General features: G+C 58.1%; 52 protein-coding genes and 3 tRNA genes. 22 read left to right on the plus strand and 33 right to left on the minus strand.

Annotated features, from left to right (window positions below):
- Positions 1 to 106 precede the first annotated feature (106 nt).
- The 6 genes from PMI23_RS20550 to PMI23_RS20575 form a co-directional block, all read right to left on the minus strand.
- Entirely contained in the window at positions 107 to 1,681 is a 1,575-nt protein-coding gene (locus PMI23_RS20550; RefSeq protein ID WP_007912309.1) for an ABC transporter ATP-binding protein, read from the minus strand.
- A 9-nt stretch (positions 1,682 to 1,690) separates the two neighbouring features.
- Entirely contained in the window at positions 1,691 to 2,713 is a 1,023-nt protein-coding gene (locus tag PMI23_RS20555) for an ABC transporter permease (protein WP_007912307.1), read from the minus strand.
- A complete protein-coding gene (locus tag PMI23_RS20560) occupies positions 2,713 to 3,774 on the minus strand; it encodes a microcin C ABC transporter permease YejB (protein WP_007912305.1) in 1,062 nt (353 codons plus the stop codon). Before PMI23_RS20560 ends, PMI23_RS20555 begins: the two co-directional genes overlap by 1 nt.
- Positions 3,774 to 5,642 (minus strand): extracellular solute-binding protein, encoded by a 1,869-nt coding sequence (locus tag PMI23_RS20565; RefSeq protein WP_007912304.1) that lies wholly within the window; start codon positions 5,640 to 5,642, stop codon positions 3,774 to 3,776. Before PMI23_RS20565 ends, PMI23_RS20560 begins: the two co-directional genes overlap by 1 nt.
- Before the next feature lie 133 nt (positions 5,643 to 5,775).
- Complete coding sequence (locus PMI23_RS20570) at positions 5,776 to 6,057, minus strand: peptidylprolyl isomerase (protein WP_007912303.1); 282 nt, start codon at positions 6,055 to 6,057, stop codon at positions 5,776 to 5,778.
- 97 nt (positions 6,058 to 6,154) lie between these two features.
- Positions 6,155 to 7,024, minus strand: a complete 870-nt coding sequence (locus tag PMI23_RS20575; RefSeq protein ID WP_007912302.1) for a lipase family alpha/beta hydrolase — start codon at positions 7,022 to 7,024, stop codon at positions 6,155 to 6,157.
- A gap of 335 nt (positions 7,025 to 7,359) precedes the next feature.
- On the opposite strand from PMI23_RS20575, the gene PMI23_RS20580 reads away from it, so the two are divergent.
- Positions 7,360 to 8,439 (plus strand): hypothetical protein, encoded by a 1,080-nt coding sequence (locus PMI23_RS20580; RefSeq protein WP_007912300.1) that lies wholly within the window; start codon positions 7,360 to 7,362, stop codon positions 8,437 to 8,439.
- Positions 8,440 to 8,494: 55 nt separating this feature from the next.
- On the opposite strand, the gene PMI23_RS20585 is transcribed toward PMI23_RS20580, so the two are convergent.
- Entirely contained in the window at positions 8,495 to 9,571 is a 1,077-nt protein-coding gene (locus PMI23_RS20585; RefSeq protein WP_007912298.1) for a 3-deoxy-7-phosphoheptulonate synthase, read from the minus strand.
- A gap of 616 nt (positions 9,572 to 10,187) precedes the next feature.
- On the opposite strand from PMI23_RS20585, the gene PMI23_RS20590 reads away from it, so the two are divergent.
- The 8 genes from PMI23_RS20590 (at position 10,188) to PMI23_RS20625 (ending at position 15,116) form a co-directional block, all read left to right on the plus strand.
- Entirely contained in the window at positions 10,188 to 10,946 is a 759-nt protein-coding gene (locus PMI23_RS20590) for a carbon-nitrogen hydrolase family protein (protein ID WP_007912293.1), read from the plus strand.
- Positions 10,946 to 11,389 (plus strand): GNAT family N-acetyltransferase, encoded by a 444-nt coding sequence (locus PMI23_RS20595; RefSeq protein ID WP_007912292.1) that lies wholly within the window; start codon positions 10,946 to 10,948, stop codon positions 11,387 to 11,389. Before PMI23_RS20590 ends, PMI23_RS20595 begins: the two co-directional genes overlap by 1 nt.
- 127 nt (positions 11,390 to 11,516) lie before the next feature.
- Positions 11,517 to 12,158 carry a response regulator transcription factor GacA gene (gene gacA, locus PMI23_RS20600; RefSeq protein ID WP_016984198.1) on the plus strand — a complete coding sequence of 214 codons (642 nt, stop codon included), beginning with the start codon at positions 11,517 to 11,519 and terminating at the stop codon, positions 12,156 to 12,158.
- Positions 12,159 to 12,160: 2 nt separating this feature from the next.
- Positions 12,161 to 13,984 (plus strand): excinuclease ABC subunit UvrC, encoded by a 1,824-nt coding sequence (gene uvrC, locus PMI23_RS20605; protein ID WP_007912288.1) that lies wholly within the window; start codon positions 12,161 to 12,163, stop codon positions 13,982 to 13,984.
- Positions 13,985 to 14,016: 32 nt separating this feature from the next.
- Entirely contained in the window at positions 14,017 to 14,577 is a 561-nt protein-coding gene (pgsA, locus tag PMI23_RS20610) for a CDP-diacylglycerol--glycerol-3-phosphate 3-phosphatidyltransferase (protein ID WP_007950102.1), read from the plus strand.
- A 60-nt stretch (positions 14,578 to 14,637) separates the two neighbouring features.
- Positions 14,638 to 14,713: transfer RNA gene (locus PMI23_RS20615), tRNA-Gly, on the plus strand.
- A gap of 46 nt (positions 14,714 to 14,759) precedes the next feature.
- Positions 14,760 to 14,833, plus strand: a tRNA-Cys gene (locus tag PMI23_RS20620).
- Positions 14,834 to 15,029: 196 nt separating this feature from the next.
- A tRNA-Leu gene (locus PMI23_RS20625) sits at positions 15,030 to 15,116 on the plus strand.
- Positions 15,117 to 15,722: 606 nt separating this feature from the next.
- Here the strand turns inward: PMI23_RS20625 and PMI23_RS20630 are convergent.
- The 10 genes from PMI23_RS20630 to PMI23_RS20675 form a co-directional block, all read right to left on the minus strand.
- The gene (locus PMI23_RS20630; protein WP_007912280.1) at positions 15,723 to 16,007 is read right to left on the minus strand and encodes a hypothetical protein; all 285 of its coding nucleotides are present in this window, start codon (positions 16,005 to 16,007) and stop codon (positions 15,723 to 15,725) included.
- A 257-nt stretch (positions 16,008 to 16,264) separates the two neighbouring features.
- Positions 16,265 to 16,495, minus strand: a complete 231-nt coding sequence (locus PMI23_RS20635; RefSeq protein WP_007912278.1) for a hypothetical protein — start codon at positions 16,493 to 16,495, stop codon at positions 16,265 to 16,267.
- A gap of 118 nt (positions 16,496 to 16,613) precedes the next feature.
- On the minus strand, positions 16,614 to 16,844 hold the full coding sequence (locus PMI23_RS20640) for a hypothetical protein (RefSeq protein ID WP_007912276.1): 231 nt from the start codon (positions 16,842 to 16,844) through the stop codon (positions 16,614 to 16,616).
- Positions 16,845 to 16,915: 71 nt separating this feature from the next.
- Positions 16,916 to 18,553, minus strand: coding sequence for an ATP-binding cassette domain-containing protein (locus PMI23_RS20645; protein ID WP_007912270.1), 1,638 nt, complete (start codon positions 18,551 to 18,553; stop codon positions 16,916 to 16,918).
- A gap of 145 nt (positions 18,554 to 18,698) precedes the next feature.
- Entirely contained in the window at positions 18,699 to 19,736 is a 1,038-nt protein-coding gene (locus PMI23_RS20650; protein ID WP_007912269.1) for a DNA topoisomerase IB, read from the minus strand.
- A gap of 72 nt (positions 19,737 to 19,808) precedes the next feature.
- The gene (gene modC / locus PMI23_RS20655; protein ID WP_007912268.1) at positions 19,809 to 20,888 is read right to left on the minus strand and encodes a molybdenum ABC transporter ATP-binding protein; all 1,080 of its coding nucleotides are present in this window, start codon (positions 20,886 to 20,888) and stop codon (positions 19,809 to 19,811) included.
- A gap of 3 nt (positions 20,889 to 20,891) precedes the next feature.
- Positions 20,892 to 21,572, minus strand: coding sequence for a molybdate ABC transporter permease subunit (gene modB / locus PMI23_RS20660; RefSeq protein WP_007912267.1), 681 nt, complete (start codon positions 21,570 to 21,572; stop codon positions 20,892 to 20,894).
- On the minus strand, positions 21,573 to 22,340 hold the full coding sequence (gene modA, locus PMI23_RS20665; protein ID WP_007912266.1) for a molybdate ABC transporter substrate-binding protein: 768 nt from the start codon (positions 22,338 to 22,340) through the stop codon (positions 21,573 to 21,575).
- Between the two features lie 169 nt (positions 22,341 to 22,509).
- Positions 22,510 to 23,574 (minus strand): NAD(P)H-dependent flavin oxidoreductase, encoded by a 1,065-nt coding sequence (locus tag PMI23_RS20670; protein WP_007912264.1) that lies wholly within the window; start codon positions 23,572 to 23,574, stop codon positions 22,510 to 22,512.
- A gap of 98 nt (positions 23,575 to 23,672) precedes the next feature.
- Complete coding sequence (locus PMI23_RS20675) at positions 23,673 to 26,108, minus strand: hypothetical protein (RefSeq protein WP_007912262.1); 2,436 nt, start codon at positions 26,106 to 26,108, stop codon at positions 23,673 to 23,675.
- 187 nt (positions 26,109 to 26,295) lie between these two features.
- Here PMI23_RS20675 and acuI point away from each other — a divergent pair, with 187 nt between their 5' ends.
- On the plus strand, positions 26,296 to 27,279 hold the full coding sequence (gene acuI / locus PMI23_RS20680) for an acrylyl-CoA reductase (NADPH) (protein WP_007912260.1): 984 nt from the start codon (positions 26,296 to 26,298) through the stop codon (positions 27,277 to 27,279).
- A 31-nt stretch (positions 27,280 to 27,310) separates the two neighbouring features.
- On the opposite strand, the gene ada is transcribed toward acuI, so the two are convergent.
- The 5 genes from ada to PMI23_RS20700 form a co-directional block, all read right to left on the minus strand.
- Positions 27,311 to 28,378 (minus strand): bifunctional DNA-binding transcriptional regulator/O6-methylguanine-DNA methyltransferase Ada, encoded by a 1,068-nt coding sequence (gene ada, locus PMI23_RS20685; protein ID WP_007912258.1) that lies wholly within the window; start codon positions 28,376 to 28,378, stop codon positions 27,311 to 27,313.
- A gap of 88 nt (positions 28,379 to 28,466) precedes the next feature.
- Positions 28,467 to 29,132 carry a DNA oxidative demethylase AlkB gene (alkB, locus tag PMI23_RS20690; protein WP_007912257.1) on the minus strand — a complete coding sequence of 222 codons (666 nt, stop codon included), beginning with the start codon at positions 29,130 to 29,132 and terminating at the stop codon, positions 28,467 to 28,469.
- Between the two features lie 5 nt (positions 29,133 to 29,137).
- Positions 29,138 to 29,848 (minus strand): 2OG-Fe(II) oxygenase, encoded by a 711-nt coding sequence (locus PMI23_RS20695; protein ID WP_007912254.1) that lies wholly within the window; start codon positions 29,846 to 29,848, stop codon positions 29,138 to 29,140.
- 93 nt (positions 29,849 to 29,941) lie between these two features.
- Positions 29,942 to 30,118, minus strand: a complete 177-nt coding sequence (locus PMI23_RS29685) for a hypothetical protein (protein WP_007912252.1) — start codon at positions 30,116 to 30,118, stop codon at positions 29,942 to 29,944.
- Positions 30,119 to 30,146: 28 nt separating this feature from the next.
- A complete protein-coding gene (locus tag PMI23_RS20700; RefSeq protein WP_007912251.1) occupies positions 30,147 to 30,449 on the minus strand; it encodes a DUF1883 domain-containing protein in 303 nt (100 codons plus the stop codon).
- Positions 30,450 to 30,659: 210 nt separating this feature from the next.
- Here PMI23_RS20700 and PMI23_RS20705 point away from each other — a divergent pair, with 210 nt between their 5' ends.
- Entirely contained in the window at positions 30,660 to 31,016 is a 357-nt protein-coding gene (locus PMI23_RS20705; RefSeq protein ID WP_007912249.1) for a hypothetical protein, read from the plus strand.
- A gap of 71 nt (positions 31,017 to 31,087) precedes the next feature.
- Entirely contained in the window at positions 31,088 to 31,318 is a 231-nt protein-coding gene (locus tag PMI23_RS20710) for a hypothetical protein (RefSeq protein ID WP_007912247.1), read from the plus strand.
- A 3-nt stretch (positions 31,319 to 31,321) separates the two neighbouring features.
- Here the strand turns inward: PMI23_RS20710 and PMI23_RS20715 are convergent, their stop codons facing one another.
- On the minus strand, positions 31,322 to 31,609 hold the full coding sequence (locus PMI23_RS20715; RefSeq protein WP_042704992.1) for a lipoprotein: 288 nt from the start codon (positions 31,607 to 31,609) through the stop codon (positions 31,322 to 31,324).
- A 136-nt stretch (positions 31,610 to 31,745) separates the two neighbouring features.
- Entirely contained in the window at positions 31,746 to 31,931 is a 186-nt protein-coding gene (locus tag PMI23_RS20720; protein ID WP_007912238.1) for a hypothetical protein, read from the minus strand.
- A 258-nt stretch (positions 31,932 to 32,189) separates the two neighbouring features.
- On the opposite strand from PMI23_RS20720, the gene galU reads away from it, so the two are divergent.
- A complete protein-coding gene (gene galU, locus PMI23_RS20725) occupies positions 32,190 to 33,029 on the plus strand; it encodes a UTP--glucose-1-phosphate uridylyltransferase GalU (RefSeq protein ID WP_007912230.1) in 840 nt (279 codons plus the stop codon).
- A 128-nt stretch (positions 33,030 to 33,157) separates the two neighbouring features.
- Positions 33,158 to 34,516: a glutathione-disulfide reductase gene (gene gorA / locus PMI23_RS20730; RefSeq protein ID WP_007912228.1), complete on the plus strand. Its 1,359-nt coding sequence runs from the start codon at positions 33,158 to 33,160 to the stop codon at positions 34,514 to 34,516.
- Here gorA and PMI23_RS20735 read toward each other — a convergent pair.
- A complete protein-coding gene (locus tag PMI23_RS20735; protein WP_007912226.1) occupies positions 34,513 to 35,529 on the minus strand; it encodes a DNA-binding protein in 1,017 nt (338 codons plus the stop codon). The genes gorA and PMI23_RS20735 overlap by 4 nt on opposite strands.
- Before the next feature lie 177 nt (positions 35,530 to 35,706).
- Between PMI23_RS20735 and PMI23_RS20740 the strand changes: the two genes are divergently transcribed.
- From PMI23_RS20740 to ahpF, 3 genes are all read left to right on the plus strand, one after another.
- Positions 35,707 to 36,645, plus strand: coding sequence for a site-specific integrase (locus PMI23_RS20740; protein WP_007912225.1), 939 nt, complete (start codon positions 35,707 to 35,709; stop codon positions 36,643 to 36,645).
- A 137-nt stretch (positions 36,646 to 36,782) separates the two neighbouring features.
- Positions 36,783 to 37,346, plus strand: a complete 564-nt coding sequence (ahpC, locus tag PMI23_RS20745; protein ID WP_007912224.1) for an alkyl hydroperoxide reductase subunit C — start codon at positions 36,783 to 36,785, stop codon at positions 37,344 to 37,346.
- A gap of 124 nt (positions 37,347 to 37,470) precedes the next feature.
- Positions 37,471 to 39,033, plus strand: a complete 1,563-nt coding sequence (ahpF, locus tag PMI23_RS20750; protein ID WP_007912223.1) for an alkyl hydroperoxide reductase subunit F — start codon at positions 37,471 to 37,473, stop codon at positions 39,031 to 39,033.
- Between the two features lie 374 nt (positions 39,034 to 39,407).
- On the opposite strand, the gene gloA is transcribed toward ahpF, so the two are convergent.
- Positions 39,408 to 39,929, minus strand: coding sequence for a lactoylglutathione lyase (gloA, locus tag PMI23_RS20755; RefSeq protein WP_007912219.1), 522 nt, complete (start codon positions 39,927 to 39,929; stop codon positions 39,408 to 39,410).
- 139 nt (positions 39,930 to 40,068) lie between these two features.
- Here gloA and PMI23_RS20760 point away from each other — a divergent pair, with 139 nt between their 5' ends.
- Positions 40,069 to 40,587 (plus strand): DUF4946 domain-containing protein, encoded by a 519-nt coding sequence (locus tag PMI23_RS20760; protein WP_007912218.1) that lies wholly within the window; start codon positions 40,069 to 40,071, stop codon positions 40,585 to 40,587.
- A gap of 217 nt (positions 40,588 to 40,804) precedes the next feature.
- Here PMI23_RS20760 and PMI23_RS20765 read toward each other — a convergent pair whose 3' ends face one another.
- From PMI23_RS20765 to PMI23_RS20775, 3 genes are all read right to left on the minus strand, one after another.
- Positions 40,805 to 41,170: a histone-like nucleoid-structuring protein, MvaT/MvaU family gene (locus PMI23_RS20765; RefSeq protein WP_007912217.1), complete on the minus strand. Its 366-nt coding sequence runs from the start codon at positions 41,168 to 41,170 to the stop codon at positions 40,805 to 40,807.
- 235 nt (positions 41,171 to 41,405) lie between these two features.
- Positions 41,406 to 42,941, minus strand: a complete 1,536-nt coding sequence (locus PMI23_RS20770; RefSeq protein WP_007912216.1) for an EAL domain-containing protein — start codon at positions 42,939 to 42,941, stop codon at positions 41,406 to 41,408.
- 118 nt (positions 42,942 to 43,059) lie between these two features.
- The gene (locus tag PMI23_RS20775; RefSeq protein ID WP_007912215.1) at positions 43,060 to 43,929 is read right to left on the minus strand and encodes a LysR family transcriptional regulator; all 870 of its coding nucleotides are present in this window, start codon (positions 43,927 to 43,929) and stop codon (positions 43,060 to 43,062) included.
- Between the two features lie 78 nt (positions 43,930 to 44,007).
- Here PMI23_RS20775 and PMI23_RS20780 point away from each other — a divergent pair, with 78 nt between their 5' ends.
- Positions 44,008 to 44,955, plus strand: coding sequence for a DMT family transporter (locus PMI23_RS20780; protein WP_007912213.1), 948 nt, complete (start codon positions 44,008 to 44,010; stop codon positions 44,953 to 44,955).
- 245 nt (positions 44,956 to 45,200) lie between these two features.
- A complete protein-coding gene (hppD, locus tag PMI23_RS20785; protein ID WP_007912211.1) occupies positions 45,201 to 46,277 on the plus strand; it encodes a 4-hydroxyphenylpyruvate dioxygenase in 1,077 nt (358 codons plus the stop codon).
- Between the two features lie 151 nt (positions 46,278 to 46,428).
- Here the strand turns inward: hppD and rarD are convergent, their stop codons facing one another.
- From rarD to PMI23_RS20800, 3 genes are all read right to left on the minus strand, one after another.
- Positions 46,429 to 47,310, minus strand: coding sequence for an EamA family transporter RarD (rarD, locus tag PMI23_RS20790; RefSeq protein WP_042704993.1), 882 nt, complete (start codon positions 47,308 to 47,310; stop codon positions 46,429 to 46,431).
- A 205-nt stretch (positions 47,311 to 47,515) separates the two neighbouring features.
- Complete coding sequence (locus tag PMI23_RS20795; RefSeq protein WP_007912207.1) at positions 47,516 to 49,621, minus strand: acyltransferase family protein; 2,106 nt, start codon at positions 49,619 to 49,621, stop codon at positions 47,516 to 47,518.
- A 112-nt stretch (positions 49,622 to 49,733) separates the two neighbouring features.
- The gene (locus PMI23_RS20800) at positions 49,734 to 50,747 is read right to left on the minus strand and encodes an aldo/keto reductase (protein ID WP_007912205.1); all 1,014 of its coding nucleotides are present in this window, start codon (positions 50,745 to 50,747) and stop codon (positions 49,734 to 49,736) included.
- Positions 50,748 to 50,971: 224 nt separating this feature from the next.
- Between PMI23_RS20800 and PMI23_RS20805 the strand changes: the two genes are divergently transcribed.
- The gene (locus tag PMI23_RS20805; RefSeq protein ID WP_007912203.1) at positions 50,972 to 52,921 is read left to right on the plus strand and encodes an Ig-like domain-containing protein; all 1,950 of its coding nucleotides are present in this window, start codon (positions 50,972 to 50,974) and stop codon (positions 52,919 to 52,921) included.
- A gap of 63 nt (positions 52,922 to 52,984) precedes the next feature.
- Here PMI23_RS20805 and PMI23_RS20810 read toward each other — a convergent pair whose 3' ends face one another.
- Positions 52,985 to 53,884, minus strand: a complete 900-nt coding sequence (locus PMI23_RS20810; protein ID WP_007912202.1) for a LysR family transcriptional regulator — start codon at positions 53,882 to 53,884, stop codon at positions 52,985 to 52,987.
- 98 nt (positions 53,885 to 53,982) lie between these two features.
- On the opposite strand from PMI23_RS20810, the gene PMI23_RS20815 reads away from it, so the two are divergent.
- Entirely contained in the window at positions 53,983 to 54,405 is a 423-nt protein-coding gene (locus PMI23_RS20815) for a hypothetical protein (RefSeq protein ID WP_007950104.1), read from the plus strand.
- The last annotated feature ends 4 nt before the right edge of the window (positions 54,406 to 54,409 follow it).

Genomic DNA, 54,409 nt, shown 5'->3' on the forward strand with positions numbered 1-54,409 from the left:
CAGGGTTCTCGGTCGTTCACACCTGTTGTGTACACCGCAGCCCCTTGTGGGAGCTGGCTTGCCAGCGATGGCCGCGACTCGGTTTCACGTCGATCCCCGATTATGCCTACCCCGGATGCGCCGCCGCCAACAGCTCTTTGGTGTACGGATGCTGCGGCGCATCGAACACATCATGGCTGGCGCCACGCTCGACCACTTTGCCGTCCTTGATCACGATCATGTCGTGGGCCAGGGCGCGCACCACCGCCAGGTCATGGCTGATGAACAGATAGGTCAGACCGTGTTTTTCCTGAAGCTGGCGGAGCAGGGCGACCACTTGTTTCTGCACCGTGCGATCCAGCGCCGACGTTGGTTCGTCGAGCAGGATCAGTGCCGGTTTCAGCACCAGCGCCCGAGCGATGGCAATGCGTTGGCGCTGACCACCGGAGAACTCGTGTGGGTAGCGATGGCGACTCTCGGGGTCGAGGCCGACTTCTTTAAGCACGCGGATCACTTGTTCGTCGCATTCATCAGCGCTCGACTCGCAGTGCACTTCCAGGCCTTCGCTGATGATCTGCGCCACTGACATGCGCGGGCTGAGACTGCCGAACGGATCCTGAAACACCACCTGCATTTGCCGGCGCCACGGCCGCATCTGCTTCTGATTGAGGCCGTCGAGCGCCTGGCCCTGAAAGCGGATACCGCCCACGGAGTCGAGCAAACGCAGGATCGCCTGACCCAGCGTCGACTTGCCTGAGCCGGACTCGCCGACGATGCCGAGGGTCTTGCCACGCTGGATGCTCAGGCTGATGCCATCCACCGCCCGCAGGTATCGCTTGCGCTGAAACAGACCGCCACCGACGACAAACTCAACCTTCAGGTCATCGACCTCCAGCACGTTTTCGCGTTCATCCCGGGGCAGGGCTTCGCCTTCGGGTTCGGCGTTGAGCAGCACGCAGCTGTAAGGATGTTTCGGCTCGGTAAACAAGGTTTCGCAGGGCGCCTGTTCGACGATTTCCCCGGCCTTCATCACGCACACGCGCTGGGCAATACTGCGCACCAGATTGAGATCATGGCTGATCAGCAGCAGCGACATGCCCAGGCGTTGCTGCAGGGATTTGAGCAGCAGCAGGATCTTGCGCTGCACCGTCACGTCGAGCGCCGTAGTCGGTTCATCGGCGATCAATAGCTCCGGTTCGCAGGCCAGCGCCATGGCGATCATCACCCGTTGCCGTTGGCCGCCGGAGAGTTGATGCGGGTAAGCCTTGAGGCGTTCCTTGGGTTTCTGGATGCCCACCAGTCCCAGCAGTTCGAGGATCCGCGCCTGCGCCGCTTTGCCGCCGAGGCCACGGTGCAGCAGCAAGGTTTCGCCGATCTGCTTTTCAATGGTGTGCAGCGGATTCAGCGAGGTCATCGGCTCCTGAAAGATCATGGCGATGCGGTTGCCGCGCAACTCGCGCAAGACCTTGGGATCGGCGCCGATCAGTTGCTGTCCGCGATAGCGAATGCTGCCAGTGGTTTGCGCTTCGCTTTCGGGCAGCAATTGCAGAATCGAATGGGCGGTCACCGATTTGCCCGAGCCCGATTCGCCCACCAGCGCCAGACATTCGCCGGGGCGGATGTCCAGACACAGGTCGCGCACCACGTTCTGGCCATGGAAGGCGACGTTGAGGTTACGGATTTCAATCAGGTTGTCAGTCATGGCCACGCTTCAGGATCGAGGGTCGAACGCGTCGCGTAACGCTTCGCCGATGAACACCAATAAAGAAAGGATCAGCGCCAAGGTGAAAAACGCTGTCAACCCAAGCCACGGTGCTTGCAGGTTTTGTTTGCCCTGACCGATCAACTCACCCAGCGAGGCACTGCCGGCAGGCATGCCGAAACCGAGAAAATCCAGCGCAGTAAGGGTGGAAATCGCCCCGGTCAGAATGAACGGCAGGTAGCTCAGTGTCGCATTCATGGCGTTGGGCAGAATGTGCCGGAAGATCACCTTGCGGTCGCTCAGGCCCAGCGCGCGGGCGGCTTTGACGTATTCCAGGTTGCGTCCGCGCAGGAACTCGGCGCGCACCACATCCACCAGTGCCAGCCACGAAAACAGCGCCATGATCCCCAGCAACCACCAGAAATTCGGTTCGACGAAACCGGAGAGGATGATCAACAGATACAACACCGGCAACCCCGACCAGACTTCCAGCACGCGTTGCCCGAGCAGGTCGACCCAGCCGCCGTAGTAGCCCTGCAAAGCCCCGGCGGCGATGCCTATGAGGGCGCTGACAAACGTCAGCATCAAGGCAAACAGAATCGACACCCGTGCGCCGAAAATCACCCGCGCCAGTACATCTCGCGATTGATCGTCGGTGCCCAGCCAGTTGACCGACGTCGGCGGGCTCGGCGCCGGTTTGTTGAGATCGTAGTTTGGTGTGTCGTCACTGAATGGAATCGGTGGGAACAGCAACCAGCCGCCGTCCTTGCGAATCAGCTTCTGCACATAGTCGCTGCGGTAATCGGCCTGGAACGGCAGTTGCCCGCCGAACTCCTGCTCGGTATGCCGCTTGAACACCGGGAAGTACCACTGGCCCTGATAGCTGACGACCAAAGGCTTGTCATTGGCGATCAACTCACCGCCCAGTGTCAGCACAAACAGGCCGATAAACAGCCACAGCGACCACCAGCCACGGCGGTTTTTCTTGAAGCGTTCGAAGCGCCGACGGCCCAACGGCGAGAGCTTGAACATCAGGCGTTCCTCGCGGCGAAATCGATACGCGGATCAACCATCGTGTAACACAAGTCACCGACGAGTTTTATCAGCAGGCCGAAAAGGGTGAAGATGAACAGCGAACCGAACACCACCGGATAATCCCGCGAAACTGCGGCTTCGTAACTCATGCGCCCAAGACCATCGAGGGAGAAGATCACTTCGATCAGCAAGGAACCGGCGAAGAACACACTGATGAACGCCTGCGGGATGCCGGACACCACCAGCAGCATCGCGTTGCGGAACACATGTCCGTAGAGCACGCGACGTTCGCTCAGACCTTTGGCGCGCGCGGTGACCACGTACTGGCGAGTGATCTCATTGAGAAACGAGTTTTTCGTCAGGATGGTCAGTGTGGCGAAACCACCAATCACCAGCGCCGTGACCGGCAACACCAAGTGCCAGAAATAGTCGGCAATCTTGCCGAGAGTCGACAGTGATTCGAAGTTGTCCGACACCAGGCCACGCACCGGAAACCAGTTCAATGACGTCCCGCCGGCGAACACCACGATCAGGAACATCGCAAACAGAAACGCTGGCATTGCATAGCCGATGATGATCGCCGTGCTGCTCCAGATATCGAAATGACTGCCATGGTGCACAGCCTTGCGGATTCCCAACGGGATCGACACCAGATAGGTGATCAGCGTCGCCCACAAGCCGAGTGAGATCGTCACCGGCATCTTTTCCAGAATCAGGTCGGTGACCGTGGCGCCACGGAAGAAGCTTTTGCCGAAATCCAGTTGCGCGTAGTTCTTCAACATCAGCCACAAGCGTTCGTGAGCCGGTTTGTCGAAGCCGTACTGTTTTTCGATGTCCTTGATCAGTTGCGGATCGAGACCGCGACTGGCGCGGGAAGTACCGCTCATGGTTTCGCTGGCACCACCGCCGACACTGGCGCCACCGATCCCTTGCAGGTGGGCGATGGCCTGTTCCACCGGACCGCCGGGCGCGGCCTGGATGATCACGAAATTGACCAGCAGGATGATCACCAGCGTCGGGATGATCAACAGCAGGCGCCGTAGTATGTAACCCCACATCAGTGCGGTCCTCCGGGTCTGCCACGGGCGATCTTCTCGGCCGTCATCTGTTGATTGGTCAGCGGCGTGCTGCTGATTTCCCACCAGCTCTCGATGGCTTCGTCATTGCTGGCTTGCACCGACGGTATGCCGAAGCGGTTCCACCACACGGTCGAGGTGCCCGGTGGATAGTAGTTGGGAATCCAGTAGTAATTCCATTGCAGAACGCGGTCCAGAGCATGGGCGTAGCGCAGCATGTCGGACTGCGTGGAGGCGCGGATCAGACCGTTGATGAGCGTATCCACGGCAGGGTTTTTCAACACCATGTAGTTGTTCGCGCCCGGGTCGTTGGCCGATGCGGAACCGAAGTAATTGAGCAACTCGCCTCCCGGTGAAGTGCTGACCGGATAGCCGGTGACGATCATGTCGTAGTCACGACTCATCAGGCGATTGACGTATTGCGAAGAGTCGATGCGGCGAATGTTCAGGTCGATGCCGATCTGTTTCAGCGTGCGCTTGTACGGCAGCAGCAAGCGGTCCATGCCGTTCTGGCTGACCAGGAAGGTGAAGGTCAGCGGCTCGCCCTGGGCATTCACCAGTTGATCGCCATCCGGTTTCCAGCCAGCCTGTTCGAGCAATTCGAGGGCCTGTAATTGTTTGTCGCGGATCAGGCCGCTGCCGTCGGTTTTCGGTGCTTCAAAGACTTTGCTGAAGACTTCATCGGGAACCTGACCGCGCAGCGGTTCGAGAATTTTCAGTTCCTGCGCATCGGGCAATTCGCTTGCGGCCAATTGCGTGTTGGAAAAGTAGCTCTGCTGACGGATATACATTCCGCGCATCATCTGCCGGTTGCTCCATTCGAAGTCCCAGAGCATGGCCAGGGCCTGGCGCACGCGGCGATCGGCGAATACAGGTTTTTGCAGATTGAACACAAACCCCTGGGCCGACTGGGGCGCCTCGGTGGCCAGATGCGCTTTTTGCAGGCGTCCGTCGCTCAGTGCGGGGCTGTCGTAGCCGATCGAGTAGCCGGTGGCCGAGAACTCGCGGTTGTAGTCATAAGCACCACCGCGCAGCACTTGCCGGGCGACGTCGGTATCACCGAAGTACTCGATGCTGAAATGATCGAAATTGTAGAGGCCGCGACTGACCGGCAAATCCTTGCCCCACCAGTCGGCGTTGCGCTCAAAGGTGATGCTGCGCCCTGAATCGACTTTGCCGACTCGATAAGGGCCGCTGCCCAGGGGTGGTTCATACCCGCCACCCCCGGCGAAATCGCGGCTCTTCCACCAGTGCTCGGGAAATACCGGCAGGGTCGCGACGTCCAGTGGCAGGGTGCGGTTTTCATTGCTCTTGAAGTCGAAACGCACGGTCAACGGGCCTTCCACTTCGACGCCTTTGACGTCAGCAAACTGGGTGCGATAACGCAGGCTGCCCTGGGTCATCAATAAATCGTAGGTGTAGCGTACGTCTTCGGCGGTAATCGGCTTGCCATCAGCAAAACGTGCCTTGGGATTGATGAAAAATCGCAGCGACAGACCGTCATCCGAGCGCTCCATCTTTTGCGCGACCAGTCCGTAAACCGTGTAAGGCTCATCCAGCGAACGCTGGGCCAGCGGCGAATAGAGCAAACCATCGATCTGGGTGACGCCGATGCCTTTGTCTATATAAGGAAGAACATGATCGAAGTGGCCGATTTCGATGGCAGAGCGGCGCATCGTCCCGCCCTTGGGCGCTTGCAGGTTGGTGTAGTCGAAGTGACTGAAGCCGGCAGGGTACTTGGCGGGTTCGCCATAAACAGTCAGCGCGTGTTGCGGTGCAGCGTTCGCGCCGGTGGCGCCCGTCAGCAGGGCGAGGGCGGTGAGCATCAATGTGGGGAAAACCAGTCGCATTGTCAGCCTTGGAACCGGGAAATCGATAAGCGCAAGTTGTACGCGAGAGGCGCGCCAGTCGCCAGCCGTATGTGTAACTGAAACACAACGGCCCACCAGAAGGCGGGCCGTTGATAAGCAATCAGGCGACGGATCAGTCCTGACGGCTGGTGACTTCCAGCAGGTGATAACCGAACTGGGTTTTCACTGGACCTTGCACGACGTTGATTGGCGCGCTGAAGACCACGGTGTCGAATTCCTTGACCATCTGGCCAGGACCGAACGAACCCAGATCACCGCCCTGGCGGCTGGACGGGCAGGTGGAGTTGGCTTTGGCAACTTCGGCGAAATCAGCGCCACCTTCGATCTGGGCCTTGAGTTCGTTGCACTTGTCTTCGCTGGAAACCAGGATGTGGCGGGCAGTGGCTTTAGCCATGGGGAAACTCTCCAATCTATTTCAGTAAAGTGTGGAGCCTACCGGATTCAGTGGGCGAATTCTCGGCAAAGTTCCGTTCGATTGTCCGCAGCTTTGCTCAGAGATTCGCGGCGTGCAGACGTTCGGCGTGTTCAACGTACAGTTCAATCGGGTCGGGCAGGGTCGTGATGGGACCGGCCGTGCGGCGCAGGCTGCCCAGATGGTCCAGCGGATAGTCGGAGCGGATAACCTGCCCCAGATGAGAACTGAAGCGACCGACGAAACCGTCATTCTGCTGGGTCTCGGTCATGAAGTATTGCGATAGCGCATGGCAAATGTTCCGGGTCGGATCGAGTGTCGATGGACTGTCAGCCGGCAGGACGCCGCTCCATGAGTAATAACGCACACCATTGACTTGCTCCGCGCCGTGGCCGCCCCAGCTCCCGGGCAACCCTTGAGGAAACTTGTCGTTGAAATCGCCCACGCCTTCGGTAGTCAAGGCATTGAGTGCCGCCAGCGCGTTTTGCGGCAATCTTGCACTGCCACTGAGCAGCGAAAGAAAGTTGCCGAACAGGGTCGCAACATTCTGTGCGACCGCCTCGGGCAGTCGCCCGGGCACCAGTGCCTTGCGCAGAAAGTCGGCCAGCTCCGAACCGTGGTTCGGACCGCTGACAGAAGTCACCGAGGCTACCGCGTGTGGCGCAAGCGCCGCAGCGTATCGGGCAGCCAGTGCGCCCTGGCTGTGTCCGATGAGATTGACTTTTTCGGCACCTGTGCCCCGCAATACACGATCAATCTGTGCAAGCAGTTGTTCACCTCGTATTTCGTTTTTGTGGGTGGCAGAGAGGTGCGGAACAAACACTCGGCTGCCGCCGGCTTTCAGCGCGTTCTTTACGTCATGGAACAGCTCGAAATGACCAATGCGCTCAAATCCGAACAGGCCATGTACCAACAGGACGGGATAACGAGTTGAAGCATTCCGTTGCATGTTCTTACCTTTTTCGCAGAAGTTCATCGGGGAGTACCGAGGCCACTCTAAAACACTCGTCTCGTTGACGAAGTAAGAAGAGGCTTCTCTTGGCCGTTGAATCTGGACTAGGTGCTGTACGAATTTTCAGATACTTATGAAATCCGAATCGGAAGTTGCGGCCATCTTTCGCCCGGTTGATAGCGGTTTTGTGCAGTTTGCCTACCCAGTTGGAGGCCTTTGCCCGGAACCTGCGGCGGATCGGGCTGACATCGAAAATGTGAGAGGGCGGGTTAAATGTTGGCTGTCGACGCCGTCCACCTACACGGCGTTTTTTCCAAGGAATGGAGCCACCAATGCACACGCATGAAGTCGAGTTTTGCTACCGGATGCGTCACCCCGTCAGTCCCTGTGTGGCGAACGAACTGCTGCCAGCGGCAACCCTGGATTGTCTGGAGGGGGCGGTGCTGGACCCTTCTCTTGGCAAGGTCGTTGCCCGTATTGCCCCTTATGCAAACATGACCTGTGGCGATCAGTTGCTGTTGAGTTGGGACGGTCTGGATATAGAGGGCTTTGCTTATCAGCATGAAATGGTTCGTTATGTCAGCGAAGCCCAGGTCGGCAAGGATGTCGTTTTCGTTATCAAAGGCATGCACATCGCGGCGCTGGATGGCGGCTCGCTGGAGGTCTACTGGAAGCTGCTCAGTGCGGGCGCGTCCGTCCCTGCGCTATCTGCACGGGTGCAATTGTCTGTGGGAGATACTCCGCCGCAGTTGCTTGCACCAGTTGTCGAGGGGGCGATAAGGGGAACACTGGATCCGGAGCGAGTGACGGAAGGCACGCTAATCGTGATCCAGCCTTACGCCCGAATGGCGGTGGGGGATCGGGTCAGGTTGCTGTGGGGCGCTGACGCACTGCCCGCAGCGTTCAGCGACAGCTTGAAGGTTGAAGCCTGTGCTGTCGCTGACGTGCTGTCGTTCTGGGTTGACGGGGCGCACATCGCAGCGCATCTCGGTGGCGAAGTGATGGTGAGCTATCGAATCGAGCAGGCCGGTGGAGCAGTGCGAAAATCCGAGGTGACAAGAATCCTCGTCGCTCCGCTCCTTCGTGGTGAACTGGATGCTCCCGACGTGCTGGAAGCTGAAAATGGCGTGTTGCTGAAAGAGGATTCAGTCGATGGTGTCACCGTCGTGATCGGTAATGCCCAGACGCAGGAAGGTGAGCTGGTTTATCTCAAGTGCGACGGCGATCTTTTCAACCACCGGGATGACCGTGAGATCACTCGGGAGACGGCGGGAAAGCCGCTGATCTTTATCGTGCCACACCGGTTCTGGCGTGAGCACCATGGCACGACCGTGCGTGTGGCCTACACGGTTGAGCGTCTGGACGATGTCAGTCAGGCATCGGCGGTGGCGCAGGTGCAAGTGGAGGCATAGCGGGAACGTGGTCAGCCCTCCGGATTGCACTGAATCTGGAGGGCAAGCCTGGTTGTCAGGCTTTTACCTGTGCCGCCAGGCGTTGTGCGGCGTCAAGGAGCAGGTGTTCCGTTGCGCTGAAACCGAGGCAGCCATCGGTAATCGACACCCCGTAACGCAGGGACTCGCTCAGTGGCTGGCAGCCTTCGAACAGGTGCGATTCAATCATCATGCCGATCAGTGCGCGATCACCTTGCAGGCGTTGCTCGAGCACTTCGTTGAATACGCCTGGCTGGCGCAATGGATCTTTGCCGCTGTTGGCGTGGCTGCAGTCGACCATGATTCGGCCTGGAATCTTCAGTCGGTTCAGGTCAGCGTGGATTTTTGCCACGCTCTCGCGATCATGGTTCGGCCCTTTATGGCCCCCGCGCAATACCAGATGAGTGTCGGGGTTGCCTGGCGTTTGAATGATGGCCGGATGACCTTGGCTGTCGACGCCGAAATGCCGGTGCGGATGGGCTGCCGAACGCATGGCGTCAACCGCAATGGCTGCGCCGCCGTCGGTGCCGTTCTTGAAGCCGACCGGCATGCTCAAACCACTGGCCATCTCCCGGTGAATCTGCGATTCAGTGGTGCGGGCGCCAATGGCCACCCAGCTCAACAGGTCATCGAAGTAGCCGGCGGCCATCGGTTGCAGCAATTCTGTGGCCACCGGCAAGCCGAGACGGATCATTTCCAGCATCAGCTCGCGTGACAGAGTCAGGCCGCCAGCCATGTCATCGCTGCCATCCAGGTGTGGGTCGTAGGCCAGACCTTTCCAGCCGACCGTGGTGCGTGGTTTTTCGACGTAGGCGCGCATCACCAAGAGCATTTCGCCGCTGACTTCTTCAGCCAGTCGAGCGAGTTTGCCCGCGTATTCGAGTGCCGATTGCGGGTCGTGGATGGAGCAGGGGCCAACGATAACCAGCAGTCGCGGATCTTGGCCATTGAGAATGGCACGAACCGCCTGGCGGTGGTTGGTGACTTGCAGGCTTAAGGCATTGCTAAGGGGCAATTGCTGTTTGAGTTGCAACGAGCTGGGCAGACGCAGGGTCAATGCTTCGTTGGCAGGGTTCAGGGTGGACAGTGGCAGAGCAGAAACGGACGAGTTCATATTCGGTCTTCCTGGGCTGGCGGCGGGTTCTTCCCGCGCACTCGGCCCTACTGGGGTGTTCGACAGTTGGCCGTATTGGCTATATGTGTGTGCTTGCCACCTGTAGGTGACCGATCGGAGGCGGCAGGCTGTCCCGAGCGGAAGCTGGTAAATCGCCAGGCGCTAAAGCTGTCGTAACGGTAATAAGTGGCGTAGTTCATTTCGTGAATCCTCAAAGTGTCTGGTGTGTTGCTGAAAAAGTGGGGGGCTGAAAAAACAAAACCCCCGGTCGGGAGGCCGACCGGGGGTTGAGAATTCTCTGGTAGGCGACCCGTTTTTATGGGCGCCGTTTGGGTATCAGGCGCGCCAGTGGCTAAACCAATACCCAAAATAAAAGCTGATCGGGGCGCAAACGTCATTCACCCGGGCAGCCGCAACCGAGCGCAGGGCGCTGGCGGTACGAAGCTGTGAGAGGGCGTTGAACATGGTCTGTCTCCGATGAATGGGCCGAGCTTACTAGAGGCTGATACGCCTCAGCAATCAGAAATTGCTATCGCCTGATCAACAAAACGCCTATTGCTAGAGTCACGCAAGAGTGGTGACACTCTGTGCTTTGCTTGATTGCCAAGGATGAAACGTGTCGACATTGACTATTGCTGCTGCCCAGACCATTTCCATCGCCGGTGATCTTTCTGCAAACATTACCCGGCATGGTCGCTTCATTGAGATCGCTGCGCAGCAAGGCGTCGAATTGCTGGTTTTCCCCGAGTTGTCGCTGACTGGCTACGAGGGAGAGGTGGCGGCAGCTTTGGCGATAGACCCGCAAGATGCCGTGCTGCAACCTTTGAGGGATTTGGCCCGAGCGCTTGGTATAACGGCCGTCGTCGGCATGCCGATTCGGCTTGAAGACGGTGCTTCGGTTTTGATCGGTGCCCTCGTCCTGGGCGCTGATGGCTCGCTCGGCGTGTACAGCAAGCAGCATTTGCACTCGGGCGAGGAGCTTGTTTTTGCCCCAGGTGTCGGCGGGCCGACGCTGAACATTGGCGGCGAAGTGATCGCATTGGCGGTGTGCGCCGATTTCTCACATGCCAGCCATGCTGCAGCGGCCGCTGATCAGGGCGCTGGCTTGTACGCGGCCGGTGTATTGATCAGCGAAAAAGGGTACGCAGCCGACACAGCAATACTTCAGGGTTATGCCCGGCAACATTCGATGGCTGTGTTGATGGCCAATCACGGCGGGCTAACCGGTGGATGGCAATCCGCAGGGCGCAGTGGCATCTGGTCTGAAGATGGTTCGTTGGTCGTTGCGGCGCCAGGGGCGGGCGATCTTCTGGTAATCGCCGAGCGCCACGAGGGTGGATGGCAGGGGCGAGTAGTTCCTGTTGTGCAAGCCTGATGACTTTGCGCTTACGTCTCGCAAGTCCAGAGGATCTGGCCTTTGCCCGCGATCTCACCTGTCAGAACATGCTGCGCTACTACATTCACCATGACCTGTTATGGCAGGACGAGGCGTTTGACGTGGCGTGGTCGGGGCGGCAGAACTGGCTGATAGTGCAGGGTGATGTGCCGGCAGGTTATCTCAGCCTCAGCCGGGATATGCGCGCGTTGTACATTCGTGAACTGCAGATTGCTGAAGCGTTTCAGGGGCGGGGCCTGGGTTCCTGGGCGATTGATCAGGTTATCGAGATGGCTCGCAAAGAAAAGCGTCCGGCTTTGCGGCTGACCGTATTCGAAAATAATCCGGCGAGAAACTTGTATGAAAGAAAAGGCCTACAGGTTCAGGGCGCGGACGAGTGTTTTCTGCGAATGCAGCTTGATATCAGTACACATGTGCTCTGAAACCCACGGCCGGCAAGCCTTCAATGATGAATTGAAACTCTTTAAATGATGCTTTCCGCTAGGTCTGTGTGGCTCTTTTTGCTAAGGTGTCCGGCATCCCAATATGACCATATCGCGAGGTGTCTGCTTGATTAGGGTGCTAGTGGTCGATGACCATGATCTCGTTCGTACAGGCATTACACGTATGCTGGCCGATATCGATGGCTTGCAGGTGGTTGGCCAGGCCGAATCCGGGGAAGAGTCCCTGATCAAGGCCCGAGAGTTGAAGCCCGATGTGGTGCTGATGGACGTCAAGATGCCTGGCATCGGCGGCCTCGAAGCCACGCGCAAACTGTTGCGCAGTCATCCGGACATCAAGGTGGTCGCGGTTACGGTGTGTGAAGAGGATCCTTTCCCGACACGCTTGCTGCAGGCGGGTGCCGCGGGTTATCTGACCAAAGGCGCGGGTTTGCCGGAAATGGTCCAGGCCATTCGCCTGGTGTTCGCCGGCCAGCGCTATATCAGTCCGCAGATTGCCCAGCAATTGGCGATCAAGTCCTTTCAGCCGTCCAATGATTCGCCCTTCGACGCCTTGTCCGAGCGGGAAATTCAGATCGCCCTGATGATCGTTGGCTGTCAGAAGGTACAGATCATTTCCGACAAGTTGTGTCTGTCGCCGAAAACCGTGAACACCTATCGCTACCGTATTTTCGAGAAGCTTTCGATCAGCAGCGACGTCGAGTTGACACTGTTGGCGGTTCGTCACGGCATGGTTGATGCCAGCCTCTGACCATGACTGACACATTCGATTCCGGCGCGTTTCTGTCGACAGTCAGCGGGCGGCCGGGCGTCTATCGCATGTTCGACAGCGATGCACGCCTGCTGTACGTGGGCAAGGCCAAGAACCTGAAAAAACGCTTGGCCAGCTATTTTCGCAAAACCGGTCTGGCGCCCAAGACTGCCGCGTTGGTGGGGCGCATTGCGCAGGTCGAAACGACCATCACCGCCAACGAAACCGAGGCGCTGCTGCTTGAACAGACGCTGATCAAGGAGTGGCGGCCGCCGTACAACATCCTGTTGCGCGACGATAAATCCTATCCCTACGTATTTCTGTCCGACGGCCAGTTCCCGCGTCTGAGCATTCATCGCGGGGCGAAAAAAGCCAAAGGCAAGTACTTCGGCCCCTATCCGAGTGCCGGCGCCATACGTGAAAGCCTGAGTCTGCTGCAAAAGACCTTCTTCGTTCGCCAGTGTGAAGACAGCTATTACAGGAACCGCACCCGTCCCTGTCTGCAGTATCAGATCAAACGCTGCAAAGCGCCTTGCGTGGGGTTGGTTGAGCCTGAGGTTTATGCCGAAGACGTTCGTCACTCGGTCATGTTCCTTGAGGGGCGTAGTCACGCGCTGACCAACGAATTGTCGACTGCAATGGAAGAGGCGGCAATCAACCTGGAGTTCGAGCGAGCTGCCGAACTGCGTGATCAGATCGCGCTGCTGCGTCGAGTCCAGGATCAACAGAGCATGGAGGGCGGCACGGGAGATATCGATGTCATCGCGGCATTCGTCAATCCGGGCGGCGCCTGCGTGCACTTGATCAGCGTCCGTGGTGGGCGCGTGTTGGGCAGCAAGAATTTCTTTCCGCAAGTCGGTATCGAAGAGGATGTGTCGGAAGTCATGGCCGCGTTTCTCGGCCAATACTTCATCAGCAGCCCTGAGCGCGATTTACCGAGCGAGCTGATCGTCAACGTGGTGCATGAAGATTTTCCAACTCTGATTGAAGCGATCCATGAGTTGCGTGGTCGCGAGCTGGTCATCAGTCACCGGGTGCGCGGTACGCGTGCGCGCTGGCAGCAACTGGCCGTCACCAATGCCGAGCAGGCGTTGGGCGCGCGCCTGGCCAACCGTCAACACACTGCCGCGCGGTTTGAGGCCTTGGCCGAAGTATTGAACCTGGATGAGCCGCCGCAGCGCCTGGAATGCTACGACATCAGTCATTCCAGTGGTGAGGCGACGGTCGCGTCTTGTGTGGTGTTTGGTCCGGAAGGCGCGATCAAGTCGGACTACCGGCGCTACAACATCGAAGGGGTCACGGCGGGAGACGACTATGCCGCCATGCATCAGGCCCTGACGCGTCGCTTCAGCAAACTCAAGGAAGGCGAGGGCAAGTTGCCGGACATCTTGCTAGTAGACGGTGGCAAGGGCCAGCTGTCGATGGCACGAGATGTTCTCAACGAATTGGCCGTGCCGGACCTGATCCTCCTCGGTGTTGCCAAAGGTGCTACGCGCAAGGCGGGCTTCGAAACGTTGTATCTGAATGATGCAGCGCATGAGTTCACCTTGCGTGGCGATTCGCCGGCGCTGCACCTGATTCAACAGATCCGCGATGAGGCCCACCGCTTCGCGATTACAGGACACCGCGCACGCCGCGGCAAAACCCGCCGTACGTCAACGCTGGAAGGCGTTGCCGGCGTTGGGCCGACCCGACGTCGCGACTTGTTGAAACATTTTGGTGGATTGCAGGAGCTGTCTCGTGCAAGCATCGAAGAGATCGCCAAAGCCCCGGGGATCAGTAAAAAGCTCGCAGAGTCGATTTATGCAAACCTGCATAGCGAGTAGAATGCCCCTTCACCTCGTAGCCAGTTGTGCCGATGAATATCCCTAATCTGATTACCGTTCTACGCGTCCTGCTCATCCCGATCTTCATTTTGCTGTTCTATCTGCCTTACCAGTGGAGTTACATGGCCTCCGCCTCGGTGTTTGCCTTTGCGGCAGCGACGGACTGGCTGGACGGTTATCTGGCCCGTCGTCTGGAGCAAAGCACGCCTTTCGGTGCGTTTCTCGATCCGGTCGCCGACAAACTCATGGTTGCGGTGGCACTGGTACTGCTGGTCCAGGAACACGGCAACCTCTGGCTCACTCTGCCGGCGGCTGTCATCATCGGTCGCGAGATTGTGGTGTCGGCCTTGCGTGAATGGATGGCCGAACTCGGCGCCCGTGCCCACGTCGCCGTTTCCAATCTCGGCAAATGGAAAACCGCAGCGCAGATGCTCGCACTGGTGATCCTGCTGGCCAATCCTAAGGACTTCAGTTTCTGGGTTATCCTGGGTTACGCCTTGCTGATGGTCTCTGCTGGCCTGACATTGTGGTCGATGGTTCAATACCTTCGTGCCGCCTGGCCGCACCTGAAGACCGATGTTGAAAAGAAATAAAACTTTTTTGAATCAAGGGGTTGACGGAGCTTCTTAATTCTATAGAATGCGCATCACCAAGCGGGAATAGCTCAGTTGGTAGAGCACGACCTTGCCAAGGTCGGGGTCGCGAGTTCGAGTCTCGTTTCCCGCTCCAATTTGTACAGTGTTTGTTGTTGTGCTACTGACAGCAAATACTTTGAGGCCGAGTAGCAAAATGGTTATGCAGTGGATTGCAAATCCACCTACGCCGGTTCGATTCCGACCTCGGCCTCCACTATAAACAAGCTCCGTAGATCCATGATTTACGGAGCTTTTTTATTTGCACTGCGCTGCAAGATTTAGTCTTGAAAAACGGCCATTGCGAACTTGCTTCACCGGGAAGTGATGTATATATTTCCCGCACTACTGTTCAAGGCTGGATCCTGTCAGGATCGCTACCGTGCAGCAGAACACAGCAACACCGCGCTACCGCCCGAATGGCGAAACTGGTAGACGCATGGGACTTAAAATCCCCCGCTCGTAAGGGCGTGCCGGTTCGATTCCGGCTTCGGGCACCATCTTGAATCAAGGGTTTGCGGGCGAAAGCTGATGCAAACCCTTGTTTGTTTCCGGGTCTCAATCCAGGTCGTAAGCGCGCTGAAGTTGGTGCAATCCCATCCCTTGGGCTTGCAGGCAAAGGTGTGTGGAGGCCGTTGGCTGCTATCGGCAGTTTGCAGGCGTTACGAATAAGAAGCCCGGACGTATCCGGGCTCGTCGGGGAAAATTCAGCGCGAATCCACTTCTTTCGAAGAGCGAGAGGAAGATCTTTCAATCCGTCTCCGAAGCCAGCTGAAGATCGCGTGCACCGGGTGTAGGAAGGCGGTAAGCACGCCTATGAGCATGATGATGAAGATGGCAACAAGCGGGATGCTTTCGTGCGAGAACATGGTGGGTTACTCCTGTAGTCACTATGTCGGAACCCGCAGCCTAGACGCATCGAGCCATGTTTTCGATGAACGTATGTTCATCCTTCGGTGCCTCATTTGTGCTAAAGCGAGGCTCTCCAGATTGGCGGGATTGAGTCGATGTGGATGTTCGGACAACGCCGCGCGGCACCTTGAATATTAAAGGCCTGCATGAGTTTTCTCATGCAGGCCTTTTTTGTGCCTTGCTTATACGCGCTGCTAGACGAATGCTTGCCCGCTAAAGCCGCGAGGCAAGCGCTGAAGGCCGGCCATGGCGGTCAGGCGCTCGATCCATTCTGCGCGCCAATTTGTTGCGCCGTGCGAGGTTTTGGCCTGACGGGCCATGCGGCGGGTGGCGTTGCGCTGATCCTTTCGTGCCTGCTTGTAGGCATCGGTATTGCGGCAACTGCGGCACTTCACGCGATTGAGTTCGCGACTTGCCGACAGTTGTTTGCCTTTGTGGCCGCAGGCCAGATGCCCGTCGACGCTGAAATGGGTAACCATGACTGTCTCCTTTGCGACATGTATAAGTTATGACAACTTACGAACTGCAACCGTTCGCCGTTTGGGCATTGGCAAAAAAACACCCGCATGCGGGCGGGTGAGGGCGTTACTTTGCAAAGGAGTGATTTCACTGTAGTCGCGCGGATGTATTGGTCATGTGAAAAACTGGAAAAAGAAACATAGCGGCCAGACACATGCGCGGTGACCCATGTGTCACCGCTAATGAGCAAATTCCTGAAACCCTGGCCGGGTCGAGGTCATCTGAACCGAGGCAGTGGCCGATCAAGGGGTTTGAGCGCCGACAGCGTATTGCGAATCAGCGGAGCATCTTTCTCGATGTCGTTCAGCCGGTCACGGATGCGCAGGGCGGTTGGATGTCCGCCTTGGTGGTCGACCCAGTCGGCGATCTCTTTGCAGGCGGCCGCGAGGCGCGCTTGCCGAGCGTCGAGCAGGGTGAGGAGGGTGGTGATGGACTCTTTTTCGGACATGGAACACCTCCGTTCTATGAAACCTGAGCTGCAGCAAAAAGCCCGCGTGTTGCGAGCCTTCTGCCGTGGGGTGCTGCTCCTTCAGCTGGTTTCAGTATAGACCCGCTTCTGATCGGCATCAGCCGGACGGCGCGCGGGCCGGTAGTGGGGAACTGGCTGCGTTGAGACGCCTGCATTCGCGCTGCGCGTCCTGCTCTGCGTCGAAGCCGTCGCCGATAAAACCGCCGGTGCGAGTGTCGCAGATGCGAAACCAGCCAGTGGCTTCGGCGGGATCATGTTGACTGTCTCCGGCGCGTCGACCGTGAATGATGATCTTGTTGCAACGCTTCACGACGAAAATGTCTTCCATGGCGTCACCGCAGCTGATTCGTGTCAGATCAACTATAGAAGCCCTTGGCAATCGTGCAAAAAATAGACAGCTCAGCTCGTCGGTTGCCAGCGCCAGCCTTCGCGGTGCCAAGTCAAATGATGGCTTGGGTTTAACGACTCTAGAAACGCCTGATCGTGGGACACCGTGATAATCGCTCCGGGAAATGTCCGCAAGGCTTGTTCGAAGGCCTGCACCGACGCCAGGTCCAAATGATTGGTGGGCTCATCCAGCAGCAGTAGTTGTGCGGGTGTCTGGCGCCACAGCGCCAGCGCGAGCGCGGCTTTCAAGCGTTCACCACCACTGAGTGAGGCGCAAGGTCGGGTGACACGCTGCGCATCCAGTTGCAGTTGAGCGAGGTAACTGCGCAGCGTCCCTTCGCTCAAAGGCGTCTGCTGTGTCAGCAATTGATCGACAATAGATGCATCGGGATCCAGCAGTTTCAGCTGTTGATCGAGAAAGGCAAAAGGCACATGGGTGATGCACTCGCCACTCACGGGTGCCCACTCGCCAGCCAGCAATCTCAACAGCGTTGATTTGCCGCAACCGTTAGGACCGCTGACAGCAATGCGCATCGGCCCTTGAATGGCGAGGTCAAGCCGAGAGCTGGGCGCGTCTGCCGACAACCATGGCAAACAGGCGTCGACGAGTGTGCACACCCGGCGATTATCTGGAACCACGCTGCCCGGCAAATTGATCAGCACACCGTCGTCCAGCGGGACCTTGGCGTAAGCCTCACGAACGCGTTCATCCAGTTCGGATTTGCGTGCCTGATGGCCAACCTTTGTTTGCCCCGTGATGTCCCGCGCGGCCGCTTTCATCGCCGCCCGTTCGAAGGCAGAAACGTTGGCAGTTTGCGCATTGCGCCGGCTGCCAGCCGCGTGGCGTTGAATCGTATCGTGCTCGCGTTGCAGTCGCGTGCGTTCGCGCTGACGCTCGGTACGGGCCTGATCGAGTTGTGCCTGCGCGGCTTGTTGATGTATCCGGCGCTGCTCGGTGAAGGCCGAAAATCTTCCGCTGAAAACAGTTGCCCCCAGCGGTGTAAGTTCGACGATTCGCTGCATGTGCTCCAGTAGTTGCCGGTCATGGCTGACGACAATCAGTCCGCCCTGCCAGCGATCAAGTGCGCTCATCAGCCACTGTCGACCGGCAGTGTCGAGGTGATTGGTGGGTTCGTCGAGGACGAGCAATTGCGCCTGACTCAGCAACGCGCCGATCAAGGCAATTCTGGCTTGCTGGCCACCGCTGAGGTTTTCGGTCAGGTCCGTCGCGGTGATATCGCTCATCCCGGTCTCATCAAGCATTTCACGCAAGCGTTCGCTCAGGTCCCAACGTTCGCCGATGAGATCGAAATCTTCGCTTGTGGCACAACCGAGTTGCAGTCGCTCCAGTGCGCGGAGCACCGTGGCTGTTCCTGTGGCGTCAGCTACGGTTTGTCCATGTGTGGTGACCAAGGTTTGCGCGACATAGTGCGCGGACGCTGAACGTGCCACGCTGCCGAAATCAGGCTGCAAATGCCCGGCAATCAAACGTGCGAGCACACTCTTGCCGACACCATTGCGCCCGACGATAGCGGTCGGTTGACCATCGAAGTTCAGGTTCAGGGCTTCGAAAAGCGTTGCGCCATTGGCGAACTGAAAGCCCAGTTGATTCAGGGAAACGAGTGCGGCTGTACGCGAGACGTGAGTCATCGGCACCTCCAAAAAATGTCGTGAACACTGACAAACGCCGAAAGGGCCTGTCGCGATTACATTTTTAGAAGGCTGGATTGTTCACTTCTGCGGTCGTCCGGGGAGGAGGTGAAGGTCGCTAGCCTAGATGACGTTTTGCAGTGGATCAAGGGGCTTCGGTCATCTCGCTCATTTGTTCGAGAAACATCGCCAATGCCACTTCCTCGGCACGCAGGCCCTTGCGCACACGCGGCCGGGGCAGTTCAGCGAGGGCGCCGAGCATGAATTTCTCCACCACCGCGGGGTGGATGTAGCACTTGCGGCACACCGCCGGGGTGTTGCCCAATTGCTTGGCGACGCCTTTGACCATCTCCACCACATGCCGCTTGGCCTCCGTCTCGGATTCCCATTGCAACTCGCGCAACACCGCCAGCGCCAAGGCACTCCCCGCCCAAGTGCGGTAATCCTTGGCGGTGAAATCGGCGCCGGTCAGGGTTTGCAGGTAGGCGTTGACGTCGGAAGAGCTGACGGTATGTCGTTCGCCGTTTTCATCCAGGTACTGAAACAGGTTCTGCCCGGGAATCTCCAGGCAACGTTTGATGATGCGGGCCAGGCGTCGATCCTTGACGGTGATCTGGTGTTCGATACCGCTTTTGCCGCGAAACTGGAACAGGATCGCGCTGCCGTTGACCTCGACATGTCGGCTGCGCAGGGTGGTCAGGCCGTAGGAACGATTGTCGCGGGCGTATTGCGTGTTGCCGACGCGAATCAGTGTGGCGTCGAGCAGCGTGATCACCGTGGCCATGAGCTTGTCACGACTGAAACCGGGTGCGTCCAACAGTGCCTCCAGTTGTTTGCGCAATTTTGGCAACGCCAGACCAAACTCGCGCAGACGTGAATACTTGTCGGCATCGCGCACTTCGCGCCAGCGAGCGTGATAACGATATTGCTTGCGGCCACGGGCATCACGGCCGGTGGCTTGCAGGTGGCCACGCGGGTCCGCGCAGATCCACACGTCGGTGTAGGCGGGCGGCACGGCGAGGGCATTGATGCGTTTGATTTCGTCGGTGTCGGTTATGCGCTGACCTGACGGTTCGAAGTAGCTGAACTTGCCGCGCAGCTTCTTGCGGGTGATACCGGGCTGGGTGTCATCGACGTAATGCAGATCGGAGGGCAGTTCGGCAATCAGCTCGGTGTCGGGCATGGCGGTTTCCTTCAATGGCGCGGCGGTCTGTAAAACGATTGACCGCGCGCCGTTGCCGTCGTGCCGAATGATTCAGGCGAGAACCGCGACCGCTTTGATCTGCGCCCACAATGACTGGCCCGGATGTACGCCCAACTGATCTCTGGAGTAGCGCGTGATGCGCGCGAGCAGCGGGGTGCCGCCGGCATCGAGACGAATCAGCACGTGAGCGGCGTTGTCTGCCGATTGTTCGCTGACCACCGTCACCGGCAGTCGATTGAGAATGCTGCTGACCTCGCTGTTGTGCAGGGTCAGGCTGATATCGCGTGCGTGTACCTTGCAGCGCAGGGCCTGACCCACTGCCATCGGCGCGTGCGTGACACGGATGCTCATGTCGGTGGCCGGCAATTGCAGACTCAGCAATTGATACTCCGCATCGTAAGCACTGACCTGGCCTTCAATGATTACACCCGCGTCATCGCCCATCGCCATCGGCAGGTCCAGACGCGCAAGGGTTTCGCCGATCGGGCCGCTGGCCAGCGCCTTGCCTTCGCTGAGCAAGACCAGATGATCGGCCAGCCGTGCGACTTCATCCTGGGCATGACTGACGTACAGCAGCGGAATATCCAGCTCGTCATGCAGGCGTTGCAGGTAAGGCAGGATTTCACTTTTGCGCTGACTGTCGAGCGCCGCCAATGGCTCGTCCATCAATAGCAGCTTCGGGCTGGTCAGCAACGCGCGGGCGATACCGACTCGCTGGCGTTCGCCTCCCGACAAGTGCTGCGGATGGCGTTCGAGCAAATGACCGATGCCCAAGAGCTCGGTGGCCTGCGCCATGTCTACCCGACGCTGGGATCTGGCGATACGCTTGAGGCCGAACTGCAGATTGGCCAGCACCGACAGGTGCGGGAACAGGCTGGCTTCTTGAAACACATAGCCGAGCGCACGTTTGTGCGGCGGGACGAAAATGCCGTTGGCGCTGTCCTGCCAGATTTCGTCGTTGATCCGAATAAAGCCTTGTTCGGCGCGCTCAAGCCCGGCGATACAGCGCAGGCAGGTGGTTTTACCCGAGCCGGAATGCCCATAAAGCGCGGTCACGCCACGCCCCGGCAAGTTCAGGTCGACGTCGAGGCTGAAGCCCGAGTAGGCAATGTTAAGACGTACATCAATCATCACTCAGCTCCAGCCTGCGCGGGTTTTGCGACTGGAGTACAGCGCCAGCAACACCAGAAACGAGAACACCAGCATCGCCCCGGCCAGCCAGTGCGCCTGTGCGTATTCCATCGCTTCGACGTGGTCGTAGATTTGTACGGAAACCACGCGGGTCTTGTCGGGAATGTTGCCGCCAATCATCAGCACCACGCCGAATTCGCCGACGGTATGGGCGAAGCCAAGAATAGCTGCGGTGATAAAACCGGGGCGCGCGAGCGGCACAATCACGCTGAAAAAAGTGTCCCACGGGTTGGCTCGCAGGGTAGCGGCGACTTCCAGTGGACGGGTGCCGATCGCCGAGAATGCGTTTTGCAACGGTTGCACCACGAACGGCATGGAATAGATCACCGAACCGATCACCAGGCCTGTGAAGCTGAAAGTCAGGGTGCCCAGACCCAGCCATTGGGTGAATTGGCCGAGAAACCCGTGCGGGCCCATCATCAGCAATAGATAGAAACCGATGACGGTCGGTGGCAACACAAGGGGCAGGGCGACGATGGCGCCGATCGGGCCGCGCAACCACGAACGGGTGCGCGACAGCCACAGGGCAATCGGAGTGCCGACAACCAGCAGGATCGCGGTGGTCAGGGACGCCAGTTTCAGGGTCAGCCAGATCGCCGCGAAATCGGCACTCGTCAGCGACATTTACAGCTGGTATCCGTAAGACTTGATTACCGCAGCGGCTTTCGGGCCTTTGAGGTATTCAACCAAGGCTTTGGCAGCGGCGTTGTCTTTGCCTTTATTGAGGATCACGGCGTCTTGCTTGATCGGGTCGTGCATGCTCGCAGGGACGATCCATGCCGAACCGCTGCTGACTTTGCCGTCCTTGAAAATTTGCGACAGGGCGACAAAACCCAACTCGGCGTTGCCGGTCGAAACGAATTGGTAGGCCTGAGTAATGTTCTGGCCTTCAACGATCTTGGCTTTGGTGGTTTCGGTCAGTTTGAGTTTTTCCAGCACTTGTGTGGCTGCCAGGCCGTAGGGAGCCGCTTTCGGGTTGGCGATGGACAGGTGCTGGTACTCGTTGTTTTTCAGCACCTCGCCCTTTGCATCGACATAACCTTCTTTCGCCGACCACAGCGCCAGAGTGCCGATGGCGTAAGTGAAGCGCGAACCTTTGACGGTGTCGCCTTCTTTTTCGAGTTTTTCCGGGGTGGTGTCGTCAGCGGAGAGGAACACTTCGAACGGCGCGCCGTTCTTGATCTGGGTGTAGAACTGGCCAGTGGCGCCATAGGCTGCCACCAATTTGTGCCCGGTGTCTTTCTCAAAATCGGCGGCGATGGCCTGGATCGGCGCGGTGAAGTTGGCTGCAACCGCCACCTGCACCTCATCAGCCTGAGCAGCGCCAATGGCGAAGACGGCGAGTAAAGAGGCCAGGCAGGTAGGGGCAAAACGTGGGGCACGAATGGTCATGTAACAGCTCCGTGTTGGCGAGTGCAGAGGGCGCTTTTGTTGGACGTGGACTGCGCCCATGCGAGGGGGTGAATTCGCTATATAGCGAAATATATAGCGAAATGCCGCCAAACGGGAAGCGTTGCTTAAAAGCAGAGTGAGGATGCTTGAATCCTCACTCTGTTTAGCGTCACTGGCGAGTGAGTTTTGCCAATGCACCTTCGGCCAATTGCCGGGTCAGCTCAGCGCTGCCGATGTCTTTACCGAGAGTGAATGCCTGACCGGCCCAGAGGTTGGCAAACTCTGTTTCGTTGATCGCTCGCAGTGGCATCAGTGCACCACCGGCCAAGGGAAATGCCGGTGCCTTCGACGACATCGGACCCAGCTCGCGCATGACGCGGTTGAGAATACCCCGCGCTGGTCGCCCGGTGAAAATATTGGTGATCGCTGTTTCGCTCTCTTTGGCGGTGCGCAGTGCTTTGTGGTGAGCGGCGCTGACTTTCGCTTCCGGCGTGAACAGATAGGCTGTGCCGACCTGCACTGCTGAAGCGCCCAACAAGAATGCCGCTGCCACACCGCGAGCATCGGCGATGGCCCCGGCAGCAATCACCGGCACTTTCACCGCATCGACCACCTGAGGCACCAGGGCAAACGTGCCGACCTGACTGCTCAGATCATCGCTGAGAAACATGCCGCGATGGCCGCCGGCCTCGTAGCCCATGGCGATGATCGCGTCGCAACCGTTCTGCTCCAGCCAGATCGCTTCATCGACAGTGGTGGCGGAGGACAGAATTTTCGCCCCGGTTGCCTTGACCCGATCCAGCAGGGATTTCTCTGGCAGACCGAAGTGGAAACTCACGACCTCAGGTCGAAATTCTTCCAGCACTGCGCAGGCTGCCGCATCGAACGGTGCTCGGTTCGACACCGGCGTCGGTGCGTCGAAATCGGCGCCCAGTTCGCGGTAGTACGGTTCCAGCAAATGCTTCCATTCACGCGCGCGCTGCTCATCGGCCGGCGGTGGCTGATGGCAGAAGAAGTTGACGTTGAAGGGCTTGTCGGTGTGGTGGCGAATGGTGTTCAGCTCTTCGCGCAATTGCTCGATGCTCAGCATCGCCGCCGGCATCGAACCCAGGCCACCGGCATTGCACACGGCGATGACCATGGACGAATTCGTCGCACCGGCCATCGGGCCCTGGATGATCGGCAGTTCAATGCCGAGCAGGTCAAGAAGGCGCGTGTCTGGCCATTGGCTCATGAAGGCTGTACTCCAAACTATGAAAGGCAGAGCCGGTTTTTTAACAGCAAAACCGGATCCGCAGCCAGTTCGAAATTCAGAACAACCCGTGCAGTTTTTCAGCGTCGATGAAATCCGCCGCCTCCACCGCCGCCAAACGAGTGATTCATGAATTGCGAAGAGTTGTGAAAGTTGTTGGTTCGCTGGTTGCCGAAGTTGCGCGCAGCGGAGTCACGGTTGAGGTTCTGCAATTGCGCATTGTTATTGACCGGGGCAGTGCGAGTCGCGCCCCCGACCATCGATTGCCAGCCGTTGTCGGTCTTCTTGTAGACGTTGCCGTCGCGTCCTGCGTAAACGTTGTCGCCCACGTGTGCAGCGCCGCCGTTGCGCCCGCGAACCGCGCCATATTGAGTGGTGTTGCCGGTGTTGGGGTTGTACACGGCGCCACGATTGGCGGTGACCTGCGTGCCGTTACGCGCATTGCCGGCGGTGACCCGTTCACCGGCAATGGCACCACCGTTCGGCCCGACTGCCGCGCCGCTGCGTCCGGCTGCGTAATTGCCGGTGTAGACGTTGTGCACGGCACCGCGTTGACCGGCAGCCGCGACGCCCGTGCGTGAGTTGTAGGAAGCACCGACCTGGCCGGCCCAGCGATTGCCGGTCCAGGCGTTGTAGCCCGCGCCATAGCGGCTGACCGTGGCCCGGTCACCCCACTGATGATAGAGGTTGCCGGTTGTGCCGGCCCAGCCGCCAGGTCCCCAGGCCACCGCGCCACCGCGATAGCCGTAAGCGGCGCCACCCCAGGCCAGTGGCGCCGGGTACAGGTGCGGCCCCCAAGCATAACCCCAGCCGTAATTGCCCCACCACGGGTACGCGCCCCAGCCCCAACCCATCGCCACGGTGCTGCCGCCCCAGCTCCAGCCAAAACCGAAACCGAAGGTCCAGCCCGTCCACGGTGTATAGCGGATGGCGACGCCGAAACCGTAAGTCACCGGCGGGCCATACCAGACGCTGCCCACCCAGGGCGTGTAGGGATAACCGGTGCCATACACCACGACGCCCGTGTTCGGATCAAGATTTGAACCCTGATAACCCGGCGTGTAGCCGACCACCACGGTATCGCCGCTGGACTCGTAGACCTTGACGTACGTGAGGTAATGCATGGGCGAGCTCGGCGGGATCGAATAGATCACCGCTGGCACGGAACTGGCGACAACCCACGGGCCGTTCACACCGGTAGCGGTGAACCAGATACCGTTTTCCACGGCGTACCAGCTGTCGTTGTCGACTCGGATAATGGGCGTAGCGCTATTGACCACATATTGCAGCGTCGTGGTGTTGATGGCTTTGAGTTGCGGCTCGCCATCGAACTGTGGCGCGGTCATTTTCACCGCGCTTTTTTTGATCGCCGACGTCTGTGGAATAGTCGCAGCAATGGCGGCCTCTTTGGCTTGCGGCGTGCCGGCGACCGAAGCTTTGACGTTTTCCTTCGGGCTGTCATCGGGAATGTTGGCGAAATCTGCCGGCAGCTTGTCTGCCGGGGTAAACGTCCACGGGCCATTCATATCGGTGGCGCGAAACCAGCGCCCGGAGATCAGCACATAGCTGTTCTGGTCACCGATCTCCTTGAAGATGTGCCCGGTGGTATTGCTGACATACAGCAAACCGGTGCCCTGAATGGGCGTCCATTGCGCTGCGCCGTCAGTGACCAGTAATTCAGTGGGCGTGGTCGCGACAAAAATCTTTGGTTGTGGTGACCTGGCCAGGCTGGGGATTTTGTCTTTCGGGTCGCTTTGTCCGGTCAGCAGATCGACTTGCCGGCTCTGAATGGCGGTCTGTTTGGCTTTTTCCAGTTCGGCAAGCGGTGTGGCCAGGCGGGTATACGCGCCATTGATCTGGTCCGCGACCATCCAGCCATCAAAGACGTGCAGATAATGTTTGCCCTGCGTGTCTTTCAACAACAGCGGGCGAGTATTGATCACCCGCTGCAGCGCCGTGCCGTCCACCGATCGGTAGGCCGCATCGCCATCGATATAGACGAGCAGGGCGGGAACGTCAGAACTGATGATGGTCGGCGGCGTGTTTTCCAGCGGCGCGTTGTCAGTTTTCTGCTCGGCTGACAGAACGCCGACAGCCGCTTCCAGTTGATCCAGCGAAATGGTTTTCTTGCGGTTGTCGGCGTCCTTCTGCAGGGCTGCGATCCAAGTGTCGGCTTGACTGGCATCGGCCGGGAAATCGGCTTTGATGATTTTGTACTGATCCAGCGCGACCCAGCGCGTGGCCTTGTCGACCAGCGTATGCGCGCTGAACTGCACAATGCCGTAGGTTGATTTGCCATCGGCGTTGGTGGCTTCAACCGCCGCACGAGCATTGAGGGTGTAGCCGTCCCAACTGTCGAGTTGCGGCTGATAGACCGTCAGCTTCGCTTTGCCGCTGCTGATCACTTGCGGCCAAGTCGGCTCGCTCGGGGTCTCAGCGGCCGGTGCCGCCCAGGCACTGCCGAACGTCAGCAGGCACAGCATCAACATCATGAGAAACGAGCGCGGGTAAGGCATTGTCAGCTCCATCGACAGGCCGATTTCTGAAGGAATAACGGTGAAACCACGACCGTCGAAAAAGCATAGTCGCCCGTGTTGGAAATACCCGGCGGATTCGCCGATTGGCACAAAGTCGTATGTGGCAGCGTGTTGCAATGTGGTATTTCAAGGCACGACATTCTGAAAACAGTCATACGAGGCAGTCATGTTCAACGCCATTGTGATCGACAAAGACGACAGCGGTTATCGCGCCAGCCTGCAGCAAGTCAACGAAGATCAGTTGCCCGAAGGCGATGTCACCGTCGCTGTTGCGTACAGCACGCTGAACTTCAAGGATGGGCTGGCGATTACCGGCAGCAGTCCGGTGGTACGCAAGTTTCCGATGGTGCCGGGGATCGACCTGGCGGGCAGCGTAGAAGCCAGTTCGCACCCCGACTATAAGGTGGGTGATCAGGTGGTGCTCAATGGCTGGGGTGTCGGCGAAAATCACTGGGGTGGTCTGGCGCAGAAGGCGCGGCTCAATGGCGACTGGCTGATTCCATTGCCCAAAGCCTTCACCGCAGCGCAAGCCATGGCCGTCGGTACGGCCGGGTATACGGCGATGCTGTGCATTCTGGCACTCGAACGTAATGGCGTGACGCCCGATCAGGGTGAGGTGTTGGTCACGGGGGCCAACGGTGGCGTTGGCAGTTTCGCCATCGCTTTGCTGAGCAAGCTCGGCTACCGCGTCGTCGCATCCACCGGCCGTGTTTCCGAGCATGAGTATCTGAAGCAGTTGGGCGCCACTGAAATCATCGACCGCGCGACCTTGTCAGCGCCCGGCAAGCCACTGGCCAAAGAGCGCTGGGCAGCGGTGATCGATTCGGTAGGCAGTCATACGCTGGCCAATGCCTGCGCCAGCACTCGCTCCGAAGGCACCGTCGCCGCCTGTGGTCTGGCGCAGGGCATGGATTTCCCGGCGTCGGTTGCTCCGTTCATTTTGCGTGGTGTGACACTGGCCGGCATCAACAGCGTGACCCAGCCCAAGGCGCGCCGCGTCGAAGCGTGGGAGCGTCTGGCCAAGGATCTGGATTTCTCCTTGCTGGCATTGATCAGCCATGAAATCGGCCTGAACGAGGCGATTGATGCGGCGCCGAAGTTACTTGCCGGACAGCTTCGCGGGCGGGTTGTAGTGGACGTTAATCGCTGACAATGTCAGTCGCGATCGACCTCGGCATCCGTCAAGCCTGTGTCTCGCGCTCAAGCAATTGACGTTTGCGCTCGACGCCCCAGCGATAGCCCGAAAGATTGCCATCGCTGCGCACCACGCGGTGGCAAGGGATCGCCACCGCCAAACGGTTGGCCCCACAGGCCTGGGCTACCGCGCGCATGGATGTCGGTGCGCCAATGCGCTGGGCAATCTCGGCGTAGCTGGCCGTCTGGCCCAGCGGAATTTCCCGCAGCGCCTGCCACACGCGTTCCTGAAACGCCGTGCCTCGCACGTCCAGTGGCAGGTCCAGGCCAATCGCCGGCGCTTCGATAAATCCCACGACTCTGGCGATCAATTGCTCGAAACCGCTATCGGCGCCAATCAGGTTGGCCTTGCGAAACTGGTCCTGCAGATCGCACACCAATTGATGCGGATCGTCACCCAGCAGAATCGCACACACACCGCGCTCGCTTTGCGCCACCAGAATCGCTCCTAGCGAGCATTGGCCGACGGCGAAGCGAATGTCGTTGTTCTTCCCGGCCGCGCGATAGTCGCCGGGTTTCATCCCCAACAAATGATCTGCTGATTCATAGAAACGGCTATTGGAATTGAAACCGGCGTCATACAACGCATCGGTTACCGAGCCGCCGTCTGCCAGGCGCTCACGGACTTTGCGCGAGCGATGCGCCGTTGCGTAGCCCTTGGGCGTCAACCCCGTCGCGGCCTTGAAGACACGATGGAAGTGAAACGGACTCAGGCCAGCGGTTTGCGCCAGTTCGTTGAGCGCCGGCAACGTCTCGGCGGATTCGATTTGGCGGCAGGCAATGGCGACGGTCGCGGCATGCTGCGCGGCGACATCACTTTGATCCTTGCTGGTTCTTTTGCTCGGCCGATAGCCGGCAGCCTCGGCCTGTTCAGCGGTATCGAAAAACTCGACGTTCTGCGGTTTCGGCAAGCGCGCAAGGCTGCTCGGGCGGCAGTAGATGCCGGTGGTTTTCACCGCGTAGACAAATTGCCCGTCCGCCCGTGAATCTCGCGCAACCACAGCGGCCCAGCGTGGGTCTGTTTCAATCGTGAAAGGAGTCGAAAGCGTTTTCATGAGGGTTTGTCCGTTGACCTGTTTGATTCAGGTTAACCAGCGTCGCAAGGCGCAACACTCCGGGCCTTGCGGTCAAATTTTTTGCAGACTATCCGGCCACGCGAAAGGTCAGATTGATCCGCTGTTCCCCCAGGCGCGGATGCCGTCCTTGCTTGATCGGCAGTACACCGTGAAAACGCAAGCGATCAACGCCACCCCAGACCACCATGTCGCCATGCAGCAAGGCAATGCGCTGGCTCTTGTCGCTGCGATTGAAACCGCCGAAGAGGAACATTGCCGGCAACCCCAGTGACAGCGAAACGATCGGTGCACTGTAGGCCTTTTCGTCTTTATCCTGGTGCAATGACATCTTGGCGCCGGGGACATAGCGGTTGATCAGGCAGGAATCGGCGTTGAAGTCAGCGAATCCGGCTTGCGCGGCTGCCGAGTGCGCCAGTGCCGCGAATACTTCCGGCATTGGCGGCCATGGCAAATGACTGAGCGGATCGACGCCTGAATAACGATAGCCATAGCGATCAGTGATCCAGCCCAAAGCGCCGCAACTGCTAGTGCCCACCGACATGCTGAATCCACCCGGCGTGACCATGTGGCGCAACGGCGCTGCGGCAAGAATCGTATCCAGCGCCGGCAGGATCTGCTCGATCAGCGGCAGGGCAAAACCATGCAGCAGCCACGATTGCTCGCCAATCTGCTCGGCGCGGGGGCGTTGCTCGGGTTCATGATCGGCGAACAGATCGAAAGTGTTCGGTTGCATGTAGGTCAGGTGGCGTCGTGAAAGATGATGCCTAGGGTATGCCTTTTTCCACTGTGCAGGCGACTGACGCCGTGGCGCATCGTTACCCGATAATCACCGCGCACGCCTTTGACCGGGCGCTGGTTCACGGCAAAGATCACCGCATCACCTTTCGTCAGATCGAGTACGTGCGGGCGAGACTGCATGCGCGGGCGCTGCTCGGTGAGAACGAATTCGCCCCCACTGAAGTCTTGCCCGGGTTCTGACAGAAGTATCGCCACTTGCAGCGGAAACACCGATTCGCCGTACAGGTCCTGATGCAGGCAGTTGTAGTCCTGCGCGCCGTACTGCAAAAGAAGCGGGGTAGGGCGTAGTTGACCGGCGGCATGGCAGCGCTGAAGAAATTCGGCATGGCTCGGCGGAAAACGCTCGCGCAGGTTCATGCGTTCGTACCAGCGATTGGCCAAGGCAACCAGGCACGGGTACAGTGCGCCGCGAAGGCGTTCTACGGGTGTCGGCAGGGGATAACGAAAATATTTGTACTCGCCACGACCGAAACCGTGGCGGGCCATGATGACCTGCGAACGAAACGGTTCGGTCTGCTGATACAGCGCACTCAATTGATCGCAGGTTTTAGTCAGCAGCAGCGAACGGACGATCGCGTAGCCGTCCTGATCCAGTTGCCGCTCAAGGCTTGCCCAGTCGAGTGAATCCAGACGAGAGGGTGACATCGACATGCTGACTCCTTGACGCTTGGTCGAAGAAAATCAGTCTAGGCAGGGCCTCGCGGCAGAACACTCCGCCGCTTGCGGTCGAATTCCTGTCGATGCTTACAGCGCTTTGCTGACGGCGATCTCGCTGATCACGTCGTCGCTCTGGCCGTGAAGGGCATCCAAAGCAGCCTTGGCTTCTTCGGCAGTGCCGTTTTCCAGCTGCGCGAACTCAAAGCGGCGTTCACCGTTGAGTTTGTATTTGATGACGTATTTGGTCGTTTGGGCCACGGTCATGCATTCCTTTCTGGTTGGACGGCTTGTCTCAGCTGAGTTTGGTGCTGGAGCGGCGGATGATCTTGATCGAGTGAGTCAGCGTCGGCTTGCGGGTCACGCTGATCGCACGGCGGTTGACGGTGTCGATGGTGATGTTCCAGAAACCGGTGCTCGGCGCGGTGATACGGGCCGGAAAGGTGTCGAAGGCGCCGCCGTGATAGGTGTGACGGCCGCCGTTTTTGAAGCTGCGGAAGTTGGCGTCGTTCATCAGACGGATGTTGCACATTTGCGAGCATTGGATGACGACGATGTCGTCTTCGTTGAGGTGTTCGCGCTGGTGAATGAATTTCATGGGCGCCTCCAGAAGGGCTTTTTCTACAAAATCAAAACGATAGCTTGTAATTGCGCGCAGTTTATCAGCCCGCACGGGTTATTATCTGGCCGTCGGGCGTTGGTTTGACAATTTTGAACAGATATTCGCAATCGGATGCGGGTTAAATGCAGAAGGCCCCGGAGAAAAACGGCATTTGTGCTGTCGGACGGTCTTTAACGGAGGTTTTGTATGAAGTGGGGTGTGGTGTGTCTACCGTTGATTCTGGCTGTGGGTGGTTGTGCGAGTGTTTCCGAAATCAATGAAACGCTGCCGACCGTGAGCGTAATCTCCGGCAAGAAACCCCATGAATATGCCCAATGCCTGGCCGAGAAGCTGGCGGACAGCCGCGGTGCGCTGCAAATGCAGCCGCACAAGGACGGGGTTCGGGTGATCGTCCCGGGTAAATTTTCCACCGGCGCGGCAGCGGTATTTGATATCGAAGATCGCTCCGGCGGCAGCAGCATCAAGTTGCATGAGCGCATGTCGAATGTGCCAGTACGTCCGCGTGATGTGCGAAACGCCGCCAATGCGTGTATTTCCGGCTGATAGACTGATTGTCATCAGCAACGATGCCGTCGCAGTCATGCTGTGACGGCATTTTCATTTCTGGAGTCGCGATGAAGCGAGAGCAAGTACGGGAGCGCCACGTAGAGGGCCTGATCTCTGCCACCCATGTCATCCAGAACCCGGCGAATCCGGGGGAGTGGATCGTGTTTTTCAAGAAGAGCGCCGGACGCAGTTATTTTCTGGTCGACGAAAACGACGAAGTCGAGTCGTTCAACCGTCTCGACGATCTGATCGAAGTCGTACGCGGACTCGGGATCAAATTCGCCGAAATTCATATGTAAGGTCTATTTGCAGACCACGACAACGTTGCGGTTCTTGTAGTTGCCGACATCGACTCCCAGCGTTTTGTCGCTTTCCTTGGGCTGAGGCGTACCGTCAGTGCCGACGATGCGATAACCGGTGCCTGCACAGGACGCATCGGCTTTTTCATAGCAGGTCGCCCAGGAGTTGGCTTCGCCGGAGCAATCGATCGACAGGCCCTGTTCACCGTTGTTCAGGTACGTGGGTTGGGAGGTCGCGCAGCCGGCCAGTGCCAATACCGCTATCAGGGGCAGCCATTTTTTCAAAGTCATGTTCGGGGTCTTCAGCAAGGGGGACTAGACGCTCTGACAGCGCCGGTGTGAAAAGGTTATAGCGTTTGGCCACTTGTTTGTCAGCGGGCACAAAAAAGCCCTGCACAAGGGCAGGGCTGCGGCGTGTCGGGACTGATCAGTCCTGATCTTTGCCGCGGCGCTTGGCCGATGCCGGAGTGTCCGTGAATACGGAAGCCACATCGGTGGCCATTTGTTCGCTGTCGAAAGGCCCGGCGATGTGTTCGCCATTGGTGGTGGTCAGCGTCCACTTGCCGTCTTTCTTGTCGATCACATACCCGTTGATGATTTTTACCGCGGCCATCTATCTGTCTCGTTCGCTGGTTCAAAGGCGCCATGATACCGCCAAATGCTGGCATTGGGGGGCGATGAGCGTATGGTAATCCGGATTGTCGACAGCTATGAGCTACGCTGATCTGGCTGCGTCAGGATGCCGATGGAACTATCGGCGAGAATATTTCTCTATGTTGGCATCGGTTAGCCAGTGCGGGGCATTGTAAGGTGTACGCCGCCTGATTAGACTGCGCCGAAACTCGTACACACAGCCCTTTCAAGGACTTATATGATCAAGAAATGCTTGTTCCCAGCAGCCGGTTACGGTACTCGCTTCCTGCCAGCGACTAAAGCCATGCCTAAAGAAATGCTGCCGGTGGTAAACAAGCCACTGATCCAGTACGGCGTTGAAGAAGCTCTGGATGCCGGCCTGACGGAAATCTCCATCGTCACCGGTCGTGGCAAGCGTGCTCTGGAAGACCACTTCGACATCAGCTACGAGCTGGAAAACCAGATCAAAGGCACCGACAAAGAGAAATACCTGGTCGGTATCCGCAAACTGCTCGACGAGTGCTCGTTCTCCTACACCCGTCAAACTGAAATGAAAGGCCTGGGTCACGCGATCCTGACCGGCCGCCCGCTGATCGGCGACGAACCGTTCGCCGTGGTCCTAGCGGATGACCTGTGCGTCAACCTCGAAGGCGACGGCGTACTGACCCAAATGGTCAAGCTGTACAAGCAGTTCCGCTGCTCGATCATCGCCATCCAGGAAGTCGATCCGCAGGAAACCAGCAAATATGGCGTTATCGCTGGCGAGATGATTCGCGACGACATCTACCGCGTTCACAGCATGGTCGAGAAGCCAAAGCCGGAAGACGCGCCGTCGAACCTGGCAATCATCGGCCGTTACATCCTGACCCCGGACATCTTCGACCTGATCGAACAGACCGAGCCAGGCAAGGGCGGCGAAATCCAGATCACCGACGCCCTGATGAAACAAGCCCAGAACGGCTGCGTCATGGCCTACAAGTTCAAAGGCAAGCGATTCGACTGCGGTGGCGCTGAAGGCTACATCGAAGCGACCAACTTCTGCTTCGAGAACTTCTACAAGACTGGCAAGGCTTACTAAGAGCGCTTGATTGGTCTGTAAGAAAAACCCGCTTCGGCGGGTTTTTTCATTTTGCGCCCCCATATGACTGGCAGTGCTTGCCCAATGGGCGTCTGCAGGTATGCTGATCCCCTGCCGAGGAGATAGAAATGGCCTACGATTTTGACCTTTATGTGATTGGTGCCGGTTCCGGCGGTGTGCGCGCTGCGCGTTTTGCGGCCGGTTTCGGTGCGAAAGTGGCGGTGGCGGAGAGCCGTTATCTGGGCGGGACCTGCGTCAATGTCGGCTGTGTGCCGAAAAAGCTGCTGGTGTACGGCGCGCATTTCGCCGAAGACTTTGAGCAGGCGTCCGGTTTCGGCTGGAGCCTGGGTGAGGCGAATTTCGATTGGGCGACGCTGATCGCCAACAAGGATCGCGAGATCAATCGCCTCAACGGCATCTATCGCAATCTGCTGGTCAACAGCGGCGTGACCTTGCATGAAGCGCACGCGAAGATCGTTGGCCCGCATGAGGTTGAAGTGAATGGTGAGCGCTACACCGCGAAAAGCATCCTGATTGCCACCGGTGGCTGGCCGCAGATTCCGGAAATTCCGGGGCGCGAACACGCAATTGGTTCCAATGAAGCGTTCTTCCTCAAAGAGCTGCCAAAGCGTGTGCTGGTGGTGGGCGGCGGTTATATCGCGGTCGAATTCGCCGGGATTTTCCACGGCCTCGGTGCAAATACCACGCTGCTTTATCGCGGTGATCTGTTCCTGCGCGGCTTCGATGGTTCGGTGCGCAAGCATTTACAGGAAGAGCTGACCAAGCGTGGTCTGGATCTGCAATTCAATGCCGACATCGCGCGCATCGACAAGCAGGCTGACGGCAGCTTGAAAGCGACCCTCAAGGATGGTCGTGAGCTGGAGGCGGATTGCATTTTCTACGCCACGGGGCGGCGTCCGATGCTTGACAATCTGGGCCTGGAAAACACCGATGTGCAGCTCACCGACAAAGGCTTCATCAAAGTCGACGAGCAATACCAGACCAGCGAGCCATCGATTCTGGCGCTGGGCGATGTCATTGGTCGTGTGCAACTGACGCCAGTGGCATTGGCTGAAGGTATGGCCGTGGCGCGTCGTCTGTTCAGACCTGAGCAATACCGTCCGGTGGATTACAAGATGATCCCGACGGCGGTGTTCAGCCTGCCGAACATCGGCACGGTCGGTTTGACCGAGGAAGAAGCGCGCGACGCGGGTCATGATGTGGTGATCTTCGAGAGCCGTTTCCGACCGATGAAGCTGACCCTGACCGAGTGCCAGGAGAAGACGCTGATGAAGCTGGTGGTCGACGGCGAGACCGACAAAGTCCTCGGCTGCCACATGGTCGGCCCGGACGCTGGCGAGATCGTTCAGGGTTTGGCGATTGCGTTGAAGGCTGGCGCAACCAAGCGTGACTTCGACGACACGATCGGGGTACACCCGACGGCCGCCGAAGAGTTCGTCACCATGCGTACGCCGGTCGGCGCTTAAGCGTCTTTCGGTTTGGCTGAGTCTGGCGCTGCCGCAACGGTGGGCGCCAGACGCTGGCTTTCTTCCAGGCTTGCCTGGGCCTTGTTCAATTCCTTTTCCAGTGACTGGTTGAGCAGCGTCTGCTCCTCGACGCTCTGTTTGAGTGTCTGGCTTTCCAGGGTGGCTACGCGCAAGCGTTCCTGGAGGAGGGTGCGCTCACTGTCGACGCGGGTCGCTTGTTCGAGCAGTTGATCCTGACGCTGATTGCTCTGCTTGAGCTGATCTTGCAACAGGCTCAGTTCGCGCTGGGTGCCACGGTTTTCCGTGAGCAGGCGTTCGTTGTCGCGGTGCAGTTGGGTGATCTCGTCCTGGCGGACCAATGCACTTTGCTGCGCCTGACGCAATTCGGCCTGAATCTGCTGCACCTGCGCTTCGTGGCGGCTCTGTTCCTGCTCGCGCTGCTCTTTGCTGGCGTTGCGGTAGTGCTCCAGCGCGTCACGGGCATGCAGGTGTTTTTCTTCCAGCGAGCGGATCTGCTCGTCCTTGTCCTGCAAGCGCAATTCAAAATCCGCCAATGCCTGATTCAGCCCGGCATTGCGGGTTTGCTCGGTTTGCAGCATTGACCGCGTGTTGTTCAGCGCTTCGGATTCGCGCTCCAGTGCGGCGCCTTGAATGTCGTGGTCGTGTTCGAGCTTTTCCAGCGCCTGGCGCGTTTGTTTCAGCTCCGACTCCAGTGCTTCGCGCTGTTCCTCGAACTGCTCACGGGCCTGCTCGATGGGCTCTTGCGCCTGTTCTTTGAGGCGCTGGGCGAGACGAGAGACGAGGGCGGTCAACTCGTCATCGATGGGCTCCGCCGAGGCTTCAACCGGCTGCGCGCCGTCATCCAGGTCTTTCAAATAACGATGGATCGTGGTTTTCGAGCCGGTGTTGCCCATTTCGATGCGTACTGCATCGATGCTCGGGTGTTCGCCACGGGCGAGGATCGCTGTGCGCGCGATCTGCACCAGTGCTTTGGTAATGCCGCCACGGGCCATGTGAACTCCTACGGTTACGTACTGTGGTACATGCCACTAAAGTACGCAGTGTACCATCTCAAAAATAAACATAAAACTTTGATAATCAAGACGCGGGATATACTGGTATTACCCAGTGTCAGGCGGCAAAATGCGCATCTGCATCCCCATATCAGTACGCCAGCGAGAAAACAGCCCATGAGCGATCTGGATCGCTATCTGCAAGCGGCCACCCGCGACAACACCCGCCGTAGCTATCGCGCGGCCATCGAGCATTTCGAAGTGAAGTGGGGCGGGTTCTTGCCGGCCACAGCCGACAGCGTCGCGCGGTATCTGGTAGCGCACGCCGAAGAGCTGTCGATCAATACGCTGAAACTGCGTCTGTCGGCGCTGGCGCAGTGGCACAACAGCCAAGGGTTTGCCGATCCGACCAAGGCGCCAGTGGTGCGCAAGGTCTTCAAAGGCATTCGCGCTCTGCACCCGGCGCAAGAGAAACAGGCCGAGCCGTTGCAGTTGCAGGATCTGCAGCGCGTCATCGATTGGCTTGAGCAGGAGGTGCAAACCGCGAAAGAGCAACAGGATCGCCCGATACTGCTCAAGGCTTACCGTGATCGCGCCTTGATCCTGCTGGGGTTCTGGCGCGGCTTCCGCAGCGATGAGTTGTGTCGCTTGCAAATCGAACACGTGCAAGCGCATGCCGGCAAAGGCATTACCTTGTATTTGCCACGCAGCAAGGGTGATCGGGAAAACCTCGGCCAGACCTATCAGGCGCCGGCGCTGCTCAAGTTGTGTCCGGTGCAGGCCTACATCGACTGGATCACTGAGGCGGCGCTGGTGCGTGGCCCGGTTTTTCGTAGCATCGACCGCTGGGGCAATCTGAACGAGGAGGGCTTGCACGCCAACAGCATCATCCCTCTGCTGCGCCAGGCGTTGCAGCGTGCGGGCATTGCCGCCGAAAACTACACCAGCCACTCGCTGCGCCGAGGCTTTGCCACATGGGCACACCAAAGTGGCTGGGATCTGAAGTCGTTGATGAGCTACGTCGGCTGGAAGGATATGAAGTCCGCGATGCGCTATGTTGAAGCCAGCCCATTCCAGGGAATGGCTCGGATTACGGATAAACCGGCTTCGTCGTAGAGATCGTTTTCTTCTATTAATACAGTCAGCTAATAGCGAAAACAAATCAGCAGCATCAGGTTTGCCAATGAGCCATCCGTCGAGTGAGTGGGTAGGATTCACCCATCAACTTCATAACCCCTGACGGAGAGTCATCAATGCCTATCATCAACAGCCAAGTAAAACCGTTCAAAGCTACCGCGTTCAAAAACGGCGACTTCGTTCAAGTCTCGGACGCTGACCTGAAAGGCAAGTGGTCGGTCGTGTTCTTCTACCCAGCCGACTTCACCTTCGTTTGCCCAACCGAGCTGGAAGACCTGGCTGACAACTACGCTGCTTTCCAGAAACTCGGCGTAGAAATCTACAGCGTGTCCACTGACACCCACTTTGCTCACGCTGCCTGGCACAACACTTCGCCAGCCATCGGCAAAATCGAATACACCATGATCGGCGACCCGACCCACGCCATCTCCCGCAACTTCGACGTGCTGATCGAAGAAGTTGGTCTGGCTGACCGTGGCACCTTCGTGATCAACCCTGAAGGCCAGATCAAAATCGTTGAACTGAACGATGGCGGCGTTGGCCGTGACGCTTCCGAGCTGCTGCGCAAGATCAAGGCCGCTCAGTACGTTGCTGCTCACCCAGGCGAAGTTTGCCCAGCCAAGTGGAAAGAAGGCGAGGCCACTCTGGCACCGTCCCTGGACCTGGTCGGCAAGATCTAAGTCTGTGACACGCAACTCGGGGCGGATCTCCGCACCTACTTAAGTTAGCTGCACCGCCCCATAAAAATGCCCGGGCGAGATTCGCTCGGGCTTTTTTTCGCCTCGAATAAAGGAAATCGCCCGTATGTTGGACGCCAATCTTAAAGCCCAGTTGAAATCGTACCTGGAACGGGTCACCCAGCCGATCGAGATCGTTGCCTCCCTCGACGACGGTGCGAAATCCCGTGAAATGCTGGAACTGCTGAAAGACGTTGCCAGTCTTTCGAGCCAAATTACCTTGATCGACAGCGGTGCCGATGCACGCAAGCCATCGTTCTCGATCAACCGCCCGGGCGCTGACATCAGTCTGCGTTTCGCCGGCATCCCGATGGGCCACGAGTTCACCTCGCTGGTACTGGCCTTGCTGCAAGTCGGCGGCCACCCATCGAAAGCCAGTGTTGAAGTGATCGAGCAGATTCGCTCGCTCAAAGGCCAGTTCAGCTTCGAGACTTACTTCTCGCTGTCTTGCCAGAACTGCCCGGACGTGGTCCAGGCGCTGAACCTGATGGCCGTGCTCAATCCGAACATTCGCCACGTCGCCATCGACGGCGCGTTGTTCCAGGACGAAGTCAACGATCGCAAGATCATGGCCGTGCCGAGCATCTACCTCAATGGTGAAAACTTCGGCCAGGGCCGCATGGGCCTGGAAGAGATTCTCGCCAAACTGGACACCGGCGCCATCGAGCGTCAGGCCGAGAAGATCAGCGCTAAAGAGGCCTTCGACGTGTTGGTTGTCGGCGGTGGCCCGGCCGGTGCTTCGGCAGCGATTTACGCTGCACGTAAAGGCATCCGCACCGGCGTCGCGGCTGAGCGTTTCGGCGGTCAGGTGCTCGACACCATGGCTATCGAGAACTTCATCTCCGTGCAGGAAACCGAAGGGCCGAAACTGGCCACGGCGCTGGAAGAACACGTCAAGCAGTACGACGTCGACATCATGAACCTGCAACGCGCCGACAAGCTGATCCCGGGCAAAAACGGCGAGCTGCATGAAGTCCGCTTCGCCAGCGGCGCAACCCTCAAAGCCAAGAGTGTGATTCTGGCGACCGGTGCGCGATGGCGTGAAATGAACGTGCCGGGCGAGCAGGAATACCGCAACAAAGGCGTGGCGTACTGCCCGCACTGCGACGGCCCATTGTTCAAGGGCAAGCGCGTGGCAGTGATCGGTGGCGGTAACTCCGGCGTCGAAGCGGCCATCGACCTGGCCGGGATCGTGTCGCACGTAACGCTGCTGGAGTTCGACGTACAACTGCGTGCTGACGCCGTATTGCAACGCAAGCTGCACAGCCTGCCGAACGTCACCGTGATCACCAGTGCGCAAACCACTGAAGTCACCGGCAATGGCGAGAAGGTCAACGGTCTGCGCTACAAGGATCGCAACACTGACGAGCTGCGCACTGTCGAGCTGGAAGGGATCTTCGTGCAGATTGGTTTGTTGCCGAACACTGACTGGCTGAAGGGCACCATCGAGCTGTCGCCGCGTGGCGAGATCATTGTCGATAACCGCGGTGAAACGTCGATTCCAGGCATCTTTGCAGCGGGTGACGTGACCACTGTGCCGTACAAGCAGATCGTGATTGCGGTGGGCGAGGGCGCCAAGGCTTCGCTGAGCGCTTTTGATCATTTGATCCGCACGTCGGCTCCTGCGTAACTGCCGGGCCAGAAATGAAAAAACCCATGAGCGATCATGGGTTTTTTATTGCGCGTGAAAAGCAGCCCCTCACCCCAGCCCTCTCCCGAAGGAGAGGGGGCCGACCGAGGTGTCTGGCGTTTTCCATCGACCTGAAAGCGCCAGTCGATTATGGATACAGCGCCAGCCGTTAAAGTCGGTGAACCTGCGCAATATCCCCCAATCAGCCCCTCTCCCTGTGGGAGAGGGAGCCGGCCGAGAAGTGGTGCGTCGACTTGTAAGACCTAATCGATTATGGATTCAACGCCAATCGTTCAAGTCGGTGTAACTCTGCAATATCCCCCAATCAGTTCCCTCTCCCCCAGGGAGAGGGCTAGGGTGAGGGGCTTTTGCTTTTACAGCGGCGCAGGTTGAATAATCTCGACCCAGTAACCATCCGGATCCTTGATGAACGCCAGGCTTTTCATGCGGCCATCGCTCAGACGCTTCTGGAAGTCGCAGCCCAGTTCTTCAAAACGCGCACAGGCCGAGACAATATCCGGCACCGAAATGCAGATATGGCCAAAACCACGCGGGTCGGTATTGCCGTTGTGATAAGCGAAATCGGCGTCGTTCTCAGTGCCGTGGTTGTGAGTCAGTTCCAGAATGCCTGGAATCGACTTCATCCACTCGGTGCGAGCCGCTGCGTCAGCCGGGATCTGTGCCTTGTCGACCAGCGCGAGGAAGTACAGGCTGAACTCGGCTTCCGGGAAGTCGCGCTTCTCAACCAGCGAGAAACCCAGCACGCGAGTGTAGAAGTCCAGGGATTGGGTGATGTCTTTGACGCGCAACATGGTGTGGTTGAAGACGAAGTTGCGGGTTGCGCTGTCTGGGGTGGCAGTGACGCCGGGGAAAGTGTTGAGTTCGTGCAGGCTCATGGGCCCTCCAATAACTATGGGCGAGTGAATGGGCGCAATGATACGCATGCCTGTCGGCATCGCCAAATGAAAGGGCAGGCTTGCCCTGCGTGCGGGCGAGCCTCAGACTTTACCGCTCAATCTGTGAGTGCGCCCGGCAATGATCCGACTGTTCAAATCCCTGTTTGTTTTTTCTTTTTTGTCGCTGGTGGCGGTGTGCGCGTCGGCGGACGAACCGAGCATCACCTGGCCGGCCGGCTGGGAAGTCGAGGCGCTGCCTCCGGTGACGGCACAGGTTTCCCGTCAGCGAGCGGTGAAGAATGATGCCAATGGCAATCAGGTGATGGTGATGGAATTGACCATGACTCAGGTTGAGAAGGGCCACCAGGTCAATTTGCAGGGCGTGCTGCTGGAAATGCGCAAGTCGATACAGAAGGACTTCTTCCAGGGCGGCTACCAAAGCGTCTGCAACAAAGTGCATGCGGCGACGCTGGGTTCTTTGTCGGCGCTGGAAACCACTTGCACGATCACCGAAAACGGTCGGCATGTGTTGTCGCAAACCCTGGTAGCGGCGGTAGAGGCGGACAAGGCTTATGTTCTTTCCTACGCCGGACAAGCTGAGGTTTATAAGGCGAGCGCAGACGAGATAGTGGCGGCGAGAAACAGCTTGAAACTTTAAGCCGCTGTACTCTTCACGGCGAAGGTTAGATACCCGAAGGGATTAAGTACAAAGTTTAACGTGGTCATGATCGTAACATCGCGCAGCAAAATGTTTGGCGTCTGGCTCAGCAACGTTACAGAAAACTCGAAACTTCTTCGATGAAATTCATTTCATTTGTTAGATATTGTCAATAAAAAAGCCCTGCATGATGCAGGGCTTTTTTGTTGGCGAGGGATTAACCGCGCAACCAGGAGTCAACGGTGGCAGCACCGTATTGTTCCTTCCAGGCTTTCAGGCCGCGGTGGTTGCCGCCCTTGGTTTCGATCAGTTCACCGGTGTGCGGGTTGTGATAAACCTTGACCACGCGAGCGCGGCGGGTTTTAGGCGCTGCAGAGGTCTGCAGACCGGATTTTGCCGGGTTCGGATCGAGGATGGCGATGATGTCTTTCAGGCCTTTGCCGTAGGTTTTCATCAGCCCCTGGAGCTTTTCTTCGAATTCGATTTCTTTCTTGAGCCCGGCATCGTTCTTCAGCGATTCCAGCTGCTTGAGCTGTTCCTGAAGGGCCTTTTCAGCTGCACGAAATTCAGCGAGTCTGGACAATATCTTTACTCCAATAGTGTGTTTGGCTGATACCAACCGCAAACAAAGCTAATAAGCCAAGAGCCTTGAAGCGACTCGGTGATAAATGGCTCACCTGCCAATCTTGCTCAGGTTGAAAAAATTGTAGTAGTTAATGCGCCAAGAGTAAATCCTGATGTTGTCTTCATGTAACAACAGCGGTCTTTTGTATCAATTTGGTGCGCCTGATCGGGACGCTCGTCTTAATCCGGCTTAGTTAATGGTGAGTTAATGCGCTGATGAACTCCGCGGCCGGCATCGGTTTGCCGAACAGGTAGCCTTGCAGAAAGTTGACGTGATGTGCAGTCAGATAATCGGCTTGCGCCTGAGTTTCGACACCTTCGGCAACAATACCCAGATCAAGCTTGGCCGAGAGTTCGATAATGGTATCGAGAATGTGTCGGGACAGCGCATCGACGCCGATCATGGCGACGAAACTCTGATCGATCTTGAGGAAATCCACATTGAATTTGCGCAAGTAGCCGAGGCTTGAATGACCGGTACCGAAGTCGTCAATCGCGATCTTCACGCCCAGTGCATGCAGTTGCTCGAACAGTTGCCGGGTGATGTCGGTCGGCTCGATCAATTCGCGCTCGGTCAACTCCAACACCAGGCTGACGCTGTCGGGCACGAACGCGGCGAGAAACGCCCGGCAGTCCTCCACCAGTTCCAGATCCTTGCAATGGCTCGCGGTGATATTGATGCCGATATGAAAGGGCGGGGTGAACGTTGATGACAGCGGTCCCAGCAGCGCAGCGGTTTGTTGCATCAAGGCGCGGGTCATCGGCACGATCAACCCCGAATGCTCGGCGAATGGAATAAACAGGTCCGGGCGCACCAGTCCTTCTTTGGGGTGAGTCCAGCGCATCAGCACTTCGGCCCCCGACCACTTCTTGCTGTCGCCATGCACTACGGGCTGAAAGTAAGGAATGAATTCGCCTGCCTCGAGCGCCCGAAGCATCTCGTGGCTCGGAGACGTCGAGCGCTTCTGCAAGACATGGCCGATGGCACCCGAGACCACGCCAAAAAAGATCAGCAGACTGAACAGCGGCGGGTATTCATCGGCCATGTAGCGCCAGGTTTCGCCCTCGGGAAATCCCGCAGAAACGCTGAACGCATAACGCGAAGAATCGAGTGTGTGTTGTGCTATCGGCAACGCGGGCAGGGCGCCAGTGTGTACTTTGCCGTCGGCCGACAGCCAGTTGTCACCCACTTGCAGCACCAGCAACATGTGCCGGCCGATCAGACGCAACATGTTGCTTAGATGGTAGCCGTCGAGTGTCGTCAGTGCGCCGCCGCGACCCTCGCTGAGCCGATAGACCAACAGAGCGGTGTTGGGTGTTACCGGGTTGCCATTCATCAGCCACAACTTGCCCTGGTTGTAGTCGCCCGCGTTGACGGCTTCCTTGAAGTCGCCAAACAACGAACTGCAATAGAGGTTGTCGTCCCACACCAGATTGGTCGAGCGCACGAACGGGCGACGGGTCACTTGCTCGCGCAGGGCGAGCTTGACGTTCTCACAAGTCTGGCCGGCCAGAGGCAGCAATTCACGGGCTGCCTGGGCCGTGTTGTCGAGCATCAATTCGAATTGGCGCAACGCCTCTTCCGCAGTCTGTTGTGAACCTTGTTCCAGCGTGCGTTCGGCCTGCACGTAGAGAATTACGCTGCCCAGCAGCACCGGAAGCAAGCCACTGAGCAGTGTGACGACGATGCGGGCGCTGCGTTTGCGGCGGGGTCTGGCGGTCAACGGCATGGGCGCATCCTGTCGCGGTGGAGTGGGGCTCTCGAATGCAGGCCGGATAACGGCGCGCCGCTGAAAATCACATCAGCCAGAAGGGAGGATAGATGGCAGAAGGCGCTTGCGCTGCTCATCAAAGATTCATCCGCGACGCCACTTCGATAAAGGCCAGGGTGGCGGGAGAGGCCTGGCGCTGATCGAGGACGGCAAGTCCGACCTGGCGCTGCACGGCGGGCAACAACGGCTTTTTCACGTAGTGAGACGTTGCTTCCTCCGGCAATGAGCCTTCGGCAACAATCGTGATGCCATCGCCACGGCTGACGGTGTCGAGGGTGCTGAGCAGTTGCGAGCAGCGATAGCGAATATTCGGTTGCAAGCGCGCGGCCATGAACAGCTGCGATACCAGTTCTGAAGAACCCGCCTCGGTGAGCACGAACGGGTCGTCGCACAAGTCCTTGAGAGTCAATGCCGATCGCGCTGCCAGCGGATGACCTACAGGGAGCAGGGCAACCATCTGGTCTTCGATCAGCGCAAATGTGTCGAAGCGATCTTGGGGCAGCACCACAAAACCGATGTCGATCCGCCGCTCTTCGAGCCACTGGGTCACTTGTCGATCGGGTCCTTCATCGATGTGCACCTCGATGCCCGGATGCGCCGCTCGATAACGCCGCAAAATATTGGGCAACAGTTTGATCGACGAAGTTGGCCCGAACGAGCCGATGCGCAAGGTGCCGCTTTTCATACCGCGCGCATCGGCGGCTTCCTGACGCAAGGTGTTGGCCAGACCGAGCATCGCGCGGGCGCGCAGCAACAGTTGCTCGCCGATATCGCTGAGTTCCACTGTCGACTGGTGCCGACGTAGCAGCTCGACTCCGAGTTCTTGCTCCAGCGCTTTCATCGCATGGGATACCGCCGACTGTGAAATCCCCAGCCGATGCGCCGCGAGCGTGAAACCGCGCAGTTCGGCGACCAGCGAGAAGATCTCCAGTTGGGTGAGGGTCATGAGTATTTGCTCATTTTACGATGATGGGGAATGAGGTGAATGATACGGCATTCCTCAATTTCCTTGGGCTGGAGCGTCATGCGCAACGTTGAGCAGCTACACACAACTTCATCCGACATCGCCGTTTACCTGACTCTGGCGGCGGTCACCATGATCTGGGGCGGGACCTTTGTCGCCGGACGTTTCCTGGCCGGCAGCCTGAGCCCAATGTTCGCCGCCAGCCTGCGCTTCTTGCTGGCCAGTGCGGCGTTGCTGGGCTTTTTGTGGCTGGCGCGAATCCCCTTGGCGCGGCCGACCCCAAGGCAGTGGCTGCAACTGATGCTATTGGGATTCTTCGGGATCTTCTTCTACAACCTGTGCTTCTTTTACGGCCTGCAATACATCAACGCGTCGCGGGCTTCGTTGATCGTCGCGTTGAACCCGGCGGTGATCGGTCTGGCCTCATGGTGGTTGTTCAAAGAACGCTTGAGGCGGGTGAAAGTCGCCGGAATCGCCACCTGTATTGTTGGCGCTGGTCTAGTGATCGTCAGCCGTAATCCGCAATTACTGGCTGCAACGCCTGACGCATGGATCGGTGATCTGTTGATCCTCGGCTGTGTGCTGGGATGGGGTGTTTACTCGTTGTTTTCCCGTGAATTGAATCAGACGCTGGGGCCGGTGCAGACCGTGACGTATTCGATCCTGATCGGCACGCTCATGTTGTGGGTTGTGGCGGCTGTGCGCGGCGAACTGAGCTGGGAGGCGCTGGATGATCTGGGGCTGCCGCAATGGCTGAGCCTGACCTACCTCGGCGTCCTCGGCTCGGCGCTGGCCTACATCGGCTATTACCACGGTATCCGCAAAATCGGCGCGACGCGCAGCGGGGTGTTTATCGCGCTGAACCCGTTGACGGCCGTGGTCTTCGGCGCAGTGTTGCTGGACGAACACCTGACATTGGCCATGTATGGAGGTGGCGCACTGATCCTGACGGGCATTTACCTGTGCAACAAACCCCTTGCACCGGGCGCCAGAAAGTGGATTTTATAGAGAGAGCAGACAAGCCTATTTACGCTGTGTAGAATCGGGTTACGCATACAATAATAATCGTCTTCTGGCAGCAGAAGCCTCGCCCGCAAGAGCCTTGGGTCGACAATGAAGATATTCGGGTTTCAACTGATCTACGGTGACTTTCTCGCCCGCAGTGTGCGTGGCATCTCCTGCGCGCCACCCACCGACCTCACATGACTGACAAATAACCCTGGTTAATTGATAAGAAATGATGAGGTGCCACCATGGCAGATTTATACGAAAACCCAATGGGCCTGATGGGCTTTGAATTCATCGAGCTTGCATCGCCGGTGCCGGGCACTCTGGAGCCGATCTTCGAGATCATGGGCTTCACCAAAGTCGCCACCCACCGCTCCAAGAACGTGCACCTGTACCGTCAGGGCGCGATCAATCTGATCCTCAACAACGAACCCAACAGCGTTGCGTCGTACTTCGCCGCCGAGCACGGTCCGTCCGTTTGCGGCATGGCGTTCCGCGTCAAGGATTCGCAAAAAGCCTACAACCGCGCACTGGAACTCGGCGCTCAGCCGATCCACATCGAAACCGGTCCGATGGAGCTGAACCTGCCGGCGATCAAAGGCATTGGCGGCGCGCCGCTGTACCTGATCGACCGTTTCGGCGAAGGCAGCTCGATCTACGACATCGACTTCGTGTTTATCGAAGGCGTTGATCGCAACCCGGTCGGTGCTGGCCTGAAAATCATCGACCACCTGACCCACAACGTGTATCGCGGTCGCATGGCCTACTGGGCGAACTTCTACGAGAAGCTGTTCAACTTCCGCGAGATCCGTTACTTCGACATCAAAGGCGAATACACCGGCCTGACTTCGAAAGCGATGACCGCACCGGACGGCATGATCCGCATCCCGCTGAACGAAGAGTCGTCCAAAGGCGCGGGCCAGATCGAAGAGTTCCTGATGCAGTTCAACGGCGAGGGCATCCAGCACGTTGCGTTCCTCACTGACGACCTGATCAAGACCTGGGATCAGTTGAAGAAGATCGGCATGCGCTTCATGACCGCGCCGCCGGACACCTACTACGAAATGCTCGAAGGCCGTCTGCCGAACCATGGCGAGCCGGTTGATCAACTGCAATCGCGTGGCATCCTGCTCGACGGCGCCTCGGAGCAGGGCGACAAGCGTCTGCTGCTGCAGATCTTCTCGGAAACCCTGATGGGCCCGGTGTTCTTCGAATTCATCCAGCGCAAAGGCGATGATGGTTTCGGCGAAGGCAACTTCAAGGCTCTGTTCGAGTCGATCGAGCGCGATCAGGTGCGTCGTGGTGTGCTTGCCACCGAGTAATCGGCCACTGAAATGAAAAATCCCGGACTGCAGCGATGCAGAGCCGGGATTTTTTTGAAGATCAAAAGATCGCGGCCCGAGCCTGCGGCAGCTCCTACAGGGAAAATGCATTCCAAATGTAGAAGCTGCCGCAGGCTGCGATCTTTTGCTTTTAAGGACGGCGTTGCCGCGTCAGGTGTTTGAAGCCTTCGAAGATCAGCACCACAACCGCCAGCCAGATCGGAATATACGTCAGCCATTCCCCGGACTTGATGCTCTCACCGAGCAACAACGCCACGCCAAGCAACAGCACCGGCTCAACATAACTCAACAGGCCAAACAGACTGAACGGCAGCAATCGGCTGGCAATGATGTACACCACCAGCGCCGATGCACTGATCAGGCCGAGCAGCGGGATCAGCCACATCAGCCCCGGGTATTGATCAAACACGCCCAAGCCTTGCTCGCCGCCCTGCACAAACCACCAGGCGACCGGCAGCATCAGCGTCATATCCACCCACAATCCGCCGAGGTGGTCGGTTTTCAGGTATTTGCGCAGGACGAAATACAGTGGATAGCCGACCACGACCACCAGTGTCGCCCAGGAAAAACCGCCGACCTGATATAGCTCATTGAGCACGCCCAAACTGGCGAAGAACACTGCAATTTTCTGCAAATAAGACAGACTTTCTCCGTAGGCAATCCGTCCGGTCAGCACCATCGCCAGCGGCAGCAGAAAGTAGCCCAGCGACACGTCGAGGCTGTAGCCGTTGAGCGGCGCCCACATGAACAGCCACAGTTGCACACCGAGCAGGGCAGCCGAGACGCTCAACCCGGCGACCAGTTTTGGCTTTGCCGCGACCACACGAACCAGCTCCAGCACCCGCCGCCATTCCCCGGACACCAGCATGAACACGGTCATGCACGGCACGGTCAGCAGCATCCGCCAGCCGAAAATCTCTACGCCACTCAACGGTGTGAGCAACGAGGTGTAGTAATACATGACGGCAAACAGCACCGAGGCTGAAACCGATAGAGCGATACCTTTAGACAAACTGTCCTCGCGGGGGTTGATGGTCAAACGGGGCGCGAAGGATACGTGGTTTTTGTGCTGAATATTGGGCAAATGCTCAATATTCTTCACACACATTCCCCTGTAAGAGCTGCCGCAGGCTGCGATCTTTGATCTCGCCTTTGAAAGTCGAAAGATCGCAACCTGCGGGCGTTCCTCCACAAGCGTAGTCAGTGGCAGGAAAACATCACTGAGCAACCTTCAACGGATTACCGAAGCGCTTGAGGTACATCTCGCCGAACTTGTAAGAGGCATAATCGGTGACGTGACCAATATCACGATAGACCGGCAAACCGTCGACGGTGGTCATGCAGGCGGCGTCTTTGCACTGCACGATTTTCGGGTCAATGACGATCAAGTCGGGATATTCAGCCTTCAGATCATTGAAGAGTTGTTCCAGTACCGGCTCTTTGGCACCTGACCATGGCGCCGTGGCGCAGAGGTTGCTTTGCTCGACACTGCCCATCAAACCGCGCAACTTGACCTGTTGCAGCAGGCAGGTGTTGATCCCCTCAGGCATAGGCAGCGTGTTCTCGAGAAGGACTGGAGTAGCACCGGATTCGACAATGATATCCAGAGCCTTGCGGATCGCTGTGCCGAGACGTTGTCTTGACAGTTCCGGGCTGCGCGGGTCATCGAGTTTGGTGACGATGTCATCGTCGAGATAGGCCTCCCAGAACTGACCCACGATCACATACTTGAAATGCCGCTTCGCGATCATGTCGTAATAGCGTTGAGCGGCGTTGTGGCATTTTTGATACAGCCCGTTGGTGTATTTACTCTCGTCATAGAGGTAGATCCCGGGCAAGGCCAGGCACGCCGGATAGCCCTGTGTGAGCACGGCAAGATTGGCATCCTTGGCCAATGTTTCAACAAAGCCCCAGTAATGATTCGAAAACGAATCGCCCATCAGCAGTATTTGCGGTGCAGCCTGTGCGGCGCCCGATATGCAGCCAGGATCGGCGCCATCGCTGACACCCAGGCAGCCCTCGCGATTGGCCGGAACAGACGCTTTCAAACCGTTGAACACGTCGTTGTAGCCTTGGTTGAAGCGGTTCGGCCAGCCTTCTTGTCTGACGCTGGCCGCGTGGAGCAGCGACAGGCCGATTGCCGGCACGATCATCAGCACGACCAGGGTTTTGGCAAAGCCGAGCCTGGCCTTTCGAAAGCGGTTTTCGATCAACACATAGCAGAGCCAGGCCGTGACGAACGTGGAGACGAAGTAAACGATCGTCATCGGCGGGGTGAGCGCGATGCCCATGTAACTCATCACCGCCAGGATCGGCCAGTGCCACAAGTACAAGGAGTACGAGAGCGTGCCGATAAACACCAGGGGTTTGAACGCAAGCAGTTTTGAAGTGATGCTCGCATCGCCAACACCCTGGAACAGTAGGGCTGCCGTTGCGAGGCACACGGCAATGGCGTGATATCGCGGAAAGCCCGGCAGGATATCTTCCAGGGTGGCGCAGTAGATGATCGTCGCCAGCGAAAGCGCGCAGACCAGCGTGGCGCTCAGGCGATTGAGCCTGAACGTGTCCGTGCTGAAGATGACCGCACAAGAGCCAATCATCAATTCGAAAATTCGCGCGGTGAAGAAGTAATAGTTTTTTTCAGGAGCCGTGTAAGACAGGTACAGCGCGAGCGCCATTGCCGCCAGGGTCAAGCCGAGCACCGCTGCTTTGAAAAGGCTTTTCGCCAGATAACGGTAGAGCAACCAGAGGCCCAGTGGCAGCGCCAGGTACCACTGCCATTCGATGGCCAGCGACCAGGTGTGCAAGAGCGGCAGACTGGCCGCATCGGGCGTGGCGTAACCCGTGGTGACTTTGGAAAAGTACTGGTTGGAGATGATCAGCGACGTGTATTTTTCGCTTTTGAGAAAATCCACATAGTCATCGGGCAAATACAGCAGCGTGGTGACTATCAGCGTTACGACCAGCAACGCAATCACGGCCGGTTGCAAGCGCCAGATTCGACGCGTGTAGAACCCCGAGAAAGTGAACGTGCCGTTGTTCAGCGACTTCATGATGATTGCGGTGGTCAGATAACCCGAGATCACGAAGAAGATGTCGACGCCAATAAACCCGGACGGGAAGAACGCCAGGCCGCCGTGAAAAATCAGCACCAACAACACCGCGATTGCGCGCAGCCCATCGATATCCGCACGGTAATCAATCGAAGGTTTGCGATCCACCGCAGTTGCGGTCGCTGCCGGCGCAGGAAGCTTATCGGCAAACAGTTTGAACAGCAGCCCGCGCAAAGGCTTCCTGGTTACCTCAACGGGGCGATTGAGCATGTATTAAGTCCCTGGTTATTTCTGAACGCTCAATCAAATCATCCGTTTGATCGCGCTTGCTTCAACGAAAAACAGCCGATTGTATCGGCTGTTGCTGGACAAGGGAAAACGCTTAAACCAGATGCGGTTTACGCCCCGACACAAAATGACTGACATCGTTGAATCCCGGCGTCGATGCATGGCCCGGCGTCACCAGCGAATCGATGAAAGCCTCATCTGCTGCGGTGATCTTCACGGTCTGTGCCTTGGTATACGCATCCCATTGCGCTTCGGTGCGCGGCCCGACAATCGCCGACGTCACGGCACTGTTGTTCAACACCCAGGCAATCGCAAACTCCACCATCCCGACGCCGCGCTGCTCGGTGTACTGCTGAATCTGCTGGGCAATGCGCAGTGATTCCACGCGCCACTCGGTTTCCAGAATGCGTTTGTCCTGACGCCCGGCGCGGCTGTTGGCGTCCGGCTGCACATCCGGCGCGTATTTGCCGCTGAGCACGCCACGGGCCAGCGGACTGTAAGGCACCACACCCAAGCCGTAGGTTTGCGCCGCGGTGATCTGCTCGGTCTCGGCCTGACGGTTGACGATGTTGTACAACGGCTGGCTGATCACCGGGCGGTCCACGCCGAGTTTATCGGCGATGCGAATCACCTCGGCAATCCGCCAGCCGCGATAGTTCGACAAGCCCCAATAACGAATCTTGCCCTGACGAATCAGATCGCCAATCGCCGAAACGCTCACTTCAAGCGGCGTGTTGTGGTCTTCGCGGTGCAGGTAATAGATGTCGAGATAGTCAGTACCGAGCCGGGTCAGGCTGGCATCGATGCCATTGAAAATGTGTTTGCGGCTCAAACCGCTGCGATTCGGCACACCGTCCACCGGGCCGAAACCGACCTTGGTTGCCAGCACCCACTCATGCCGATGACGGGCAATCGCTTCACCGACGATCTCTTCGGAACGGCCGTTGGTGTAGACGTCGGCGGTGTCGATGAAATTGATGCCCTGATCCCAGGCCTTGTCGATGATACGCAGCGAATCCTCAGCGCTGGTCTGCTCGCCAAACATCATCGTGCCAAGGGTGAGGGTGGACACCTGCAAGCCCGAGTGCCCGAGTGTGCGAAAGCTCATGCCGAAATCCTTTTGTCGGTGGGAAAGGGTTAATCAAATACCAGAACCGCTGGAGCCGGCAAACAAATTTGTCCAGGAATTACTTTTCAACCCCCACCCGATGGGAGCCGTTCGTCGTGACTGTCAGATCTGACAGTAGGCACGGCGGTAGATGTTCTGGCCTGATTCTGGAGGGTGGCCTCGTTGAAAAGTCCTGGCCTATTCTTGAAATCAGGAGCTCGTTGATGGATACCAAGACTTTGGGTGTGGCGTTACCCGCCGACGCCGAGATCAACCTTTACGCGCCGCAACTTCCGGACAGCAATACCTCCGTGGCCGGTGCCGATTGCGGTATCGCCAAGGCGTTCTACGAGCTGCGGCCGAATGGCGCAACCGTCATTATCAATCCGGTGCTGGCGCAGCGGCCGCTGGATACGTTTTCAATTCACGTGAACGGAGCAATGCGCGTCGACAGCCAGCAGGCCCAATCCACGGACGACGCAGTGACCCTGCATATTCCCAAAAATTTGCTGAGATCCGATCCGGGTTTCGTCAATGAACTGAGCTATACCGTCACACGCACCACCGGTGCTGAAGAAACCTACGAGCCGCCATTGACGATTCTGTACAACGCCATTCGCCCCGGGATGGAGGACAAGAACGGCGATGAAGGACACTCCGAACTCGAGTTAGGACTGCCTCGGGATGTGCTGGAAGACGGTATCGATGCCGATCGTGCAGCACAGGGCGTGCAGGTCTGGTTCTCCTATCCCTATTGCCGGCCGTACGACCGGATTGTGCTCAACTGTAACGGTCATGATGTTGAGTGGGAGGTGCATCCGGACGAGGCTCCGGCGACACCGACCAGTACACCCACTCGCATTGGGCGTCTATTGGAAAAAGCCGATCTGGAGGCGGCAGGTGATCATCCCCAGTTCTCTTTCACCTATACGGTGTTCGACCAGATTGGCAACGGAGCCGATCTGAATTCGCCGTGGTCGGCGGCGATCCGCGTTGTTGTCGATCTCAAGGGCACACGGATGGCCGCTCCCGATATTGCCGAAGACCCGGATGACCCGCACGACGCGCCGGATACCATTGACCTGAACAAACTGGGCAACAAGGATCTGACCATCCAGGTGCATGTCCTGGAACCTCTCTGGGCCACCAACGACACTGTCCGCGTGAAATACACCGCGACGCCAGGCAGCGGACCCGTTGTCGCACATACGGTTGACCAGTTGGTCGGCAGGCTTCCTTTTGTGCACCGGTTGATGATTCCCAATGCCAAGGTCATCGGCGACAGTGTGGTCGCTGTGTTGTATGAGCAAATACGTGGGGGAATCGTTATTGCGACATCAAAAGTTGCGCGGGCACGGGTGATTGTGAAACCGGTTATTTTGGAAGTTAAGAACTCGTCCGGAGCGGACGTGCAAAACGGCGGCACGGTTTCGGACAATAAAGTGGTGTTGTCGGGTTCTGCGCTGGCGGGGATGGTGTTGCGGGTTTTTGATGGTGAGGCGTTTATTGAGGAGATTCAAACCGGATCGAATTATAAGTGGCAGAGCAAGTTGCTGCCGATTGCGGTGGGGCAGCACAACTTTACCGTGAAGGAAAAAACCGGGAATCAATTTGAGTCTGATCCTTGGCGGTTTCAACGTTTGGCGCTCAACATCGACCGGACGCAGATGAAGCTGGACGGTTTCTCGGTGAAGGTGCCGCAATGGCCGAAAACCGGTGAGGATTCGCTTGGTAATACGGGTATTCGCGTACCGACGGGTGGGGTTCCGCCGTATGACTATGCTTCTTCGGATCCGTTGACTGCGCCGGTGAGTGCGGCCGGTAAGGTAACGGGACTCAAGCAGGGCGTGGCGACGATATACGTTACGGATCGGGAGGGTGAGACAGTTAGTTACCTGGTGGCTGTTACGAATGTTTATAAGCTGCAAATCAGCGACCAGACGCTGGGTTCTCCTGAGGCTGAAGCGTGGAGGAATTCATTGGGAGGCCGTCATACATATGACAGCATCTTTCGTAATGACATTGTTCGAGTATATTCTCCGCCCCTTCGAACAGAGCACGTTTGGACATGTGCTAATTTTGGGCAATGGGGCGCATACATGAGACCTGACTACTCGTTTAATACTATCCTCAGTGCTCGCAGTTGGACCGCCTGGTGTTTACTGGCTATCTGAATAGTTTGATCGTTCCCCCGCTGAGCGTGGGAACGATCAAAGCACGCAATGGGGAAAAGTGATTTATCGGCTCAGCCCGGTGCAGCGCTCTTGCAGAAACACCTGCAACACTCTGACTCGTTCAGACACTTGAACTCGATGCGGACACAGCAAATTGAACGGCGCAGTTTCCCCGTCCCAATCATCAAACAACGTAACCAACCGCCCCGCGCGGACGTCTTGGGCAATGTCCAGCCAAGCTTTGTAAGCGATGCCATGCCCGGCCAGCGCCCAGCGGCGGGCGACTTCGCCGTCGTCACTGAGGTAGTCACCATGGACCTCGACTTCCAGCGTTTCATCGCCGCGGCTGAAACGCCAGCTGTTGTAGGGTCGGCCATTGCGCAGGTAGAGCAGGGCGCTGTGCTCGCTCAGTTCAGTGGGATGTTGCGGGATACCACGTCGCGCCAGGTAGTCAGGGCTGGCGCAAGCGACGCGCCGGTGTTGCGGCAGAATCGGCAACGCCACCAGCGTCGAATCGCTAGGCACGCCAAAACGCAACGCCACATCGACGGTCTCGCGAAACAGATCGGCATGTCGGTCGTTGAGCAGCAGTTGCAGCTGAACATTCGGATGTTCACGTTTGAAATCGTCGAGCCACGGCAACAACACGTTGCGGCCGAAGTCCGACGGCGCAGCCAGTTGCAACACGCCGCTCAGGCCTTCGTTTTGCTGCTTGATTGCCTGTTCGCCCTCAGCCAGTGCCGCCAGTGCCAGGCGCACGCTTTCAAGATAACGGCGGCCTTCTTCTGTCAGACGAATGCTGCGGGTGGAGCGTGCGAACAAACGGATACCGAGGCGGGTTTCCAGGCGCTTCAGCGCGATACTGGCGGCGGCCGGGGTCAGCTCCAGCGCGCGAGCGGCAGCGGAAATGCTGCCGGCATCGGCAACGCGGACGAAGATCTCCAGATCGAGAATTGAGCTCATTGCTAAAAATCCTTTAAAGATCTTTGCGTTTTTGCGGGATTTTTTCGTGATTGGCAAGGATGGATACTGCAATCAATCAATAATCGCAGGAGAGGCGCATGACCTGGACATTCGATCACCTGGCCTTCAATACCGCTGACGGTCAGACCTTGCAGGACAGTTTCGCCCAGTTGCTCGGGCTCAAGCCGGGCCGTCGTCCGCCGTTTCCGTTTCCCGGGCGTTGGCTGTATCAGGATGAACATGCCGTGGTGCATGTGATTGAGCGGCCGTTGCCGGATGACACGGAATTGAGCCACATCGCGTTTCGTACTGATGAGCCGGCGGAAGCGGTGTTGCAGCGGGTGCGTGACAGTGGTTTGCCGTATCAGTTGGCGCAGGTACCGGGCGAGGGGATCGCGCAGATTTTTGTGCAAATGCCGGGTGGTCTGGTGATTGAGCTGGACGCATTAGAAGCCCCTCACCCTAACCCTCCCGAAACGTCGGACCGCCCGGAGGGAGAGGGGACTGACCGAGGTGTTTGAACGA

It is taken from the genome of Pseudomonas sp. GM24, from assembly GCF_000282235.1.
Lineage (GTDB): Bacteria > Pseudomonadota > Gammaproteobacteria > Pseudomonadales > Pseudomonadaceae > Aquipseudomonas.

Excerpts from the sequence above, each read along its gene's own strand:
- PMI23_RS20810 (WP_007912202.1), bottom strand. The coding sequence starts at position 53,884 with ATGAGCTCAATTCTCGATCTGGAGATCTTCGTCCGCGTTGCCGATGCC.
- PMI23_RS20635 (WP_007912278.1), bottom strand. The coding sequence starts at position 16,495 with ATGTCCGAAAAAGAGTCCATCACCACCCTCCTCACCCTGCTCGACGCT.
- PMI23_RS20700 (WP_007912251.1), bottom strand. The coding sequence starts at position 30,449 with ATGAAATTCATTCACCAGCGCGAACACCTCAACGAAGACGACATCGTC.
- PMI23_RS20695 (WP_007912254.1), bottom strand. The coding sequence starts at position 29,848 with ATGTCGATGTCACCCTCTCGTCTGGATTCACTCGACTGGGCAAGCCTT.
- PMI23_RS20650 (WP_007912269.1), bottom strand. The coding sequence starts at position 19,736 with ATGCCCGACACCGAGCTGATTGCCGAACTGCCCTCCGATCTGCATTAC.
- gloA (WP_007912219.1), bottom strand. The coding sequence starts at position 39,929 with ATGAGCCTGCACGAACTCAACACTTTCCCCGGCGTCACTGCCACCCCA.
- PMI23_RS20575 (WP_007912302.1), bottom strand. The coding sequence starts at position 7,024 with ATGCAACGGAATGCTTCAACTCGTTATCCCGTCCTGTTGGTACATGGC.
- PMI23_RS20560 (WP_007912305.1), bottom strand. The coding sequence starts at position 3,774 with ATGTGGGGTTACATACTACGGCGCCTGCTGTTGATCATCCCGACGCTG.
- PMI23_RS20630 (WP_007912280.1), bottom strand. The coding sequence starts at position 16,007 with ATGGTTACCCATTTCAGCGTCGACGGGCATCTGGCCTGCGGCCACAAA.
- PMI23_RS20640 (WP_007912276.1), bottom strand. The coding sequence starts at position 16,844 with ATGGAAGACATTTTCGTCGTGAAGCGTTGCAACAAGATCATCATTCAC.
- PMI23_RS20720 (WP_007912238.1), bottom strand. The coding sequence starts at position 31,931 with ATGGCCGCGGTAAAAATCATCAACGGGTATGTGATCGACAAGAAAGAC.
- PMI23_RS20775 (WP_007912215.1), bottom strand. The coding sequence starts at position 43,929 with ATGACCCTCACCCAACTGGAGATCTTCTCGCTGGTCGCCGAACTGCGC.
- PMI23_RS20710 (WP_007912247.1), top strand. The coding sequence starts at position 31,088 with ATGAAGCGAGAGCAAGTACGGGAGCGCCACGTAGAGGGCCTGATCTCT.
- PMI23_RS20770 (WP_007912216.1), bottom strand. The coding sequence starts at position 42,941 with ATGCCGTTGACCGCCAGACCCCGCCGCAAACGCAGCGCCCGCATCGTC.
- ahpF (WP_007912223.1), top strand. The coding sequence starts at position 37,471 with ATGTTGGACGCCAATCTTAAAGCCCAGTTGAAATCGTACCTGGAACGG.
- PMI23_RS20595 (WP_007912292.1), top strand. The coding sequence starts at position 10,946 with ATGACTTTGCGCTTACGTCTCGCAAGTCCAGAGGATCTGGCCTTTGCC.
- PMI23_RS20645 (WP_007912270.1), bottom strand. The coding sequence starts at position 18,553 with ATGACTCACGTCTCGCGTACAGCCGCACTCGTTTCCCTGAATCAACTG.
- ahpC (WP_007912224.1), top strand. The coding sequence starts at position 36,783 with ATGCCTATCATCAACAGCCAAGTAAAACCGTTCAAAGCTACCGCGTTC.
- galU (WP_007912230.1), top strand. The coding sequence starts at position 32,190 with ATGATCAAGAAATGCTTGTTCCCAGCAGCCGGTTACGGTACTCGCTTC.
- PMI23_RS20580 (WP_007912300.1), top strand. The coding sequence starts at position 7,360 with ATGCACACGCATGAAGTCGAGTTTTGCTACCGGATGCGTCACCCCGTC.
- PMI23_RS20805 (WP_007912203.1), top strand. The coding sequence starts at position 50,972 with ATGGATACCAAGACTTTGGGTGTGGCGTTACCCGCCGACGCCGAGATC.
- modC (WP_007912268.1), bottom strand. The coding sequence starts at position 20,888 with ATGATTGATGTACGTCTTAACATTGCCTACTCGGGCTTCAGCCTCGAC.
- PMI23_RS20815 (WP_007950104.1), top strand. The coding sequence starts at position 53,983 with ATGACCTGGACATTCGATCACCTGGCCTTCAATACCGCTGACGGTCAG.
- PMI23_RS20565 (WP_007912304.1), bottom strand. The coding sequence starts at position 5,642 with ATGCGACTGGTTTTCCCCACATTGATGCTCACCGCCCTCGCCCTGCTG.
- modB (WP_007912267.1), bottom strand. The coding sequence starts at position 21,572 with ATGTCGCTGACGAGTGCCGATTTCGCGGCGATCTGGCTGACCCTGAAA.
- PMI23_RS20760 (WP_007912218.1), top strand. The coding sequence starts at position 40,069 with ATGATCCGACTGTTCAAATCCCTGTTTGTTTTTTCTTTTTTGTCGCTG.
- PMI23_RS20800 (WP_007912205.1), bottom strand. The coding sequence starts at position 50,747 with ATGAGCTTTCGCACACTCGGGCACTCGGGCTTGCAGGTGTCCACCCTC.
- PMI23_RS29685 (WP_007912252.1), bottom strand. The coding sequence starts at position 30,118 with ATGACCGTGGCCCAAACGACCAAATACGTCATCAAATACAAACTCAAC.
- modA (WP_007912266.1), bottom strand. The coding sequence starts at position 22,340 with ATGACCATTCGTGCCCCACGTTTTGCCCCTACCTGCCTGGCCTCTTTA.
- PMI23_RS20735 (WP_007912226.1), bottom strand. The coding sequence starts at position 35,529 with ATGGCCCGTGGCGGCATTACCAAAGCACTGGTGCAGATCGCGCGCACA.
- PMI23_RS20550 (WP_007912309.1), bottom strand. The coding sequence starts at position 1,681 with ATGACTGACAACCTGATTGAAATCCGTAACCTCAACGTCGCCTTCCAT.
- PMI23_RS20670 (WP_007912264.1), bottom strand. The coding sequence starts at position 23,574 with ATGAGCCAATGGCCAGACACGCGCCTTCTTGACCTGCTCGGCATTGAA.
- PMI23_RS20675 (WP_007912262.1), bottom strand. The coding sequence starts at position 26,108 with ATGCCTTACCCGCGCTCGTTTCTCATGATGTTGATGCTGTGCCTGCTG.
- PMI23_RS20780 (WP_007912213.1), top strand. The coding sequence starts at position 44,008 with ATGCGCAACGTTGAGCAGCTACACACAACTTCATCCGACATCGCCGTT.
- alkB (WP_007912257.1), bottom strand. The coding sequence starts at position 29,132 with ATGCAACCGAACACTTTCGATCTGTTCGCCGATCATGAACCCGAGCAA.
- ada (WP_007912258.1), bottom strand. The coding sequence starts at position 28,378 with ATGAAAACGCTTTCGACTCCTTTCACGATTGAAACAGACCCACGCTGG.
- gorA (WP_007912228.1), top strand. The coding sequence starts at position 33,158 with ATGGCCTACGATTTTGACCTTTATGTGATTGGTGCCGGTTCCGGCGGT.
- PMI23_RS20585 (WP_007912298.1), bottom strand. The coding sequence starts at position 9,571 with ATGAACTCGTCCGTTTCTGCTCTGCCACTGTCCACCCTGAACCCTGCC.
- pgsA (WP_007950102.1), top strand. The coding sequence starts at position 14,017 with ATGAATATCCCTAATCTGATTACCGTTCTACGCGTCCTGCTCATCCCG.
- PMI23_RS20555 (WP_007912307.1), bottom strand. The coding sequence starts at position 2,713 with ATGTTCAAGCTCTCGCCGTTGGGCCGTCGGCGCTTCGAACGCTTCAAG.
- PMI23_RS20795 (WP_007912207.1), bottom strand. The coding sequence starts at position 49,621 with ATGCTCAATCGCCCCGTTGAGGTAACCAGGAAGCCTTTGCGCGGGCTG.
- PMI23_RS20570 (WP_007912303.1), bottom strand. The coding sequence starts at position 6,057 with ATGGCTAAAGCCACTGCCCGCCACATCCTGGTTTCCAGCGAAGACAAG.
- PMI23_RS20705 (WP_007912249.1), top strand. The coding sequence starts at position 30,660 with ATGAAGTGGGGTGTGGTGTGTCTACCGTTGATTCTGGCTGTGGGTGGT.
- PMI23_RS20715 (WP_042704992.1), bottom strand. The coding sequence starts at position 31,609 with ATGACTTTGAAAAAATGGCTGCCCCTGATAGCGGTATTGGCACTGGCC.
- acuI (WP_007912260.1), top strand. The coding sequence starts at position 26,296 with ATGTTCAACGCCATTGTGATCGACAAAGACGACAGCGGTTATCGCGCC.
- hppD (WP_007912211.1), top strand. The coding sequence starts at position 45,201 with ATGGCAGATTTATACGAAAACCCAATGGGCCTGATGGGCTTTGAATTC.
- PMI23_RS20740 (WP_007912225.1), top strand. The coding sequence starts at position 35,707 with ATGAGCGATCTGGATCGCTATCTGCAAGCGGCCACCCGCGACAACACC.
- uvrC (WP_007912288.1), top strand. The coding sequence starts at position 12,161 with ATGACTGACACATTCGATTCCGGCGCGTTTCTGTCGACAGTCAGCGGG.